This window comes from Sphingomonas olei, assembly GCF_045369765.1.
GTDB classification, from domain to species: domain Bacteria; phylum Pseudomonadota; class Alphaproteobacteria; order Sphingomonadales; family Sphingomonadaceae; genus Sphingomonas; species Sphingomonas panaciterrae.
In genome coordinates, this window is sequence record NZ_JBIQEU010000014.1 from 1 (window position 1) to 54928 (window position 54928).

General features: G+C 64.1%; 58 protein-coding genes, 2 tRNA genes and 2 pseudogenes (1 of these 62 cut by a window edge). 23 read left to right on the forward strand and 39 right to left on the reverse strand.

Features of this window, described 5'->3' with window-relative positions:
• On the reverse strand, positions 1-1274 hold a 1274-nt coding region (locus ACH0BU_RS13595; protein WP_500264172.1), incomplete at its 3' end, for an RNA-dependent RNA polymerase family protein.
• A 240-nt stretch (positions 1275-1514) separates the two neighbouring features.
• Here ACH0BU_RS13595 and ACH0BU_RS13600 point away from each other — a divergent pair.
• Both ACH0BU_RS13600 and ACH0BU_RS13605 read left to right on the forward strand, forming a co-directional pair.
• Positions 1515-1889, forward strand: a complete 375-nt coding sequence (locus ACH0BU_RS13600) for a helix-turn-helix domain-containing protein (RefSeq protein WP_500264173.1) — start codon at positions 1515-1517, stop codon at positions 1887-1889.
• 11 nt (positions 1890-1900) lie between these two features.
• The gene (locus tag ACH0BU_RS13605) at positions 1901-2731 is read left to right on the forward strand and encodes a tyrosine-type recombinase/integrase (RefSeq protein WP_500264174.1); all 831 of its coding nucleotides are present in this window, start codon (positions 1901-1903) and stop codon (positions 2729-2731) included.
• 630 nt (positions 2732-3361) lie between these two features.
• Here ACH0BU_RS13605 and ACH0BU_RS13610 read toward each other — a convergent pair.
• The 3 genes and pseudogenes from ACH0BU_RS13610 to ACH0BU_RS13620 all read right to left on the reverse strand — a co-directional run.
• Positions 3362-3451, reverse strand: a pseudogene (locus ACH0BU_RS13610) (IS5/IS1182 family transposase); the annotation flags it as partial.
• Positions 3412-3753: pseudogene (locus ACH0BU_RS13615) on the reverse strand (DUF4172 domain-containing protein); the annotation flags it as partial. The pseudogenes ACH0BU_RS13610 and ACH0BU_RS13615, both read right to left, overlap by 40 nt.
• A 225-nt stretch (positions 3754-3978) precedes the next feature.
• Positions 3979-4275, reverse strand: a complete 297-nt coding sequence (locus ACH0BU_RS13620) for a hypothetical protein (RefSeq protein WP_500264175.1) — start codon at positions 4273-4275, stop codon at positions 3979-3981.
• Positions 4276-4574: 299 nt separating this feature from the next.
• Here ACH0BU_RS13620 and ACH0BU_RS13625 point away from each other — a divergent pair, with 299 nt between their 5' ends.
• Positions 4575-5207, forward strand: coding sequence for a tyrosine-type recombinase/integrase (locus ACH0BU_RS13625; RefSeq protein ID WP_145119501.1), 633 nt, complete (start codon positions 4575-4577; stop codon positions 5205-5207).
• A 65-nt stretch (positions 5208-5272) separates the two neighbouring features.
• On the opposite strand, the gene ACH0BU_RS13630 is transcribed toward ACH0BU_RS13625, so the two are convergent.
• The 3 genes from ACH0BU_RS13630 to ACH0BU_RS13640 form a co-directional block, all read right to left on the reverse strand.
• Entirely contained in the window at positions 5273-6202 is a 930-nt protein-coding gene (locus ACH0BU_RS13630; RefSeq protein ID WP_500264176.1) for an STN domain-containing protein, read from the reverse strand.
• Positions 6203-6313: 111 nt separating this feature from the next.
• A complete protein-coding gene (locus ACH0BU_RS13635) occupies positions 6314-7246 on the reverse strand; it encodes a FecR family protein (RefSeq protein WP_500264177.1) in 933 nt (310 codons plus the stop codon).
• Complete coding sequence (locus ACH0BU_RS13640; RefSeq protein WP_500264178.1) at positions 7243-7779, reverse strand: RNA polymerase sigma factor; 537 nt, start codon at positions 7777-7779, stop codon at positions 7243-7245. The genes ACH0BU_RS13635 and ACH0BU_RS13640 overlap by 4 nt, the downstream gene beginning before the upstream one ends.
• A 342-nt stretch (positions 7780-8121) precedes the next feature.
• On the opposite strand from ACH0BU_RS13640, the gene ACH0BU_RS13645 reads away from it, so the two are divergent.
• The 5 genes from ACH0BU_RS13645 (at position 8122) to ACH0BU_RS13665 (ending at position 15256) form a co-directional block, all read left to right on the forward strand.
• A complete protein-coding gene (locus tag ACH0BU_RS13645; RefSeq protein ID WP_500264179.1) occupies positions 8122-8586 on the forward strand; it encodes an RNA polymerase sigma factor in 465 nt (154 codons plus the stop codon).
• Positions 8587-8602: 16 nt separating this feature from the next.
• Complete coding sequence (locus tag ACH0BU_RS13650; protein WP_500264180.1) at positions 8603-9514, forward strand: FecR family protein; 912 nt, start codon at positions 8603-8605, stop codon at positions 9512-9514.
• Between the two features lie 190 nt (positions 9515-9704).
• On the forward strand, positions 9705-12395 hold the full coding sequence (locus ACH0BU_RS13655; RefSeq protein ID WP_500264181.1) for a TonB-dependent receptor: 2691 nt from the start codon (positions 9705-9707) through the stop codon (positions 12393-12395).
• Positions 12395-13957, forward strand: coding sequence for an alkaline phosphatase D family protein (locus ACH0BU_RS13660; protein WP_500264182.1), 1563 nt, complete (start codon positions 12395-12397; stop codon positions 13955-13957). The genes ACH0BU_RS13655 and ACH0BU_RS13660 overlap by 1 nt, the downstream gene beginning before the upstream one ends.
• 597 nt (positions 13958-14554) lie before the next feature.
• On the forward strand, positions 14555-15256 hold the full coding sequence (locus ACH0BU_RS13665; RefSeq protein ID WP_500264183.1) for a hypothetical protein: 702 nt from the start codon (positions 14555-14557) through the stop codon (positions 15254-15256).
• Positions 15257-15521: 265 nt separating this feature from the next.
• Here the strand turns inward: ACH0BU_RS13665 and ACH0BU_RS13670 are convergent, their stop codons facing one another.
• The 16 genes from ACH0BU_RS13670 to wecB all read right to left on the reverse strand — a co-directional run bounded on the left by ACH0BU_RS13670 (position 15522) and on the right by wecB (position 29443).
• Complete coding sequence (locus tag ACH0BU_RS13670; RefSeq protein ID WP_500264184.1) at positions 15522-15737, reverse strand: hypothetical protein; 216 nt, start codon at positions 15735-15737, stop codon at positions 15522-15524.
• Complete coding sequence (locus ACH0BU_RS13675) at positions 15734-15943, reverse strand: hypothetical protein (RefSeq protein ID WP_500264185.1); 210 nt, start codon at positions 15941-15943, stop codon at positions 15734-15736. The genes ACH0BU_RS13670 and ACH0BU_RS13675 overlap by 4 nt, the downstream gene beginning before the upstream one ends.
• A complete protein-coding gene (locus tag ACH0BU_RS13680; protein WP_500264186.1) occupies positions 15933-16379 on the reverse strand; it encodes a hypothetical protein in 447 nt (148 codons plus the stop codon). The genes ACH0BU_RS13675 and ACH0BU_RS13680 overlap by 11 nt, the downstream gene beginning before the upstream one ends.
• Positions 16369-16983, reverse strand: a complete 615-nt coding sequence (locus ACH0BU_RS13685; RefSeq protein ID WP_500264187.1) for a hypothetical protein — start codon at positions 16981-16983, stop codon at positions 16369-16371. Before ACH0BU_RS13685 ends, ACH0BU_RS13680 begins: the two co-directional genes overlap by 11 nt.
• Before the next feature lie 33 nt (positions 16984-17016).
• Positions 17017-17451 (reverse strand): hypothetical protein, encoded by a 435-nt coding sequence (locus ACH0BU_RS13690; RefSeq protein ID WP_500264188.1) that lies wholly within the window; start codon positions 17449-17451, stop codon positions 17017-17019.
• Between the two features lie 395 nt (positions 17452-17846).
• A complete protein-coding gene (locus ACH0BU_RS13695) occupies positions 17847-19793 on the reverse strand; it encodes a bifunctional DNA primase/polymerase (protein ID WP_500264189.1) in 1947 nt (648 codons plus the stop codon).
• 85 nt (positions 19794-19878) lie between these two features.
• Complete coding sequence (locus ACH0BU_RS13700) at positions 19879-20088, reverse strand: helix-turn-helix domain-containing protein (RefSeq protein ID WP_500264190.1); 210 nt, start codon at positions 20086-20088, stop codon at positions 19879-19881.
• 131 nt (positions 20089-20219) lie between these two features.
• Positions 20220-20456, reverse strand: coding sequence for a hypothetical protein (locus ACH0BU_RS13705; RefSeq protein ID WP_500264191.1), 237 nt, complete (start codon positions 20454-20456; stop codon positions 20220-20222).
• A 74-nt stretch (positions 20457-20530) separates the two neighbouring features.
• The gene (locus tag ACH0BU_RS13710) at positions 20531-21025 is read right to left on the reverse strand and encodes a hypothetical protein (RefSeq protein ID WP_500264192.1); all 495 of its coding nucleotides are present in this window, start codon (positions 21023-21025) and stop codon (positions 20531-20533) included.
• A complete protein-coding gene (locus ACH0BU_RS13715; protein ID WP_500264193.1) occupies positions 21009-22349 on the reverse strand; it encodes a tyrosine-type recombinase/integrase in 1341 nt (446 codons plus the stop codon). The genes ACH0BU_RS13710 and ACH0BU_RS13715 overlap by 17 nt, the downstream gene beginning before the upstream one ends.
• Positions 22350-22615: 266 nt before the next feature.
• On the reverse strand, positions 22616-23353 hold the full coding sequence (locus ACH0BU_RS13720) for an SDR family oxidoreductase (protein ID WP_296222817.1): 738 nt from the start codon (positions 23351-23353) through the stop codon (positions 22616-22618).
• Positions 23354-23561: 208 nt separating this feature from the next.
• The gene (locus ACH0BU_RS13725) at positions 23562-25634 is read right to left on the reverse strand and encodes a catalase (RefSeq protein ID WP_296222816.1); all 2073 of its coding nucleotides are present in this window, start codon (positions 25632-25634) and stop codon (positions 23562-23564) included.
• A gap of 181 nt (positions 25635-25815) precedes the next feature.
• The gene (locus ACH0BU_RS13730) at positions 25816-26058 is read right to left on the reverse strand and encodes a hypothetical protein (protein WP_301089724.1); all 243 of its coding nucleotides are present in this window, start codon (positions 26056-26058) and stop codon (positions 25816-25818) included.
• 139 nt (positions 26059-26197) lie between these two features.
• Positions 26198-26977: a metallophosphoesterase gene (locus tag ACH0BU_RS13735; RefSeq protein WP_296220907.1), complete on the reverse strand. Its 780-nt coding sequence runs from the start codon at positions 26975-26977 to the stop codon at positions 26198-26200.
• Between the two features lie 68 nt (positions 26978-27045).
• The gene (wecC, locus tag ACH0BU_RS13740; RefSeq protein ID WP_296220906.1) at positions 27046-28341 is read right to left on the reverse strand and encodes a UDP-N-acetyl-D-mannosamine dehydrogenase; all 1296 of its coding nucleotides are present in this window, start codon (positions 28339-28341) and stop codon (positions 27046-27048) included.
• Positions 28328-29443, reverse strand: a complete 1116-nt coding sequence (wecB, locus tag ACH0BU_RS13745; RefSeq protein WP_500264194.1) for a non-hydrolyzing UDP-N-acetylglucosamine 2-epimerase — start codon at positions 29441-29443, stop codon at positions 28328-28330. The genes wecC and wecB overlap by 14 nt, the downstream gene beginning before the upstream one ends.
• Before the next feature lie 117 nt (positions 29444-29560).
• Here wecB and galU point away from each other — a divergent pair, with 117 nt between their 5' ends.
• A complete protein-coding gene (galU, locus tag ACH0BU_RS13750) occupies positions 29561-30433 on the forward strand; it encodes a UTP--glucose-1-phosphate uridylyltransferase GalU (protein ID WP_136451354.1) in 873 nt (290 codons plus the stop codon).
• Here the strand turns inward: galU and ACH0BU_RS13755 are convergent.
• Genes ACH0BU_RS13755 through ACH0BU_RS13785 form a run of 7 tightly spaced genes read right to left on the reverse strand, consistent with a single transcriptional unit; the run spans position 30422 to position 36708 of the window.
• The gene (locus ACH0BU_RS13755) at positions 30422-31192 is read right to left on the reverse strand and encodes a HesA/MoeB/ThiF family protein (protein WP_296220904.1); all 771 of its coding nucleotides are present in this window, start codon (positions 31190-31192) and stop codon (positions 30422-30424) included. The two genes, galU and ACH0BU_RS13755, sit on opposite strands and share 12 nt — an antisense overlap.
• A complete protein-coding gene (locus ACH0BU_RS13760; protein ID WP_296220903.1) occupies positions 31183-31620 on the reverse strand; it encodes a hypothetical protein in 438 nt (145 codons plus the stop codon). The genes ACH0BU_RS13755 and ACH0BU_RS13760 overlap by 10 nt, the downstream gene beginning before the upstream one ends.
• Entirely contained in the window at positions 31617-32054 is a 438-nt protein-coding gene (gene dut, locus ACH0BU_RS13765; RefSeq protein ID WP_046411233.1) for a dUTP diphosphatase, read from the reverse strand. The genes ACH0BU_RS13760 and dut overlap by 4 nt, the downstream gene beginning before the upstream one ends.
• Entirely contained in the window at positions 32051-33283 is a 1233-nt protein-coding gene (gene coaBC / locus ACH0BU_RS13770; protein WP_136451350.1) for a bifunctional phosphopantothenoylcysteine decarboxylase/phosphopantothenate--cysteine ligase CoaBC, read from the reverse strand. The genes dut and coaBC overlap by 4 nt, the downstream gene beginning before the upstream one ends.
• Positions 33280-34389: a hypothetical protein gene (locus ACH0BU_RS13775; RefSeq protein WP_136451349.1), complete on the reverse strand. Its 1110-nt coding sequence runs from the start codon at positions 34387-34389 to the stop codon at positions 33280-33282. Before ACH0BU_RS13775 ends, coaBC begins: the two co-directional genes overlap by 4 nt.
• Position 34390: 1 nt before the next feature.
• Positions 34391-35938, reverse strand: coding sequence for a 2-polyprenylphenol 6-hydroxylase (gene ubiB, locus ACH0BU_RS13780; protein WP_296220902.1), 1548 nt, complete (start codon positions 35936-35938; stop codon positions 34391-34393).
• A 38-nt stretch (positions 35939-35976) separates the two neighbouring features.
• On the reverse strand, positions 35977-36708 hold the full coding sequence (locus tag ACH0BU_RS13785; RefSeq protein WP_136451347.1) for a class I SAM-dependent methyltransferase: 732 nt from the start codon (positions 36706-36708) through the stop codon (positions 35977-35979).
• A gap of 46 nt (positions 36709-36754) precedes the next feature.
• Between ACH0BU_RS13785 and mutM the strand changes: the two genes are divergently transcribed.
• On the forward strand, positions 36755-37570 hold the full coding sequence (gene mutM, locus ACH0BU_RS13790; RefSeq protein WP_125944670.1) for a bifunctional DNA-formamidopyrimidine glycosylase/DNA-(apurinic or apyrimidinic site) lyase: 816 nt from the start codon (positions 36755-36757) through the stop codon (positions 37568-37570).
• A 94-nt stretch (positions 37571-37664) separates the two neighbouring features.
• Positions 37665-37928, forward strand: coding sequence for a 30S ribosomal protein S20 (gene rpsT / locus ACH0BU_RS13795; protein ID WP_046411219.1), 264 nt, complete (start codon positions 37665-37667; stop codon positions 37926-37928).
• Between the two features lie 111 nt (positions 37929-38039).
• Here the strand turns inward: rpsT and ACH0BU_RS13800 are convergent, their stop codons facing one another.
• The 3 genes from ACH0BU_RS13800 to ACH0BU_RS13810 all read right to left on the reverse strand — a co-directional run bounded on the left by ACH0BU_RS13800 (position 38040) and on the right by ACH0BU_RS13810 (position 41077).
• Entirely contained in the window at positions 38040-38897 is an 858-nt protein-coding gene (locus ACH0BU_RS13800; RefSeq protein ID WP_046411218.1) for an SDR family oxidoreductase, read from the reverse strand.
• Positions 38898-39110: 213 nt separating this feature from the next.
• Positions 39111-40337, reverse strand: a complete 1227-nt coding sequence (locus tag ACH0BU_RS13805) for a hypothetical protein (protein WP_500264195.1) — start codon at positions 40335-40337, stop codon at positions 39111-39113.
• Positions 40334-41077 carry a MauE/DoxX family redox-associated membrane protein gene (locus ACH0BU_RS13810; protein ID WP_136451344.1) on the reverse strand — a complete coding sequence of 248 codons (744 nt, stop codon included), beginning with the start codon at positions 41075-41077 and terminating at the stop codon, positions 40334-40336. Before ACH0BU_RS13810 ends, ACH0BU_RS13805 begins: the two co-directional genes overlap by 4 nt.
• A 90-nt stretch (positions 41078-41167) precedes the next feature.
• On the opposite strand from ACH0BU_RS13810, the gene ACH0BU_RS13815 reads away from it, so the two are divergent.
• Complete coding sequence (locus tag ACH0BU_RS13815) at positions 41168-41557, forward strand: MerR family transcriptional regulator (RefSeq protein ID WP_136451343.1); 390 nt, start codon at positions 41168-41170, stop codon at positions 41555-41557.
• Between the two features lie 65 nt (positions 41558-41622).
• Here ACH0BU_RS13815 and ACH0BU_RS13820 read toward each other — a convergent pair whose 3' ends face one another.
• The 4 genes from ACH0BU_RS13820 to ACH0BU_RS13835 form a co-directional block, all read right to left on the reverse strand.
• Positions 41623-42321: a class I SAM-dependent methyltransferase gene (locus ACH0BU_RS13820; protein ID WP_197075579.1), complete on the reverse strand. Its 699-nt coding sequence runs from the start codon at positions 42319-42321 to the stop codon at positions 41623-41625.
• A gap of 306 nt (positions 42322-42627) precedes the next feature.
• A tRNA-Glu gene (locus ACH0BU_RS13825) sits at positions 42628-42703 on the reverse strand.
• A gap of 71 nt (positions 42704-42774) precedes the next feature.
• Positions 42775-44148 carry a class II 3-deoxy-7-phosphoheptulonate synthase gene (locus ACH0BU_RS13830; RefSeq protein WP_046411155.1) on the reverse strand — a complete coding sequence of 458 codons (1374 nt, stop codon included), beginning with the start codon at positions 44146-44148 and terminating at the stop codon, positions 42775-42777.
• A 64-nt stretch (positions 44149-44212) separates the two neighbouring features.
• Positions 44213-44992 (reverse strand): SDR family oxidoreductase, encoded by a 780-nt coding sequence (locus ACH0BU_RS13835; RefSeq protein ID WP_046411884.1) that lies wholly within the window; start codon positions 44990-44992, stop codon positions 44213-44215.
• Between the two features lie 119 nt (positions 44993-45111).
• Here ACH0BU_RS13835 and ACH0BU_RS13840 point away from each other — a divergent pair, with 119 nt between their 5' ends.
• From ACH0BU_RS13840 to ACH0BU_RS13850, 3 genes are all read left to right on the forward strand, one after another.
• Entirely contained in the window at positions 45112-45588 is a 477-nt protein-coding gene (locus tag ACH0BU_RS13840) for a Fur family transcriptional regulator (protein ID WP_046411152.1), read from the forward strand.
• 61 nt (positions 45589-45649) lie between these two features.
• Positions 45650-47569 carry a 1-deoxy-D-xylulose-5-phosphate synthase gene (dxs, locus tag ACH0BU_RS13845; RefSeq protein WP_046411148.1) on the forward strand — a complete coding sequence of 640 codons (1920 nt, stop codon included), beginning with the start codon at positions 45650-45652 and terminating at the stop codon, positions 47567-47569.
• A complete protein-coding gene (locus ACH0BU_RS13850; RefSeq protein ID WP_156167287.1) occupies positions 47566-47721 on the forward strand; it encodes a hypothetical protein in 156 nt (51 codons plus the stop codon). Before dxs ends, ACH0BU_RS13850 begins: the two co-directional genes overlap by 4 nt.
• Positions 47722-47764: 43 nt before the next feature.
• On the opposite strand, the gene ACH0BU_RS13855 is transcribed toward ACH0BU_RS13850, so the two are convergent.
• Complete coding sequence (locus tag ACH0BU_RS13855; protein ID WP_125944610.1) at positions 47765-48430, reverse strand: RBBP9/YdeN family alpha/beta hydrolase; 666 nt, start codon at positions 48428-48430, stop codon at positions 47765-47767.
• A 179-nt stretch (positions 48431-48609) separates the two neighbouring features.
• Between ACH0BU_RS13855 and ACH0BU_RS13860 the strand changes: the two genes are divergently transcribed.
• The 5 genes from ACH0BU_RS13860 to proC all read left to right on the forward strand — a co-directional run bounded on the left by ACH0BU_RS13860 (position 48610) and on the right by proC (position 51636).
• A complete protein-coding gene (locus ACH0BU_RS13860; protein WP_136451338.1) occupies positions 48610-49344 on the forward strand; it encodes a TlyA family RNA methyltransferase in 735 nt (244 codons plus the stop codon).
• A 119-nt stretch (positions 49345-49463) separates the two neighbouring features.
• Complete coding sequence (locus tag ACH0BU_RS13865; protein ID WP_500264196.1) at positions 49464-49985, forward strand: TspO/MBR family protein; 522 nt, start codon at positions 49464-49466, stop codon at positions 49983-49985.
• A gap of 25 nt (positions 49986-50010) precedes the next feature.
• Complete coding sequence (locus tag ACH0BU_RS13870; RefSeq protein ID WP_046411144.1) at positions 50011-50259, forward strand: accessory factor UbiK family protein; 249 nt, start codon at positions 50011-50013, stop codon at positions 50257-50259.
• A 59-nt stretch (positions 50260-50318) separates the two neighbouring features.
• Positions 50319-50831: a type III secretion system chaperone family protein gene (locus ACH0BU_RS13875; RefSeq protein ID WP_046411142.1), complete on the forward strand. Its 513-nt coding sequence runs from the start codon at positions 50319-50321 to the stop codon at positions 50829-50831.
• Between the two features lie 7 nt (positions 50832-50838).
• Entirely contained in the window at positions 50839-51636 is a 798-nt protein-coding gene (proC, locus tag ACH0BU_RS13880; protein ID WP_296219784.1) for a pyrroline-5-carboxylate reductase, read from the forward strand.
• A gap of 50 nt (positions 51637-51686) precedes the next feature.
• Here proC and ACH0BU_RS13885 read toward each other — a convergent pair whose 3' ends face one another.
• Positions 51687-52175: a MarR family transcriptional regulator gene (locus ACH0BU_RS13885; protein WP_082103161.1), complete on the reverse strand. Its 489-nt coding sequence runs from the start codon at positions 52173-52175 to the stop codon at positions 51687-51689.
• An 82-nt stretch (positions 52176-52257) separates the two neighbouring features.
• Between ACH0BU_RS13885 and ACH0BU_RS13890 the strand changes: the two genes are divergently transcribed.
• From ACH0BU_RS13890 to ACH0BU_RS13900, 3 genes are all read left to right on the forward strand, one after another.
• Positions 52258-53349, forward strand: coding sequence for a branched-chain amino acid aminotransferase (locus ACH0BU_RS13890; protein ID WP_296219779.1), 1092 nt, complete (start codon positions 52258-52260; stop codon positions 53347-53349).
• A gap of 46 nt (positions 53350-53395) precedes the next feature.
• Positions 53396-53470, forward strand: a tRNA-Gln gene (locus ACH0BU_RS13895).
• A 236-nt stretch (positions 53471-53706) separates the two neighbouring features.
• Positions 53707-54928: the 5' portion of a site-specific integrase gene (locus ACH0BU_RS13900; RefSeq protein WP_500264197.1), read on the forward strand. Its footprint extends 581 nt past the window's final position; 1222 of the gene's 1803 nt are visible here — the first part of the coding sequence; its start codon is at positions 53707-53709; the stop codon falls past the right edge of the window.

The following is a 54928-nucleotide window of genomic DNA, read 5'->3' on the forward strand; positions in this document are numbered from 1 at the left end:
ATACCCGTAACGCTGCTCGACGAAGGGGGTCCCTTTTGGACGCCGATAGGGGGTCCTTTTTGGACGCCGATTGACAGTTCTATCTTCACGAGGTCTTCCGGGCCGGCGCAAAGCAGATCTTGGGCGAGTGCATCCAGACGCCGGTACGCGAACGCTTCCGGCACGAAGGCTTCGGCACCCTCCGGCGTCTTCCGGAACCAATAGCCCAGGAAGCGAAATGGCTGGTCTATGGGTACTGCTGGCGCGGCCCTGAGCGAAAAGGGGCCGGCGGGTGAGGCGGCGAACGCCTCCCTAAGAAGGTCCACAATGGCGTCTGCCCGTCCCCGCTCCACGAACACGCCGATGTTGTCAGAGTAGGTGTGGAAATTGTGCGCGCACGCATGCAGCAGCGGTGCATCGAGGCGGTCAGCCAAACCCCTCAGCACCTCTGCTACTACGTACTCGCCAACGAGAACGGACAGCGCCGACCCCGATGGAATGCCCCGCCGGCCTAGTTCATCATACGCCCCGCCGAGGCGGGCTCTGACGTTCTTCCTGAGAGGAACAATCGTCATGCCTCCTGTATGCACCTGGGATCGGATGATCGCCTTTGGCAGTGGAAGCGTATCCTCCAGCCATGCGTGCGAGATGCTCGCGTGGAACGCGCTGACGTCGAGCTGCACGAAGACGTGGACTTCGTTAAGCCGCGGCAGAACCCGGAGGATGTTCTCGCAGACTGCTGATCGCCCACGCCCCGCGACAGAATGCCTGAGCATATACTGTGAAGGGTGGAAGTCTACGAAAGGGGTGAGACAGGTACGAAGCAGGCGCTGGCGTGCCTGATCCAACCAATCGAAACTGAATATCGGACGGTACTGCGCCCCCGCGCCAATCGCGTAGCCCTTCTGCTTTGCACGGACGTTTGCGCGAGCCCCTTTGTCCATGCGACCGATGGCTTCCAAGCCAAGAGCGTAGATCGATGCACGTTCCTCGCGCCGCATAAGCCGTTCGGCCTGTGGCAAGTCGGGCCGATCAGCATGAAAAGCGGGCATTGAGGTGTAAAGCGCGAGAAACCGCGCAGCGAGGCTGAGACGCAGCTGATCCGCCTCGCGTCGAGCAGCTCGCCCCGCCCCTCGCTGAACATGATGCTCAACCCTGAGAAGGCGGCTCGAGACACTGTCATGCGCCCAAGCCCGCGCCTCACGCTCATCTGAGTTGGTAAGGGCAGCCGGGGCAAGCTGGCGCCGGGCCATCGCCAGCACCACGGCCTGCCCGCAATCAAAACGGCGCTTCATAAGATCCCTGTAAACTACTTTGTTCCATGTGGACTGAGTCTGCGCATGCCGTCAAGTAAATACTCTAACGAACTAATGCTTAGGCCCGATGTATGCTTGATGATGCATACCGCGTTATTGGTATGACCCGCATCTGTGGCGCCGTCCTGCCAAAAACCATTGCAACCCGGTTGCAACCGATAGTGTTTGCAAGGAAACTATATTTTGATTAGCTGAACACCCTGACTTTCAGGAAACACAATGAAGCTACTCACTGCTAAACAGGTTGCGGAGCGCTACGGCCTCCCGTCCGCCAGGACTGTCATCACGATGCGACGGCAGGGCCTGTCATTCATCCGCATCAGCAAGGAACATCTGTTCGATCCGGCAGATGTGGAAAACTTCCTCAAGAGCAAGAAGGAGACTCAATGCCGCGACGTAGCCGGGGACCGTACCTTAAATATCTTCCGGAGCGGCGCGGCTACTACATCTTCTGGAGCGAGGATGGCATCACAAGGCGGCGAAGCACGGGCTCGGCAGATCGCGGAGAGGCTGAAGCGGCACTCGCCCGCATCATCGCGGATCGCCGGCGTAAAGGGCGGGACGGAAGCGGCCCGCTCGATCCAGCTCAACTGAGTGTGCCGGACGTGCTGGCACTTTATGGAGAACTGCACGCGCCGAGCACCGCAGCTCCGGATCGCATTGGCTACGCGATTACCGCGCTACTTACGTTTTGGGCAGATTGCACGGTAGACCAGGTCACGAAGCAGACCTGCAAGGCGTATGCACGAGAGCGCGGGAGAGCAGTCGCAACCGTCCGTCGGGAGCTTACGACCCTGCGAGCCGCGATCAACTTTGCTCACGAAGAGGGCCGGCTCACGCGCCCGGTGCCGGTGTGGTTGCCAGAGGCCCCCGCCGGCAAGGATCGCTGGCTCACACGTGCAGAGGCTGCAGCACTCCTGAACGCAGCACGCAACGTCGGACGCGAAGCGCGCCTCTACCTGCCGCTGTTTATAGTGATCGCGCTTTACACCGGCGCGCGGAAGGAAGCGATCTTGTCACTACGGTGGAGTCAGATCGACCTAGATCGCGGACTAATCGACTTTGGCGGACAGGCACGCAAAACAAACAAGCGTCGGGCGCGCATCCCTATTCCGGATCGCCTGCTTACCTTCCTGCATTTGGCTCGGAAGCGCGTATCTGACGACGGTCACGTCGTGCATAGAGACGGAAAGCGGCTTGGCGACATCAAGCGCGCCTTCGCGAGCGCATGCAGCGAGGCCGGCCTCGCGGATGTTACGCCCCACACGCTGCGGCACACCTGCGGCACCTGGCTGGCGCACCGCGGTGTACCGCTGTTTGAGATCGGCGGCTGGCTGGGTCACTCGCACGAACGAACCGTGGAACTCTACGCCCACCACTCACCCGACCACCTACTCCGCGCCAAGAGGGCCGCGGATCGGAGGGTTGCGGAATAGCGCTGACGGGGCAGGCGTAGGAGCACCGCTTTAAGGGGATTTTGCAACCGGTTGCAGCACCCGGAGCCAGTTGCGTCCTTAGGCTCCCGGCTCGCCGCCTTGGGCGTGCTCGTTCTCCACGTCGATCCGGATCTGCTCCTCATCACAGGGATCGAGACTCGAGCACTCCCAATCTCCATCGAGATTTTGCCGCATGCTCGCTCCGCATCCGCAGCGCCGCTCCTTAACGTGTTGATTCACCGTGTTTCATCCCGATCGCTATAAAAACACCCCTATTCAGGACGCAGCACAAGTGTCCATCCGCTGCGTTTCGTAGGTCGTTCAGATTACCCAGCGCAGCTGGGCAATGCACCCTTGTTCATACGCGATTCTGCCATTTCGTCAGGTTGTGGTGGATAACGGCCTGTCCGCTTTCAAGCGCCAGACCTGCGTAAGCTGCCCTTCGTTCATCGCTACTCCAACGGCAGCTTCGCGCCCATGATTGGACGTTTCAGACGGCGTCCGTACGAGCCGAAAACTGCCGTTTGCTCGTGCGGTCGAGATCGCCTCGAGAACGACGGCCATTGAGACAAAGCGGTCGATCCGGCGGGTCAGCTCGATCGTTCACCCCTACCATAATCGGCGGCCGTGTACCCCCAGGCTTGAAGCCGTGCGGTGCGCCTTGAGATAGGTTGCGTCGATCATGACCGTCTTCGGTTCGGCACCGACCGCAGCCAGACCAGACGATGCCAGGCGCACAGTATTTCGGTGGTGAGGTCGGTGCTGAACGAGCTAGCAACAGCGGTCATCAGCTCGGCGACGCCGTTCTCACGTTCGCGTTGCCGGAAAGGAGCTGATAGGCCGAGACTGCGACGTAGCGACGATTGGACGCTTTCGCGATCGAGAATTTCGCCCTCGATCAGTGAGGTGTCGATCGCCTCTTCCTCGAAGAGGTCGATTTTAATCGCTGTCTTGCGATCTTCGGGAAGATGATGGATCGTTCCGACGGCGACGCCGCTGAGATGAAGATAACGGTCCTCAAGCCCGCGGAGCGCGGGAACGTTTTAGTTTAGGCTGGGCCATTCCGGCTGTTCCCAGATCCACTGCGTCATCGGATAACCTCTCTATTCCTCATGCATCGCGGCACTATACGAGGAATGGAAGCCATTCTATTCCTCACGAGTGGCGGGCATTCTTTACCGAACGGCATAAGAAAACCCGCCTCGGCGCATCGCCGGGCGGGCCTATTCTGGTTAGCGTGGATGGTCTCAGGCGGCCAGACGGTTACGCCGCACGAGTGAGGCACATGCGAGATCCTCAATGCGTGTGAGGCCGGCGACCCGAACACGGCCACCGCGCAGCTGGCGCTCAGGCAGTCCGGTGCGCGGGTTGCGATCCACCCAGACGTTCGTCGGGATGCCGTCGGCCCAGTCGGCCCAGTCGGCCCAGTCGGCCCAGTCGGCGCAAGTGGCATTGACGTTGTCGGCGAAACGGATGCGGCTCCGGCCCTGGGTGATGGTGAAATTGTCGCGCAGATCCCGGGCGTATCGGCCGATGCCGGGCATGATGTCGCTCCGTTGCAGAGGGATACCCCTCAGCGGACCGTTCAACGCTAGCCAATCGGTAACACAGCAAATGCAAAGCTGATCGGACCAATCCCATCCACCGTCAACCGTTTACATCGTGGAGGCTTCCCCGGCCGCAGTCACGCTTTTACGGAAGTGGTGTAGTTGCCTTTCACGCGTTGATCGCGGTGGTACCCGCGAACAGATGACCGCTCCTGGAAAAGGCAGCGCCGCCGCTTCGAAAACACGCGGGGCCACCAACCTCGATCCGCGGCCAATGACGGCCTTGGAGAGGAATGATGGGAAACTCACATTATGATCCTGCTGTGCAGAACCGGCCGGCATGGAATTCGGGCAAGAAGATCGGGGCAAAGCGACCGCTAACGCAGAAGCAGATCTGGGCCGTTCGCTTCTTCCTGGATCGAGAACGCCGGGTTCGCGACCGGGCGCTCTTCGATCTTGCAATCGACAGCAAGCTGCGAGGCTGCGACCTAGTGAAGATCAAGATCAGTGATCTTGTGTCCGGAGCCGATATCCGGACCAGATCGATCGTCATCCAGCAGAAGACAGGAAGGCCTGTGCAGTTCGAGCTCACTGCCGATGTAAGAACGAGCCTGCTGGCGTGGCTCGAATGTCGGGGTGGCAACGCTCAAGACTACGCCTTCCCAAGCCGTATCGACCGTGCGGGCCACCTCAGCACGCGACAATATGCCCGGCTCGTGGACGAATGGGTTGATGCCATCGGCCTGCGTCGCGCCGAATACGGCACGCATTCGCTTAGGCGCACAAAGGCGTCGATGATCTACAAGGCAACCGGCAACCTTCGCGCAATTCAAATCTTGCTGGGGCACACAAAAATCGAGAACACCGTGCGATATCTCGGTGTCGACATCGAAGATGCCCTCATCCTCGCAGAACGCACCGAAATTTAACGCCGGGGTGGCCCATCTAAGCTGAAGATGGGCCGCTCTAATGCTGGGCTGGAAGGTTTCTCCCGTTATCGTTCGGTGAAGCCCTTTGCGGTGACATCATAGGCCCGCATGTCGTTGCTCGTGATCGTCTTCATGTCTCGCCACACGGCATCAGATAGTTCCTTGGTGAGCCTCGCGGACGAAGTACGCGCGCGCGCCTCTTCAAGCCAGAGCGCCGCGATGATCAACCGCATCTCTGATTCCTGCTGACGCCGGGCATGACTCTGACGAAGGAGCGGGGATGACTGCAGACCGCTCGTCGTCTGACGGAAGATGGCCGCATTCTGGGCGGGCGATAGTCGTTGCCCGTTTGCCAGCTCCCAGCCGATCGCAAGGAAAAGCGCGGTCGCGCCGCTGACGGAATTCTCCGGCAGTCTTCGCGCTTCCAGCTCTCGCCGATAAGTACTGCGGGTCAGGTCGGGAAAGGCGGCGATGTCGGTGGCGACGATATCGTCCTCGGCACCCACCGCGTTGCGCTTGAGCTGCTGCGCCTCGGCGATGCTCTGCCGAAAGCCTGTGACGATGACCTCCTCGGTCGACAGTTCATCCGACGCTCCGGATACATAGGAGGCACTGTCCTGCACGACCGGCGCCGGACGCACGGCTGCGGCCGGGATGGGCCGCGGGACCGACGGGTTCGCCTGCGGCTTCAGAATGGCCACGCCGCCGCGCACCGAGGCGACCAGGCTGGTGCCGCGCAGCAGCTGGTCGAGCGCCGCGCGCGTAGTAAAGGCGCCGCGAACGCCGCTCGTCCGACGGCCCGACACCATCGCGGGTGCCACCACCACTTGCATTCCGGTCACGCGCGAGAAGTGCGACAGCGCCGACCGCAGATCCGACGCCCCGATGTCGAAGTGCACGGCGGCTGCCGGCGTCGCTACCGGTTGCGCCTGAGCCGTCACCGGCGCCGCACATGCGATCGCCAGCGCGCCCTTGGAAATCCCCCAGATCTTCATTCCATTCCCTCCACTCGGCGCAACGGCGCCTCCGAGGCAAAGACGAGGGCGGCATGGGATCAGGACAAAAGAATTTTGTTGCAGCGCAGCGTCAGTTCCGTGACGCCAATGTCATGGTTGCGCCGTCACCAGCCGCAGCCCATCCTCCTCTCGAGCGACGCGGAATCCATAGATCTCCCCGATTGCGCCCAGCAGTCCTTCCGCATCGTTCAGCTTGAACCGGCCGGAAAGCGGCAGTTCGGCAAGATGCGGGGGCGGGGCCGCGACCGCTGGCCCGGCGCGTCGGTTGAGCTCCTCGACCAAGTCGCCAAGCACCATGTTGTCGGCGTCGATCCAGGATCGTCGCCAGTCCTGCGGAACGCCATCGAACCGGGTCGGATGGGTGGCGGCACCATGCGCAAAGCTGGAGCGCCAGCCGGCGGGCACCACCACGTCGCGGGCGCTGGCGGCCTCACCGCCGAAGCGGACGCGGCCGCGATAGACCGCCAGCTTCACCGCCTGGCTGGCCATATCGACCGAGAACGCCGTTCCCAGCACCCGAGTAGTGGAGTCGCCCGCGCGGACGACGAAGGCGCGGTTCGGCTCGTGCGCGACGTCGAAACGGGCCTCGCCCCGTTTCATCGCCACGGTGCGCAAGCCACCGTCGAACGTGACGTCCAGGCTAGTCGCGCCGTTGAGTTCGACCTTCGTCCCATCGGCGAGCGCGACGACCCGGTATTCGCCGCGCCCGGTTTCAAAATGCTGGTTCACCGCGGCAGGCGTCTGGGGCAGGCTCGTCTGCCAGGTGCCTAAGCCGACTGCCAGCCCCAGCATCGTCATTATCCCGGCGCCGGCGGCCCGCTTGCCACGCGCGCGCATCCGGCGGACCTCCTCATCGGACAGACGGCTGCTGGCAGCGATCTCTGACAAGGCCGCAGTCAGCGCCGGATCGTCGAGGACGCGCTGGATGTCGGCCGCGGCGCTTGGCGGCGGCTCGGCAAGCACCGCCTCGTCTTCGCGCATCGCCCAGTGCGCCGCCTCGCGAAGCGCCTCCCGCCGACTCATGCCCCGCCTCCAATCGACAGGCCGCGCCGCTCCAAGGCGTGCCGGAGGTCGGCAAGCGCGCGCGTGCAGTGCTTCTCGACCGAAGCCTGGCGCATGCCGAGATCGGCCGCCACCACGGCACTCGGCACCCCGTCCAGGCGGCGCCTCAGAAAGATCTCTCGCCGCAGCGGGGGCATGACCTTGAGCGCGCGGACCAGAATGTCCACGCGCTGCCGGTAGTCCAGCACCTCCTCGGCCCGCGGCAACGGACAGGCGATCTCTTCCGCCAGCTCTGCGACCGGCGGGTGCGCCCGCTGACGGCGGAAATGGTCGTGCACCAGGTTGCGCGCCACGGCGAAGCAGAACGCGGCCGCGTCCGCGATCGGGCGCGTGCGGCGATAGTCGTAGAGGCGGAGATACGTTTCTTGGACGATGTCCTCGCCCTCGACCTGGTCACGAAGCCGCTGCGAGACGAAGCGGTGCAAGGCACGCCGCATTTCCGCATCGTGCACGGCAGCGGCCGGCCGTTCGCCGATAGCCGTCACTTCGATCATGACGTCGACCCTCCACCACAAAGGCCGCGTCCGCCGATCAGGCGCGCAGCATCATTGCCCCCGGCCAAAGATGGCTGCACAGCGATTATGCCGGCCGCATGAAGTTCCCGTGACAGCTGCTCCTCCGCTGGCGGCTCAGTTCCACTTGCGTGAAAGGAGTTTTACCAACCACTCGGCGTCAGGACCGCCCAAGGCCGGCTTCCGAGGCAACCTTTCCGTGGCGATGGCCGCCTTCTCAAGAGGCCCGTGAGACCAAGCTTTGGGAGTGTCATGCAACCGTCGTTTGCTGCTCCTATCGGGCGCTGACGTCGGCCGTGGAGACATCTGTCATTGCTTTCCTCGATGGGAACGTTTGAGCGGCTGCGCCAGCAGATCGCGCGGATCACCGGTCGCGCCGATGCGGAGGACCTGCTGCAGGAGGCGCTGGTGCGTACGCTGGACCGCGGAACGGACACGGTATGCAACCTGGAGGCGTTTCTGGTCCGGTCGGCCAGAAACCAGGCGTGCGACGATGCGCGCCGAGCGCGGCATCCTGCGACTCCGGCCGCACTGGACGCCAACGCCTTCCAGGTCGGCGATCCCCGTCCGCTGCCGGACGAACATGCCGAGATGCGGCAACGGCTTGCGCGCGTTCGAAGCGGTATAGAGCGCTTGCCCGCGCGGACACGCGAGATATTCCTGATGCACCGCCTGGATGGTATGAAGTACCGCGAGATTGCGGCTGCGCTCGGCATCAGCCAAAGCGCGGTCGAGAAGCACATCGCGCGGGCAGCCGCGGACATCGCCGACTGGACGGCCGATTATTGAGGAGCAGCGAGGGCGCATGAGCGGCGGGCATGCCGATGCGGCAGCATGGCTGGCACGCCTTCATGCGGAGGATCGCACGGCGGAGGACGTGGCGGCGTTCCGCGCCTGGCTCGACCGGGATCCGGAAAATGCGTCCCGGTTCGAACACCTGACTGGCGTCTGGGAGCAGGTGGGCGGATTGGGCGAGATCGAGCGCGTGCCGATCCATGCGCGTGCCGTGTCCCGACGCGCCGTCTTGGCGGGTGGACTCGGGCTGGCGGCAGCCGGTGGGGCGGGGCTCTGGGCGCTGGCGCTGCCCGATGCGGCCTATGCGACGGCGCTTGGGGAGCGACGTGGGCTCAAGCTTGCCGACGGCAGCCGGTTGCTGATGAACACCAGCACCGTGGTGGAAGTGCGCTTCAATCGTGGGCGTCGCCGCATCGACTTGAAACAGGGACAGGTGCTGCTCGACGTAGCATCCGACCCGCGGCCTTTTCTGGTCGAAGTTCCAGGCGGCGTGCTGCGCACCGACCGCGGTCGCTTCGACATCCGTTCGGATGCCGAACTCACGGCCTATTTCGCGGTGGCCGGCGGTGCGCTTGTGGAGCATGGTACAGGGGCGTCCCTGTCACTTCGTCCGGGAGAGCGGCTTCGCGCGAACCTTGGGAGCGCTTCGGCAATCGACCATCCCGAGCCGCGCGAGGTGCTCGCCTGGCAGGATGGCCGGGCGGTATTCCGCGACACGCTGCTCGCCGATGCGGTGCGGGAGATGAACCGGTACAGCAAGCTGCCCCTGGTGCTTGCGGGCGAGGGGGTTGGCGAGGAACGTCTGAGCGGCGTCTATCGCGTCGGTGACAACGCCGCCTTTGCAAAGGCGCTCGCCATGCTGCTGCCGGTTCGCGCGACCAGTTCAGGTCGCGAGATCACCGTCCGACCTGCGAACGGCTAAGCGACACCCGCAACTTTTTGGGGTGGGGTAAACAGCGGCTCACTCGTCGAGGGAATGAGATCGGCTGAGCCCGATCCTGCCGTCAAACGGGGGGAGTATCATCGTGTTGCATTCCATCAACCGGCGCGTTCGCCGGGCCCTTTGCCTTGCCTTGCTCGCCGGAACGAGCGCGCCAGCCTTGGCGGCCCCAGTGGCCGTTGCCGGTCAGGACCAGCAGGTCGCGCTGAACATTCCGGCCCAACCTCTGAGTGTGACCCTGGAGACGATCGCCCGGCAGACCGGCACCGACATCCTGTTCCGCCCTGAACTGGTCGGCGGGCGAACCGCTCCCGCCATTCGCGGCCGCCTGTCTGCTCGTGCCGCGGCGGAGCGCGCGGTTGCCGGCACGCCCCTGACGGTGAGTTCTGCAGCCGATGGCGCCCTGGTGGTTCGCGGGCCGGACCGCAGTGCACAGTCGTCGGAAGGTGCTGGCGGCGAGGGGCTCTACGGGGGCGACATCGTCGTCACGGGCGTTGCCGAAGGGACGTCGAAGTTCGACGCGTCCTATGCGGTTTCGACCGTCGACGAGCAGCAGATCCAACTGCTGGCGCCGCAGAGCACGGCGGACCTCATCGGCAAGCTGCCGGGCTTCTACGTCGAGGCCTCGGGCGGCGAGTCCAACAACAACATCAGCCCGCGCGGCCTGCCCGGCTCCTTCGGCACGCGCTTCATCGCGCTGCAGGAGGACGGGATGCTGTTCTTCCAGGATCCCAACGAAATCTACCTGAACGGCGACAGCTTCCAGCGCGCCGACATCATGGTCGATCGCGTCGAAGCGGTGCGCTTCGGCTCGGCACCCATCTTCACCAGCAACGCGCCGGCGGGCGTCATCAACACCATCACGCGTAAGGGTGGCGATGAGGCGAAGGGCGCGATCCGGCTGACGTGGCAGGACAGCGGCATGAAGCGGCTCGATGCCTATGCCTCGGGGCCGCTGGGCGGCGACTGGTATTATGCGGCTGGCGGCTTTGTGCGCCAGCATGACGGATACCGCGACACCGGCTTCACCGCCGACAAGGGCGGCCAGTTCCGCGTCAACATCACCAAGCGGTTCGAGGGCGGCCAAGTGACCGCCTATGCCAAGTACATCGACGAGACCAACGTCTTCTACTTGCCGATCCCGCTGAAGGATCCGCGCGACGGCAGCTCGCTCGAGGATCTGATCGATCCGCTGCGCGGCAGCATGCTGACCAACGCCAACCGGCATTACGTGGTGAAGACGTTCACCGGGGATCAGACAGAATCCATCCAGCGTGATCTTGCGGACGGCCGCCATGCGCAGGTGTTCCTGACCGGCTTCGACTTCGACAAGCAGTTCGGCGACGGCTGGTCGGTCAGCAACAAGCTGCGCTACCTGACCGCGACCGTCGATCTCGACGGCCTCTACTCCACCACCGAGGCTTTCGACCATCAAGCCTATGTTGGCCGCCGCCTTGCCGCGGCCCGCACCGCCTTTGGCCCACAGGTCGCTGGCTTGCAGTACCTGCTCGCCAACGACCGCGGCACCGGAGGCGCGCGCATCCCTTGGGATCCTTCCGTCTCGCGCGGGCTCGTGATCGAGCAATCCTACCGCTATGTGCCGATCAAGGGATCGACGATCATCAACGAGTTCCGGCTCGACAAGGACCTGTCGGGCGTGGGGCCAGGCTTGCACCGGCTTTCGGCAGGGCTCAGCTACTCGCGCGCGACGTTCCAGCACCAGCGGCTGCTGCAGGATTCACTGAACGAAGTCGGCGGACAGGCACGCCGGCTCGACCTGGTCGCCGTGGATGCGGCGGGCAATGTGCTGGGCTCCGTCACCGACGACGGGTTCCTGCGTTACGGGTCGTACTACATCGGCGGCCGGGCGGAAGCGGAACGCTACGCGCTTTATCTCGCGGACAGCTGGGAGGTGAACGACGCGCTGACGATCGACGCCGGCATTCGCAACGAATGGTACGACCAAACCGGCGTTCGCTGGCTGACCGAAACCCGCGACCTGGGCGATCCGACGACGCTGGCGGACAACAGCTTCCAGGGCAACAGCGGCCGGACGCAGGTCATCCGGCAGAAGGACGACAACCTCGCCTGGACGGTGGGTGCCAACTACGCCTTCAGCCGCCGCGTCGCCGCCTTTGCGCGCTACACCAGCGCCTTCCGCAGCCGGAACGTTTGGGCGACCGTGACCAACAACACCGCGCCCGATGATGGCATCACCGGCGCGGAGGTTGGGCTGAAGTACAACAGCCGCCCCTTCTCGCTGTTCGCCACCGCCTTCTACAGCGACTTTGACCAGCTCTCCGTGCCCGGGCCGACCGTCAACCCGATCACGGGAACCAACGAGAGCGCAACCTTCTGGGGCAAGCTCAAGGTCTATGGTCTCGAGACGGAGGCGGTGATCCGGCCCATCCCGCAGTTCGAGATTGCGGGCAATCTTACCTGGCAGAGGCCGCGGCAGCGCGACCTGCAGGAGCGGACCTATGGTAACCTGGGCGATCAGTTCAACGACAAGCTGCCGGTCCGCGTCCCCGAGATCGTCGCGCGCGTGACGCCGACGCTCTTCTTCGATCTGGGTACGGCCGAAGCCACGCTCTATGGCTCGGTCTCGCATACCGGCCGCCGCTACGTCGACGCACTGAACTCGACGCGGCTGCCTGCCTATACCACGCTGGATCTCGGCGCGACGGCGCAGCTGGGGCAGCTTCAGTTCCAGTTTGTGGTCACCAATGTCACCAACACGGTCGGCATCACCGAGGGTAATCCCCGCGTCGATGCGTTGACGGGGCAGGGCGTGGACGAGGTGAACTTCGGTCGCCCGATCTTCGGGCGCACCGCGCGCGCCGTCGCAACCTGGAACTTCTGATGCCGGGTCAACTGCAATGGAACCGCCGCACGCTGCTCGGCGGGCTGGGAGGCGCAGCGCTGCTCGCACCCCTCGGCCTCCGGGCTCAGGGCTTCGACGTCACCCCGTTCCAGCTCGGCGTGGCGGCAGGCGATCCTGCGCCCGACGGCTTCGTCATCTGGACCAAGCTGGCGCCGGCGCCGCTGGAGGCGGATGGCGGCATGCCCCGCCGTCCGGTCGAAGTCGGGTGGGAGGTGGCGCGCGATGCCGGCTTCCGCACCGTCGTGCAGCGCGGCGTGGCGATCGCCCGCCCCGAATTGGCGCATGCGGTGCACGTCGAGGTGACGGGCCTGGAGGCGGGCCGGCCCTATTGGTACCGCTTCGTCGCGTTCGGAGAGCGCAGCTTCGTCGGACGCGCCGCCACCGCGCCCGCGCCGACCGCGGACGTGCAGCAGCTGCGCTTCGGCGTCGCGGGGTGCCAGCATTATGAGGAAGGCTGGTTCCACGCCTTTGCCGCGCTTGCCGATCAGGAGCTCGACTTCCTGTTCCACTACGGCGACTATATCTACGAATATGCGCCTGCGCCGCCGCTGCGGATGCTGCGCGGTCGGCCGTTCAGCCCCGTTCGCCGCCATCTCGGCGGGGAGACCTACAGCCTCGCCGACTATCGTCTCCGCTATGCGCAGGTGAAGACCGACCCCGACCTTCAGCGCGCGCACGCAGCCTGCGCCTGGTTCGTGACGTTCGACGATCACGAGATCGAGAACAATTGGGCTGCCGATCGTGACGAAAGCGGCACGCCGCCGGAGATCTTCCTGCTGCGTCGCGCGGCTGCGCTGCAGGCCTGGTACGAGCACATGCCGGTCCGCCGCTCGGCCTTTCCGAGGGCTGGAGGGTTGCGCATGCACCGTCATGCCAGCTGGGGCAGGCTGCTGGACGCGCACTTCCTCGACACGCGCCAGTATCGCTCCGACCAGGCTTGTGGCGACGGGGACAAGGCGCTCTGCGACATGGCGCGCGATCCTGCGCGCACCCTGCTCGGATGGGAGCAGGAGCGCTGGCTGGCGCAAGGCCTGGCGCGATCCGAAAGTCGCTGGAACCTGCTCGCCCAGCAGGTGCTGATGATGGATCTCGACCTGGGGAACGCGCCGGGAGCGCGCGAGCCGATCTTCAGCATGGACACCTGGGGTGGCTATCCGGCGGCACGGGAGCGTCTGCTCGGTCACATTGCGGATCAGCGGGTGCGCAACCTGGTCGTGCTGACCGGGGACGCGCACCAGCATTTCGCGGGCAACCTCCGCCAGAAGGACGGCCCGGTGTTGGGCACCGAGTTCCTGACGACGTCCGCTAGCTCGGGCGGAGACGGGGCGGGCGCACTGCCGGGCAACGACGTCATCCTGTCGCGCAATCCCGACCTGAAGCTGCTGGAGGATCGCCGCGGCTACTCCATCTGCACGCTCACGCCTCAGAGCTGGACGACCGACATGGTCGCTCTCGATCAGGTCACCGAGCGACGCTCCCCGCGGACCACGAACCACCGGTTCGTGGTTGAGCATGGTGTTCCGGGGATCGTCGCAAGCTGAAGAGGTGATGGTGAGACAGACAATAACGCTCCGGTCTGTCGAGAAATGAGGCTTGGGATCTGCCATACGCCCCTGCAGAGTCCCGTTCGGACGCACAGCAGCCGTCGCGGCTGTCATGAATGAACGTCCGAACTTGGGAGGGGCGCTGAGCGACGGGGACGTCCGGTTCTGGGTCTACCAAGCAAGCGACTAGCTTACAAAATTCGCCTGTCGAGCGAGGCATACGTTGGCACCGACAACAGTGATGTCGACGGATCGCTCTGAAGACCGAAGGGCAAGTGACAAGGCTTTGGCTGTGTTCGTTATGTGGTCGTTTGACATGAACTGCGGGACGAAAACAGGTGCCTTGCCGCCGCAGATTCGCGCGGGCGTACAAGCAAACACGTGTTCGCCCGAGCCCTCCGAAGGCAGAGGCCACAGGTTCGAATCCTGTCGGGTGCGCCAGCTTTTACAATGGCTTAGTTCTGCGATCCTTCTACGGGCAAGCAGTCGGGTAGCACCGGGGTAGTAATGCTCCGATTTTTCAGCCGTCTTGATACCTCGCTCTTTTGATGCAGTATGCGTCGAACGATAAGGTTCGGGGCAAAAATGCGTATTTTGACGATGGTTGGTCTAGCCGCAGCCGCAGCCGCAGCCTCGCATGTCGATATCGCGGCCTTGGCTACCAAGGCGCGAACAGACTTTTGGGCTTTACGAGAAGACGCATTCGCCTCTCGGACACTGAACGATGATTTGGCTGGAAGATCCTTCTCGATCACGGTTTCCCCCACAAACGGTGATCGCACGACGCCAGATGTCTCAAACGGCTCCTACTACTCATACAAGAACGGTATATTGACCGTCCGGCTTTCCGGCTCTCAAGTTAAAAGTTCGGATGACAATAAGCAGTCAACGTACAGCCAGATAATCCCCTTTTCAGTCATCAATAAAGTCGTCGAGGTTAGCGACGGTGTGAACGGATACGGAGCAAGGGTAAAATTTGTAACAAGATCTATCAGAGAGTCGGGAATTTACCCCGTGAGTGGGCTGGATCGAACAAACTTTGAGTTCAGCGAGAAGATCGAGGGGGCAGCCGCAAAGGCGCTCGCACTGTCGGCTAAGTTCGAAATAAGAGGAACAGTCGAGAGATTGCCAAGCGGTCACATCGGCGCATGTTCTACCGATTACGTTGGAGCGACGGTCGACTCTCCTGTTGAGTTGGCCACAGTATCTTGTTGGATAGGCGCAAAGATAGATAGTGTGGCGCTTGTTAGCCCGTCAGGGACGCTGCGCTCGTGGAAAGCCCCAAGCTCTTCCTAATTACTTGGTTGTGGTATGCCGGGGCGGGTGAAGGAGGGCACCCGCCCCGGTTGGCTACTAGGCAAGGAGCGACCTAGCAGCCAAACTCTGACAGCAACACGGACGCGCCAGCCGGTTTTCAGCGCGGTAGTCCGATTGCAGCATCTTATTCCAAGCCCGGTCGGCAAGCGCAGCCTGTGCTGGCGTCAGGGCATCATTGGTGCACGCCTCAAGGGCTATCGCCACAATCTCGGCATCTGTGAGGATCGCCCGCAGGCCGGTGCGCTTAGCTGGCATGATCGCGGCTCGCTTTGGACAGAATGCGCTCAACCTCACTCCGCAGCGGCTCCGGCAGCGTTTCTGGTTCTACCATGCCATTGGTGGCGGGTGCCGTCGCCAGCACGATCAGTTCGTCGTCTGTCAGGCGGTGCAGATCGTAAGGGCTGGGCGGCTCGGGCGCTTGGGCTTCGAGCTGGGCAATGCGCCGCTCGTTCGGCCTCATGGCTCGCCCACCTTGCCGTTCGTTTCCTCGATCAGCGGGCCGAATGATCCATCGGGCTGGCGATAGCTTGTAAGAACCGTTCCCGTCTGCACCGGCCCGTTCGGACCAGGGTCAACAATCTCCCAGCGGATGGCCGTAATCTCATTGTCGATCGCCGGGCGCGTTTTCTCGATCCGCTCCAAGCGGCGCTTCGCTTCACTCGCCATTGGGTGTGATCCTTGCTTCGAGCGCGTCCAGCCGGGCGGCAAACTCCGCAGTTTCGATGGCAGCCCGATGTTCCTTGAGAATGCCCGCGAATGCGTGGGCTTCGCCGGGGGTTAGATCGCCAACGGCAACGCCCGTCAGGATGGCTTCGAGCGCGGCGGGGTGGTCGGTGGCGTTGGCGATCGGCGGCAGCGCGAACGTAACGGGGCGTTCCTTGCGAGCCGGCAAGATGCGGTCGAGGCAGATCCGTAACGCCGTCACATCGCCCCCAAGCGCCGCGTCGATAGCCTTGCGGGTAAGAGCCTCGGCCTCACCATCTAGCAGTGCCTCGGCAGCCAGCGTGGCCTTGTGGCGGGCACCCTTGGGCCTGCCGGGATTGCCAGCCGCAAAGGGCCTCCCGCGCGTTTTCACCGCGTTGTTTCGCGCATCAGTAGGCATAATTGCCCATGAAGTTGCGAGGGGGCCACGCGAGGGAATTATCATCCTTCGCGGCGGGCAGCTTCAATGCCGTCTCGATGCGGGGATGCGAGTGGTTACCCGGTGCGATTTCGCGGGCGATCCACTCGGCATAGGCGAGCGGTTCCTTGCCGTCCGGCCGATTGACGTTCGCGGCATCAACCGCAGCGTTCGACGCATTGATACCCTGCGCCATGGCGACAAGCTCGGTTACGAGGTCCGGGTAGCGGGTGCGGATCGCATCGGCCAAAGCATCACGCTCAGCCATGGCGGCGTTGTACTGAGCCGCGCGCCGTGTTTGTTCTTCTGCCGTGCCCAAGGAAAGCCGTCGTTCCACCAATCGCGCGTGCGCGGCGTCCAGACGCTCGGCGGCGATCCGGTTGCTATCTGCCTCGGTACGCGCAGCCTTTGCTGCCGCTTCGTCCGTAAATGGATCGCGGGCAATCGCCTCCGCTTCATCGGTGCGCGTCCGTGCGGCTGATAGGGCAGTCTCAACTTCGCCAATCAACTGGGCAACCGCTTGCGCCGTCCAGGTGTCCTGTAGCGCTTGGCGGATACGATCAATCAGGTTCGGGGTGGTGGGCAACGTTCTAGCTCCTTTGGTTTGTCCGGTGGGCGCTCAGCGCCACGCCTCGCTCATCAACTTCTTGCGGGCCAAGCGCTCGCCCTCCGCCCAGCCGGTCACTGGCGCGGCAGCCGGGGCGATTCCTGCCTTGAGGCCATCGCGGCGGCGTTTATCCAACATGGCCGCGTGAACCGCGCCCATCGCCTCGGCAGGATCGAACGGGCGCGCATCCGCCCCCATGTGGGCGCGGCTGGCCTCATGCTTGCGGCGTTCACGCTGGATCACAGCTTGCCCATCAGCACTGTCGGCAAATGCGTGAATATCGCTGTCGCCAGTCGATGCGCTGTCGAAGAACATCATTCGAGTAGGTGCGGCATCCGTTGCGAGCAGCGAGACACGAACAGAGTAACCGGGCCGTACCATACCGCCCTCGTCAACGGCTTCATCTCGGCTAACAAAGCGGCCAGACTTGTCGATGTACTGGTTCAACTTGGATTTCCTTTCCGATAAGATCAGAATAGCCAAATACGTCCATCGGCGGTAGGGCGCGACTTTTGGATAAAATATCTGTTTTCTTTTAAGTGTAGCATCTCTGTCACACTTCGACTGCGCTTTAACCTAGCGTGATGCCCATGGGATGCCTGCCTGGTAACGGCACGCGGCAGGTGTCGCGACAAGCCTTAGAAAATAGCAGGTTAGGTGTTTGAAATGGTAGCTGGCCTTTGCCTCACGGCGGCAACGGCTGACGGTTTTAGCTGTCTAAGCCCAAACCACTTAATTCGATGAATCCACTAAAACTGAACAAAACAGAACGCTAGATTTAGTGGATTCAGTGGATTTAGTGGCGGGTTGATAGGCTATCCTCTGTGCCTACAGCCGCGTACCTATTGGGCGATCGCATATCTGCCGTAAGCGGGCTTTATCACGCGTCCGGCAATTTCGAGCTTGCTCAGCATCTGGGTAACATTGGACGCGCTTTTGCCAACGGCTTCGGCAATCTCCGAAAGAGCCATAGGCTCGCTTGCGGCTCTCATGGCTTCGAGAATCTGGCGTTGCTCGGGGGAGGCAACGGGCGCGATGATGTTGCCGCAGATGAGCCACCTGCACTTGCAAGCATCGAATATGAGCTGCTTTTCAAACTCCTCAACATCGCGCCCACGCCCATAAAGGCCGGGCTGATGCCCACCGAACCCCTTGCTCAGTACAAGCGTGCTATCAGCAGACCCGGTAATGCCTCGCGTGCCGCTCACGGCGTCAAACGGATCATCCGAGTCCATCTTTCGAGTGTGATGCACCAAAATGACGCCCAAACTACGTTCGATCGCGAAGCGCTGGAGCGTAGATACCTCTTTATAGTCGATCTCATATTGTGGCTTGTTGCCGCCCGTGGAAGACTTTACCTTTGCGAACACGTCGATCGTGACTAGGCGGGCATCAGGGTTAGCGTCAGCCCAACGCTCAAGTTCATCCACGCAGCCTTCATCGATGGAAGGCCACTCGGTCATGAGGACAAGGTTGTCAGAGCCGTGCTGGTACCCCATCATTCGCAAACGATCGGCAAGTCGGCGTTGATTATCTTCTAATGCGAGATAGAGTGAACGTCCCTGCTCGCATTGAATTCCCCCAAGCGCCGGCGCTCCCTCCGCAACTGCCGTAGCAATGTCGAGCGCCAACCAGGATTTGCCAACCTTGGGTGCGCCTGCGAGGACGGTCAGCCCTTCAGGGATGATGTTGGGCACGATCCATTTGACGGGAGGGAAGTCTAACAGCAACAATTCGCGAGCTGTAATGCCCTTTGTTGCCACTATGCCAATTCTATTGTCGTTCGCGTGCAGGGGTGCTTTACCTTGCTGCTTCGCCAGACAGTTCGCAAGGAACTTGTCCCAATCTATGCGCGGATAATTGCGGATATGCGGAAGCTCGCCGTCAGCAACACGCTCGTCCGTGCGATAGTGTGCGATCGCCCGATCAATCTCGCGCTTAGGGTCAGAAAGCTCGCGAACACGCTCGGAAATCGCGTTGTCGGGGTGAATGAGGACGCCCCCGATTTCCGCGTCTGTCCAACCTTCGCGGATGGCTTGGGCAACGAATCCGTTTACCGCTTCCGACCGCGCGCCTTTCGGTGTCACGACCATAGCGAGGCGGGCGGCTTCGCTATTCACCCATTCGGGCAAGCCAAGCTCCTCGACAGCAATCGCGTTGTAGGCGGCGGTACAAACAGCATAGCGGGTATCATTCGCCTCAGACGTCCGCTTGCCAGACTTTGTCGGTAGGATCGCCATTAGGGCGGCTGGCGGCTCGCTGGCATCCTCATCGCGTATCCAGGTGTAGGCAGCACCTGACGGGTGCAGTGAAGGCGGAAGAATGACGTACCCGCCCTCGCCACGAACATCAGCTCCGGGCAGGTCTGCACATTTTTGCGAGTTTCGCACCGGGTCCGTGTCATCCCACGCGAAGAATAAGTGTCGTCCCTTGCTGGTGCGGCTGGCACGGGTTGCGGGCAAGCCTAGTTCTCGCTCGACAGCAGCAAAGGCGGGTTCGTCATCAATATCCAGCACCCAAGCCCCGATCGCGGCCCCCGTAGGCGCTGCGATCATCGCGTCAGGCCATTGCGCCCACCACGCCCGGATAACGGCTGGATCGCATGAAGCCGATTTGAAGCCGCCCGAAACATAGGGGCTTTTGGCTTTCCCGGCCTCGCTATCGCGGGCGCGGCACGGGAACACTGGCCAGCCCTTCGCGGCATAGTCCAATGCTGCTTCAAGTAATGCAATCGATGATGCGTCGACGACTGCCCCTTGCATGCCAAGGGAATTTTCGCTATTGTTCATTCTCTAATTACCTTAGTTTCGGTGGCTGCAATCCACCGGGTCAACAATTTTGGGCCGGGGCAACGCTCCGGCCTTTTTCTTTGCATCAGGCGTAAGAGGGTTCACCGATCAGGCGACGTAGCGAGGACATGCGAACCATGTTGCGCCGTCCGATATGTACGGTGTCCAACTTACCGCACCGGATCATCTCATAAGCGACGGTACGGCCGATGCCGAGTAGCTTGGCGGCGTTCGTCACTGATACCGCAAGTGGCTCGATAACATCGCCGGAAATCTTGTTTCTTTGAATGCTCATTGTACGCGTCCTGTATTGCGAGTTCGCCAGTTTCCCAGCGATGCAATCAGGCTAGCGTTTTTCGGATTTGTTCAACAGAGCAGCAAAGTGCACGATTTTAATCTAGTGTCGCATTAAAGCTGCAGTTGACACTATCGCGCCGCTTGTAGCTGGGCAGTGTTTTCGATTGGCCCTGACATGCGCGATGCCATCCAAGTGTCTAAATCGTGGGCTTGATAAAGGGCGATACGCCCGACCTTGCGATAGATGGGGCCGCCGCCAACACAGGCGAGTTTCGCAAGGGTTTGCGCGGTATAAGCGCCGTAGCGTCGCTGTAGGTAACGCGCCGCCTCATCGCGCCGGAGGTAGTCTTTTGCGGTCTGCATCATGCCGTATCCTCATCGAGTGACGGCAATCCAGCTATGGTCATTTCTCGAGATTAGCAAAAGGATGCGTGGTCAGTTCAATCGCGGTTTGAACTGGAGCTACTTCCGGCGTCCTGCGTCGCCTCCCAGTACAATCGGTCGGCCTCTCGATAGTTGGCCAGGGCATTCTTTGCGGCCGTCTCGCCATATCCAAATTCGACGCAGACTGCCGCGATAGCGGAGGCGTATCCATCCCGTTCCGCTAACTCATCGGCGCGCTGTCCGACCTCGTACCAGGTATAGCGCGCGGCTTTGCCACCACGCGGGCGCACAATCTTTGCGGTTGCCTCGCGATACGCGGCAGGGGGGTCGAACATGTCGGCTAGCGCGCTCAGTAATTCGGGTGGGCACGACCCTCGGCTGGCGAATAGGCGCAATCCGTCCGCTAACAACGCGGGGTCCGGCCCTTCGGAAAGGTCGGGATCGCCGGCAACATAGAATGCGCCTTCGCTTATCATGCCGTCCGATAAACGCGCCCGGTTTGCCGTCGCCCTATCGAACCATGCCCGCCATGGCTCAGGAAGCTTTGGCATGTGCCCCGCTCCCGATTGGCACGACGACGCCAGCCTTGCCCTCCAGCCCAGCGGCCAGCGATCCAGCGATAAGATTCGCGCCTTGCCGCAACGGATTGTCAGCCAAGTGGGCATAACGGGCGGTTGTTGCTTGCGAAGCATGGCCTAGGAGCTTCCCGACAATCGGCAATCCCATACCGGCCCCAGCCCCCGCGCTAGCGAAGGTATGGCGAAGGTCATGCAAGCGAACGTCTGCTAATCCTGCGCGCGCCGTCACGCGCGCCCACGGGCGCTTCAGGTCCGAGCGCGGCTGGCCCGCCTTGTCGCCGACGACAACAAAAGGATTATCTTTCAAGCGCGGTAGGTCAGCCAGCACCGCCAACGCGGGTGCGGCCAGGACGACAACCTTAGCTCCCGTCTTACTGTCGGGAAGGTTGAGAAAACCGCGCTCAAAATCCACATCCTGCCAACGGAGCTTCAATATCTCGCCCGCTCGGCACCCAGTCAGGATCAGGAGCCGGATGGCCGCAATGGCATGGGGCGAGATTAGCTCGCGCTGCGTCTCAGCATCCTTCGGGCGATGTTTGGCCTTCGCGTCCTCGCGTATGATCCACGGCAGCCCGACCGTTTCGGCCTCGCGTAACGCATCCCCCAGTCGGGCAAGCTCATCGGCGCTAAGGTATCGCTCGCCCTTTTTGTCGGCATATACCTTCACACCGGCGCGGGGGTTCACCTTGAGGTACTTCTGTTTGACGGCATAGGCGAATATCCCGCCTAACAGGCGCACCGTGCGCGTTGCGGTGCCTTTGCCACCCGTCACGATGGCGCGGCCAAACTTGCCCGTTTTCACGTCGGTGGCGGTTTTGCCGTTCGCCACGTCCTTCATGAAGCGGGCGATATCGGTGTCTTCGATCGATCCGATTCGGCGGTTGCCCAACAGCGGCTTTATGTGACGCTCGATCCGTCCTCTGTCGGTCGCGATGGTTGACGCCTTCTTGTGGTCAATGCCCTCGCGTAGATACTCGTCGCATAGCTCTGCAACGGTCATCTCCTTGCGCTGCTTCGCGCGCTCTGCGGCCTCATCGTTCCCAAGTTCGGCATTCCGAAGGATACGCTTGGCCTCGGCGCGCGCTTCCTCGACGGTCAGTTTGCCATAGCTGCCGATCGTCACCTTTCGCGTGACGCCCCGCCGCCCGCCGATCCGGTATTGAGCCACGAACGATTTAGCGCCGCTGGGACGCACTCGGCACCCGAAGCCGGGCAACTCCCCGCACCATTGCACATAGTCGCTAAGGCGGCTTCCCAGCCCCTTCACGGCCGATTGTGTAAGCTTGCCCGCCTTCATTTCAACGCCCTCCGGGGTAGCACGTGGGTAGCACATGTCGGGGCATCTCGTACCAACGTCGGTAAGCTCAATCAATCATCAGAGGCAGGAAAGGCCAGAAAACGCGGCGTTTTTAGTAAGATCGGGAAATATGCGGGAATGCCGGGGAAGCCTAAACCGTCGCCCTCCGAAGGCAGAGGCCACAGGTTCGAATCCTGTCGGGTGCGCCAGCTTCCCTTGCCGAGATTTCGGCGGTGAATGCCACAGGCTCGGGCAAAACTTTCCTTTCAAAAGTGTGCTAGATAGCCGCCGTCGACGGCCAGAACTTGTCCGGTCACATAGGATGCGGCTGGCGAGGCGAAGAAGAGGACGGCGCCCACAATCTCTTCCGGGCGGCCCCAACGGCCGAGCGATGTGCGGCGCTGTAGATGTTCGGCAATGGCTGGATCGGCAATCATGGCCGCATTGGCTTCGGTGGCGAAGTAGCCGGGCGCGACCGCGTTGACGGTGATCTGGGCGGGGCCGAGTTCGGCGGCGAGCGCACGTGTCAGTGCCTCCAGACCACCTTTCGACATGGTGTAGGCAGCGTCGCCGGACCGGGCTATTTGGCCGGCGATTGAACTGATGTTGATGATGCGTCCGCCGGGTTGCATCCCGGCGCTGAAGCGACGGGCGAGGTCGAAGGGTGCGACGAGATTTGTCTCTAGCATATCTCTGACCGACGCTCGATCGATCATCTGCAGCGCGCGGCGGTCGCGCTGGCCGGCATTGTTGACCAAAATATCGACCGCGCCGTGGTGAGCGAGCAGCGTCGAGGCCGCATTATCCGCGCGAAGGTCTACCGCCGCAACGGCTGCCGATCCACCCAGCGTCGTCAATGTCTCGCCCAGAGCGGTAAGCCGATCCAGATTGCGTCCTTGGAGGATGACATGGGCGCCCGCCCAGCAGAGGCCGCGCGCGATCTCTGCGCCCAGTCCGCCGCTTGCGCCCGTCACCAATGCGACCTTGCCGTCCAGCTGGAACACGCCTCTTCCCGTAATTGCGCCGACCGTCGGCGCCCGGCTGGAGTGGCCGCAATCCACACCCCTTGCAACGCGTCTGCCTGATATCGGGCGCAGCGTTTGTGAGAAGCTCTGCTCGTCGTGATCACCGATGTGCAGGGGAATGGGAGAGGCTGCCCTTCCCAATCCCGTACGCTCGGCGATGCGAGCGTGCGGGATTGAGGGAGCCAGATCAGGCAAGCATCCGGATCGCAGGCTCCCGGTCGTAGAAGCGGCGTTTGGCCGCCGACACGAAGCTGCCGTCCGGCGTGGTCACACCTTCGTCCTTCTGCACGCCAGCCTTGTCCAGCAGTGGCTGCGCCTCCGCGCTGGCGCCGATCGCCTTGAGGTGCCCGAACGCATCCATGACAAACTGAACAGCGGCGGCTTCCTTCAACAGCGCTGCACAGCCGTCTTCCGAGACCACTACCGCAACCGCGTCGAACAATTGGGAGGGCGTTCCGGCCAATTGTCCATCGGCCTTTCTTTTGCTGCCGTCTGACAGGGGGGCGCCATTTACCTTTGGAGAGACCAGTACCGCTTTGCCGCCTTCCGCTTCAACAGCGGCGACCAGGCTATCGAGTGTCGATGCGTCGCTTCCTTCTGCGAAGAGGATGCCGACGGCGCGCCCGTCGAGGGTTTCCTTCATGTTCTTGTGGATCGACAGAGCGCCGGAGGATGGCAGGTCCACTGGCTCACGTGCGGCTGGTGCCTTTTCCGGAAGGTCGATTCCGAGCCCGTCCGCGACACGCCTCGCCAGATCTTCGTCAACGTTGCGAAGGTTGGCGACCATGCGGGGCGGTACCTGATCAAGCAGGCCGACCTTCGACAGTTCGAACACGAATGATGAGGCTATATGCGCCTGCTCGGCTGGCGTCTGCGAGCGGTAGAATAGCCGGGCCTGGCTGTAATGGTCGGCGAACAGCTCGGCCCGGACGCGCAGCTTCTCTCCCTGTTCGTCGCTGCCGGATGGCGCAGTGACGGTGCGAAAGCCACGATCCCGGGATTCGCGAGGACCACCTTCCTCTCCATGCGCTGCCAGGCTGTTTGGCTCGTAATTGGCGCGGCCCTTGGGGACCTGTGTCTGCATCTTTCCGTCCCGCTGGAAATTGCCGAAGGGGCAGCGGGGCGCGTTGATCGGAATTTGATGGAAGTTTGTGGTGCCGAGGCGCGAGTTTTGCGTGTCGAGGTAGCTGAACAGACGTCCCTGGAGCAGCGGATCATTCGTGAAATCGATGCCGGGGACGATGTTCGTTGGCAGGAAAGCCACCTGCTCGGTTTCCGCGAAAAAGTTGTCGGGGTTTCGGTTCAGCGTCAGCGTACCGACGATCCGGACGGGAACATCCTCTTCCGGGATCAGCTTCGTTGCATCAAGAACGTCGTAGGGCTGCGCTTCGGCGAAGGCTTGGTCGAACACCTGGATTCCAAGATCCCATTGCGGGAATGCCCCCGTGTCGATCGCTTCCCACAGATCGCGGCGCTGATAATCATTGTCTGCCGCCTGCAACTTCAAAGCCTCGTCCCAGATCGTCGATTGCAGGCCCAGTCGAGGTTTCCAGTGGAATTTGACGAAGCTGGCGTGTCCGTCGGCGTTGACGAGCTTGAACGTGTGGACGCCGAAGCCCTCCATCATCCGGAAGGAGCGGGGAAGGGTGCGGTCCGACATAGCCCACATCAGCATGTGGGTGGATTCGGGCATCAACGACGCCCAGTCCCAGAATGTATCGTGCGCGCTTCCGGCCTGTGGATAGGCGCGATCGGCCTCCATCTTTACCGCATGCACCAGGTCCGGGAACTTGATGGCATCCTGTATGAAGAAAACGGGTATGTTGTTGCCGACCAGATCCCAATTGCCTTCGGTGGTGTAGAACTTCACCGCAAAGCCACGCACGTCGCGCGGGGTGTCGACCGACCCTGCGCCGCCGGCGACAGTCGAAAAGCGAACGAACACCTCGGTTTTTTCGCCCTTCTTGAACACTGCTGCCTTGCTCAGTTCGCTGATATCGGCAGTGGCCTCGAAGAACCCATGCGCGCCGGAGCCACGAGCGTGTACGATGCGCTCAGGGATGCGTTCGTGATCGAAGTGGAATATCTTCTCCCGAAGGACGAAATCCTCGAGAAGGGTAGGTCCGCGCCGCCCGGATTTCAGGCTGTTCTGGTTGTCGCTGACAGGCACGCCATGGTTGGTGGTGAGCACCTGCTCGTCACCGCTAGCCTGCTGGTGCGGCTCGCCACCGGCACCGTGGTTCGTTGCGCCGTTGCTCATTACCGTTTCCTTGCCTCAATTACCTGGATCAAGGCTGCAAACGAATGGGGCCGCGAAACGGTGCTGGCTGACGCGGTTATTCTTTGAAGGAAACGACGTCCAAAGGGCCGTGTGGGCTCCCGCCGCTCAGACAAAAAAATAGCGGCCCGAAAGCCGCTATTTCATTATCCTGAGCTGAGACTCAGTTGCTGTCGGCGTCGTCGTCCGAGTCAGCGATGACCACGATACCGGCGATCACCGCAGCAGCGGCGAGAACGGCAATGATCACGCCGCCGCCAGCAGCCTTGTCGGCCTTGGCGGTGGAGGTGCTGGCGCGAGCAGCCTTGGCAACCGACAGGCTGGATGCCGAGGTCGGAGCCGCAACAGCAGGAGCTGCAGCCAGCGAAGCAGCGGCAACAGCCGCGAGGTAACCACGAACCTTCATCACGAACTCCCTTTTTTGTCCGTCACGGCCATCTGACAGAGTTTGCAGTGCAGCGCAATCTCATATGTTGGTCAACAGCGCTCAGAACGCTTTCCAATCAAGGCATTTCCGCAACACTTTAGCGGAAATGTGATGAACCTCACGTGCCACTTCCATGATGATCAACAGTATCGATGATCCAACGGTGCTCGCCCTCGATTCCAACCGCGGTTAGCCGGCCTGTTCGGTAGGCGCCCGTATCTATGCCGATTCGGTTGGCCCGCTCATCTACCCCGTCCGTGATGGTGTGGCCGTGGACGACGTACTTTCCATGATGACCGCCATGTTCGAGGAAGGGCTGCCTTATCCAGCGCAGGTCGCGGGAGGTCTGCTGTTCCAGTGGTAGCCCCGGGCGTATGCCAGCGTGAACGAACAGATAGTCTCCTTCCAGGAGATAGTCGTCGAGAGACCGGAGGAAGGCAATCTGCTCTGCCGGTATGTCTCGGGCCATCATGTCGACGAGTTCGGGTATGGTGGCCTGATCGATGGCAGCTGCTTTCATGCCGTAGCTGAGCAGCGTTTCGTGCCCGCCTGCCCGGAGCAGGAGGCGAACGAGGTCCGGATCCCCGTCATAGGCGCCGAGGAAGATTTCCTCATGATTGCCGCAAAGGCATCGCACGTCCTGTCGACTGGCGCACATCTGCCGAACGCGCTCCACCACACCAGCGGAATCAGGCCCGCGATCCACGAGATCGCCGAGCAGGATGATTCCTGTTTGCGCTCCGCCGCGCGACGCGTCGTCAGCGTCGATGCGCCGTAGTAGTTCGTCAAGAAGATCAAGTCGGCCGTGCACGTCGCCAATCGCATAGAGGCGCCGGCCCGCCGGAAGCTGGGCAGGTGGTGCACTCGGACGACGGCGTGAAAGCAAACGCGAGAACATGGCAGGCAGATCTTTGTGCAAAGAGCCGACCAACTAGCCGAGCGGGTCAGCCCCCGCAACAACGCCGATCAGCTTGTCCGTCGTCCTAGTCGAGCGTCCGAACGTAGCGGGGGTTGGTCGGGCCAGATGCCGCGGGTATCCAGAACGCGCTTGTCGGCGCGTTCCTCGAGCGGAATCGATCGGAATACGTCATGGTCGACGAGGACGATCATGATTGGACACGTTTCGATTGCCGCATCCACGTCAATTAGCCGCGCACCGGTTGCCTCGAAGGCGTTCGGCAGATTCCGGGCATAGGGTTCGACAATTTTGATCTGGTCGGGGAATTGCCGCGCCAGCGCCAATGCCACTTTCAGCGCAGGGCTCTCGCGGAAATCGTCGATGTTTGCCTTGAAGGCGAGCCCCATGCACGCGACGGGTACACCGGGGTTGGTGGCTATCATCGCCGCCGCTGCTGCGATCACGTGGTCTGTCTTGCCGTCATTCACCTCGCGCGCCGTCCGGATCAACGGCGTATTCTTCGGGTCCGCTGCGACCAGAAACCACGGATCGACGGCGATGCAATGACCCCCTACGCCCGGTCCGGGCTGAAGGATGTTGACACGCGGGTGACGATTGGCGAGCCGGATGACCTCCCAGACGTCGACGCCCATCGTGTCGGCAACCAGGCTCAGTTCGTTGGCAAAGGCGATATTCACGTCGCGGAACGCGTTTTCGGTGAGCTTCGTCATCTCCGCTGCCCGAGCGCTGGTCGTGATACATGCGCCTCGAACAAAACGGCGGTAGAAGGTGAGCGCCTTGCGCGCACAACGGGGTGTGATCCCGCCGATGACCCGATCATTGTCGATCAATTCGACGAGAATGCGACCAGGCAACACCCGTTCGGGGCAGTAGGCGACCGCATAGTCCGAGCTTTCGCTGATGCCCGGCGCACGTAGCTCGGGGCGCAGCTCAGCGAGCAAATCGCGCACGTGCTCGGTGGTGCCGACGGGGGAGGTTGATTCAAGGATCACCGTGTCTCCAGCCTTCAAGACGGAGGAGACCGCGCGCGCCGCCTCGAGGACAAAGCCCGTGTCGGGTCTGCGATCCTCGGCGAAGGGCGTGGGAACGGCGATGACGAACACGTCCGCCGGCTCCAGCACGGTCGATGCGCGAAGGTAACCGCGTCCGACCACGCCCGAGACAAGCCCGTCCAAGTCCACTTCCTCGATGTGGACCTTGCCCGAGTTGACCGTGTCGACCACGTTCTGATGAACATCAATGCCAAGCACGCTCGCGCCAGTGCGAGCAATCACTGCCGCGGTCGGAAGGCCGATGTACCCGAGCCCGAGAACCGCGACCTTTAGCTCGTTATCTGACAGCATTGGCAATGATCTCCGCGATCCGTTCACTCGCACGGCCGTCGCCAAAGGGATTGTGGGCGCGGGCCATTGCTGCGTAGGCGCGCTCGTCGTCGAGAAGCGTGAAAACTTCGGAAACGATCCGCTCCTCGGCAGTGCCCACCAGTTTAGCGGTCCCAGCCACTACACCCTCAGGTCGTTCCGTCGTGTCTCGCATCACCAGCACGGGTTTGCCGAGCGCGGGCGCCTCCTCCTGAACCCCGCCGGAATCGGTGAGCACCAAGGTGCAGGCGTTCAGCGCTCGGATAAAATGGGGGTAATCAAGCGGTTCGATGCGCGCCACTTTATCGCGAGCGCCAAGCGTCTTTTCCATGACGGAGACGACGTTCGGGTTCGGGTGCATCGGGAACAGCACTGCAGCGTCCCGATCCTCGGCGATGCGGGCGATCGCGCGTGCAATCGCCGCCATACCGTCGCCGAAGTTTTCTCGCCGGTGAGTGGTGACCAGCACAATCCGGCGATCAGCAAAGCGGCTCAGGACGGGGTCCAATCCCGCGGCGAGCGAAGGATCATGTGAGATCCGGTCGTTCGTCCAATGAAGGGCGTCGATCACGGTGTTCCCCGTGACATGGACGCCCGACAGGATGTTCTCACGCGCGAGCGCCTCTGCTGCGGTCGCGGTGGGTGCGAAATGAAGATCTGCGATTGGCGCAACGATGCGGCGATTCACTTCTTCTGGCCACGGATGGTAGATGTTGCTCGAGCGAAGGCCCGCCTCCACATGAGCAACGGGAATCTTGCGGTAATAGGCGGCCAGAGCGGCTGTCATCGCGGTCGTGGTGTCGCCCTGCACGATGACGCGGTCGGGCTGCTCGCGATCGAGCACCTCGCCAATACCTGCCAGCAATCGGCCGGTCAGCCGGTCGAGGGTCTGGCCAGGCTCCATGAGGTCGAGATCGATGTCCGGTGAAAGCCCGGCGATCGCCAACACCTGATCGAGTAAGCCGCGATGCTGGGCGGTGACGCAGGTGCGAACCTGAATGCCTGGCTTCGCCTCTAACGCCCGCACCACGGGAAACAATTTGATAGCTTCTGGCCGGGTGCCGAAAATCACCAAGGTCTTCATGGCGACCACCTAGCACATGGCGCGTTAAGAGCAGACTAAATCCAAAATTGCGTCAGCGGCTTTGCCCTTCACCGCAGCCTCGCTAAAGCGCACCGCAACTATCGGGAGAAAACAGCGATGTCCTCTTTCAAGCCGGTGCGTAAGGCCATTTTTCCTGTGGCCGGGCTTGGGACGCGCTTCCTTCCGGCCACCAAGGCGATGCCGAAGGAGATGCTGACCGTCGTCGACAAGCCGCTGATCCAATATGCGGTCGAGGAGGCTCGAGAAGCTGGGATCGAGCAGATCATCTTCGTCACCGGTCGTGGCAAGGGGACGCTCGAGGATCATTTCGATGTGTCCTTCGAGCTAGAGGCAACGATGAAGAGTCGCGGCAAGGGCCTGGAGTTAATTGACAATATTCGGCAGGCGCCAGGTTCTCCCGTCTATGTCCGCCAGCAGGAACCCCTGGGTCTGGGCCATGCGGTCTGGTGTGCGCGTGAGATCGTGGGCGATGAGCCTTTTGCCGTTCTCCTGCCGGACGAGCTGATGGTCGGAACGCCGGGCTTTCTGGCGCAGATGGTGGAAGCGTATGAGCGCGTCGGCGGCAATCTGATCGGCGCGCTCGAGGTTTCCCCCAGCGAGACTCACAATTACGGGATTATCACTCCTGGTGCCGTCGACGGGCCTCTGACGGAGGTTCTGGAAGTTATCGAGAAGCCCGCACCGGGAACTGCCAAGTCAAACCTGATGACACCGGGCCGATATATCTTGCAACCGGAAGTGATGAAGATCCTCGATACGCCGGTGAAGGGGGCCGGCGGCGAGATACAGCTGACCGATGCCATGGCGCAATTGATCGGCAAACAGCCATTTCACGGCTACACATTTTCGGGGCGTCGGTTCGATTGCGGGGGAAAGTCCGGCTTCATCAAGGCGAATCTTGCCTTGGCACTTGAGCGGGACGACATCGGGCCCGAGGTGCGCGCCTTTGCGGAAGCGCTACTCGCCTGAGCGTGGAGAACAGGCGGGGCAGGCCGGATCCTTCGGCACACGGATGGTACGAAAGCGACAGTCCAGCAGGTCGATCAGCGTCAGCCTGCCCGCGGGATCGGCGCCGAAAGGGGTAATGGCGCGGATCGTTTCCAGTGCCGCCATGCTGCCGAGAACACCGGTGACCGGGCCAAGAATGCCCTGTTCTGAGCAGGTTGCCTCGTCGCGATCGGGTGCGCTGCCGACGAGGCAGCGGTAGCAGGGGAGGTCAGCTTCCCAACCGCGGTATACGGCCAATTGCCCCTCGAACTGGCCGACTGCAGCGGAGACAAGGGGGATCTGGAGTTGTAGCGCCGCATCGGCAACGATGAGGCGGGTCGCGAAATTGTCGCAGCCGTCCAGAATGACGTCGGCCCCGCGCAGCAGTTCTTCCGCATTGCCGGCGTTGATCCGGCGAACAATGGCCGCGGCTGTCACGAAGGGGTTGCGGCATTCGGCCGCTTTTGCAGCCTGTTCGGCCTTGAACGCGCCGGTGTCGGCCACGTCGAACAGAATCTGGCGTTGAAGGTTGGAAATGTCGATGCGATCGTCGTCGACGATGCGAATTTCGCCAAGCCCGGCTCCCGCGAGATAGGCGATCGCCGGCGCGCCAATCCCGCCAGCGCCGATCACCGCGACCGTAGCCCCCTTCAACCGTCGCTGACCCGAGCCGCCGATTTCGCGCAGGATGATCTGGCGCGCGTAGCGTTCGCGCTCTTCCGGCCCGATCGTTACTGCCACTGGAACAGCAGGGATGTGCGGAACCAGCGAGTCTCGCCGACCGGCAGAAGGTTGGCGCGCGCCATGCTGAGCATCACGCCGGACGCATATTGTTCGACGGTGGGGCAGCCGATCGCTTGCGGATGGATCCGGCGCAACTGGCCGTCCTCCGCGACAAGCACTGCAAGATTGACCCGCAACCTTTTGTCGGCCGCCTCGCAGCGCCGCGCCGCGACCTCATCCCGGACGAAGGAGGAGAGGGCGGGCGGCATCGTGCGCCGGCGACGGAACTTCAGTTCGGGAAGACCGGACAGGTCGCCCGGGACGCTGGCGGCGCTTTCCTGCGTCGCAGCCACAGTCAGCACCGGCGGGGCCTCCTCGCCCTCTGACCGGGACACGAACGCCGTCACCTGCGCCGCTTGCGCGAGTGCCAGGAGGATGACGCTCACCGCCCCGTCGACCCGAAGCCGCCACTGCCGCGATCCGTCTCGTCCAGGTCTGCGCTTTCGATCAGCGCGGCCCGCGTGACCTGCGCCGGGACAAGCTGCGCGATGCGATCGCCACGTTTGACCTCAAAAGGTGCATCGCCAAGATTGGCGAGGATCACCTTCACCTCGCCCCGATAATCGGAATCGATCGTGCCGGGGGTGTTGAGGCAGGTTATTCCATGCTTGAGCGCGATGCCGGAGCGGGGGCGCACCTGAACCTCGAAACCTTCCGGAATCGCGATCGCAAATCCCGTCGCCACCGCATGCCGTGCGCCGGGCGCAAGGGTGACATCCTCCGCAGCGACCACGTCCATGCCAGCCGCGCCCGAGGTTGCATAAGCAGGAAGGGGGAGGTCGGCACCATGCGGCAAACGACGAAGGCTGATGGTGATCACGACACATTCTCCAGCGCGTCAGCAATGCGCGCGGCGAGACGATCCGCCACGGCCTGCTTCGGCATATGTTCCCACGTTTCTACTGCGGCCGCGGACACGAGGTGGACCGCATTGGCCTCGCCGCCCATGACGTCTCCCGAGACGTCATTGGCGACGATCCAGTCGGCGCCCTTTCGCGCGAGCTTGGCCTGGGCGTGAGGAACGACATTCTCGGTTTCAGCGGCAAATCCGATCAGGAGACGTGGACGCTGTGAGCCACGACCGAGCCCGGCGAGGATATCGGGATTCTCCACGAGACGCAGATCCGGAAGCGTTCCCGTGCCGTCTTTCTTTATCTTCTGCTCGGCCGCGCCGTCCGAACGCCAGTCCGCAACCGCCGCCACCAGCACCGCGGCATCGGCGGGAAGGGCGGCGTCGACTGCGGCGTGCATCTCGCGCGCGGTCTCGACATCAATACGGCTCACACCAGGTGGGGTCGGCAGTGACACCGGGCCGGCAACGAGCGTCACGCGAGCGCCAAGCGCGGCCAGTGCGCCGGCGATCGCGAAGCCCTGTTTGCCGGAGGAGCGATTGGCGATGTACCGCACCGGATCGATCGGCTCATGTGTCGGGCCGGCGGTGACCAGCACATGCTTGCCGGCAAGGCGAGCGCCCGGTGCCGCAATCTGACCGACGGCATCTGCGGGCGCCGGCGCCAGGCCAAGCTGCCGTTCCACCTCGGCGACGATCGCCGTCGGCTCCGGCAATCTGCCGGGTCCGAATTCGCCGCACGCCATCGCCCCTTCATCGGGGGCCATGATCCGCACGCCGTCGGCGCGCAGCTGCGCGACGTTGCGCTGGGTTGCGGGGTGCTGCCACATGCGCACGTTCATCGCAGGCGCGGCAAGCACGGGCTTGTCCGTGGCGAGCAGGAGCGTGGTGGCGAGATCGTTCGCCAGTCCGCCGGCCATGCGGGCGAGCAGGTCTGCGGTGGCCGGCGCGACGAGCACCAGATCGGCCTGCCGGCTGAGCTGGATATGGCCCATCTCTGCCTCGTCCTTCAGGTCCCACAGCGTGGTGTGAACTTCCTGTTCCGACAAGGCGGCCAGCGTCATGGGCGTGACGAAGTGGCTGCCGCCCTCGGTAAGGACGCAGCGGACACTATGCCCGCCCTTGCGGAGCAAGCGGATAATCTCACACGCCTTATATGCGGCAATTCCGCCACCGACGATCAGGAGGATGCGGCTCATGAAGCCGTTCTTGTCACGGTGATGCGGCGTCTGTCGAGCGCTGCGCGCAGCAGATCGCGCAGCGCATCGGGGATGAAGATGAGCCCGATCAGCGAAACAGGCGCAACAAGATAGGCAAGGCCCGACAGGTCCGTCGGCGCCACGAGCGACAGGAAGAGGAGATATCCGACGAGCGTCGCCAGCACGCGCGCGGCGAGCGGATCGCGCCAGGCGGACCATCCGGCAATCGCCAGACCCATCGCCATAGCCGCGAGGGACAAGGGCGCGATCGACAGGAGCGTCGCCGTGATAAGCGAGCGAACCGCAAAGCCGAAGCCCAGGATGCCGGGCCACCCGATCCACGGCTGATCCAGCGGTCCGGTGACGGCGCCGACGGCGCGGGCATGGAACCAGAGCGCGGCGGCAAAGACGATGGCCGCAATGCCCCAGCCCAGCATCTCGCGCCCATTGCGTTCCGCCAGCGCGAATGCAGCCATGATGATGGCAAACAGCGCCGCGCCCTCATGAATCAGCATCGCGCATAGGCCGATCGCGACCGACGCCATGGTGCGTCCCGGTAAGCGAATGGCCAGTGACAGGGCGATCATCAGCCCTGCCCATAGTTCGTGTTCGGTGACCTGCTGCCCGAGCAGTGCCGTCCCCATGCCACCCGCCGCCAGCAGGGTCGCGGCGAGGCGGGGGATCGGGCGCGGCAGAATGTCACGAAGGCGGCGCCACCATGACGCGAGTGTCAGCAGGGCAAGCGCGTAGAGCAGAAGCGCCGCGGCCACTGGGCTGACGCTGGCCTGGATCACCGACAGCGTGGGGAGCCGCACCGCGACCCAGGGCCGGACCGGTCGGTCGCCCGCACGCAGCGCGTCGATGACCGCGGAATAATAATCCGCGCCGTGGCGCAGCGCGTCGACTGTCGAGCCATAAACGATCGCACTCGCCTGATCGTCGACCGGGGCTGCGGCCTGCTGCAGCGACGGAGTGCCGAGCGCCGTCAGCGAGGCGAGCAGAAGCAGCGCCAGCAGCGCCAGGAACAGGCGCGCGCGCGGTCGCGGCAATCCCACAAAGCGGGACGGCGCGGCGAGCAGGAGAGGGCGGCCGACGGCCGTACGCATGTCAGCCGATCATCGTCCAGGTTGCCGCAATCCCGGCGAGCGCGCTGGCGAGGCCAACCGCGGCATAGCGCCAGCCACCGCCGATCCGCACGACCTCAATCTCGCGAAGCGGGGGCGCGGGCGGCGCGCCGCCGGGCGGCGGGAAGCGTGCCTCGATGCGGCGGACCAGTTCGGGCAGGCGGTACAGCGTCTTTACGTCCGAGACGATGCGGTCGGCGATGGCGGCTTCCGGCCCCAATTCGGTGCGGATCCATTCCTCGACCAGCGGCCCGGCGGTCTCCCAAAGGTTGATGTCGGGATCGAGCGCGGTCGCGACACCTTCGACCATCACCATCGTCTTTTGCAGCAGCAGAAGGTGCGGCTGGGTGACCATGTCGAAGTCGCGGGTGATCGAGAAGAGCCCATCGAGCATCATCCCGATCGACATTTCCTTCACCGGGAGGCCGCGCATCGGCTCACCCACGGCGCGCAACGCGGTGGCGAACTCGGCGACATCATGGTGCGGCGGGACGTAACCCGCCTCAAAGTGAATCTCGGCGACGCGCCGGTAATTGCCGGTGATCAGCCCGTAGAGGATCTCGGCGAGCCAGATTCGCGCCCGCCGATCGATCCGGCCCATGATGCCGAAGTCGACCGCCGCGATGCGGTTGCCGGGCAAGGCGAAGAGATTGCCCTGATGGAGATCGGCGTGGAAGAACCCCTCGGCGATCGCCTGGCGCAAAAAGGCGTGGATCAGCGTCTGGGCGAGCAGCGGAAGGTCGTAGCCGGCAGCCGCGAGCGCCTCGCGGTTCGACAGCTTGATGCCATCGATCCATTCGAGCGTGAGCACCTTTCCTGATGTGCGTGCCCAGTCGATCGCCGGCACGTGGAAATTGGGCTCCGAGGCCATGCCCTCGGCCAGTTCGCTGGCGGAGGCGGCTTCGCGGCGGAAATCGAGTTCGCGCGCCGTCCAGCGCTTGAAGGTGGCGATGACGAGCCGCGGCTGGAGCCGGGTGATCTCGCCGCCGCCGTTGCGATCCGCGGCCTCAAGCTGAGCCGCGGCCCATTCATAGGTGTCGATCGCTTCGGCGAAATCGGCCTCGACGCCGGGGCGCTGCACTTTGACCGCGACGGGACGACCGTCGATAGTGACGGCGCGGTGGACCTGCGCGATCGACGCGGCGCCGACTGGGGTTTCGTCGAAGCTGGCGAAGAGGGTTTCCAGCGGGCGGCCGAGGCTCTTCTCAATCTGCGGCTTGATGACGCTGAACGGTAGGGGCGGGAGCGCGTCCTGCAGGCGCAGGAGGTCGAGCGCCGCCTCGTCGCCGACGATGTCGGGACGGGTGGCGAGCGTCTGGCCGAGCTTGATCGCGGCGGGGCCGATCGCCTCGAACGCATCGGCATAGCCCGGCTGCGCCGGCACGCGCGCACCGAAGCGGGCGAGGCGCAGCATCCGCCGCACGCGAGGCGGGGTGTTCGGATCCTGCTCCAGGCCACGCAGCGCGCCGTGGCGGGCGAGCGTGCGGCCCCATTTGAGCAGGCGCCAGCTATGGACGATCGAACTGGTCACTTACCTCTCCCACGCCGGGGAGAGGGGACGGGCAGCGATCATATCTTCCAGCCGCTGTGGATCGCGACCAGCCCGCCGAGCAGCGGCTCCACCTTCGTCTGGGTGAAGCCGGCGTCGCGGATCATGCCCTCGAACGTCGGCATGTCGGGGAAACGGCGGATCGATTCGATGAGGTAGCGGTAACTGTCTGCGTCCTGCGCGAGCAGCTGGCCCAGCTTCGGCACCATCTTGTGCGAATAGGTGTCGTACACCTCCTTGAACCCCGGCCAGGTGGTGGTCGAGAATTCAAGGCAGAAGAAGCGGCCGCCGCGGCGGAGCACGCGATGTGCCTCGCGCAGGGCGGCGGGAATGTCCGTCACGTTCCGGATGCCGAAGGCGATGGTGTAGGCATCGAAGAAACGGTCCGGGAAGGTCAGCGATTCGGCGTTCGCCTCCGTCCAGACCAGGCCGTCGATGCCGCGGTCCTGTGCCCGCTTCATGCCGACCTCAAGCATCGCGGGGTTGATGTCAGCGACGGTGATCGATGCGCCGGATGTCGCGAGCCGGAAGGCGATGTCGCCGGTGCCGCCGGCCATGTCGAGGATCTGCTCCCCGGCGCGCGGCTTCACGCGGCGCACGAAGCGGTCCTTCCACAAACGGTGCATGCCGCCTGACATGGCATCGTTCATCAGATCGTAGCGGCTGGCGACGTTGGTGAAGACGCCGCCGACGCGGGCGGTCTTCTCCGTGGCGGGGATGTCCTCGTAGCCGAAGGAGACGGTTTCGCTCATGGTCGCGGCTCTAGCCCGGTGCAGCGCAGCGGGCTAGGGGGCGCAGGTGCCGGAATTACCTGAAGTCGAAACCACGGTGAGAGGGCTGCGCCCCGTGCTGGAAGGCGCGCGGGTCGTCTCGCTGGAGCTGCGCCGGCCCGATCTGCGCCGGCCCTTCCCGGATGACCTGAGGCAGGTAATGACCGGCGCGACGATCACGAGCCTCGGGCGACGGGCGAAATATGGCCTGATCAATACCGATCGCGACCAGGCGATGATCTTTCACCTGGGCATGTCGGGGCGGTGGCGGGTCGATCCGCAGGAGCTGCTGCCGCACGACCACCTGGTGATCGAGACCGACGCAGGGCGCCGTGTCGCGCTGAACGATCCGCGCCGATTTGGCTCGGTGGACCTGTGGCCGAGCTCGGACATCGGGTCGTTTCCGGCGTTCATCGGCCTGGGTCCGGAACCACTTGGCCCCGAACTGACCGCCGCCGGCCTTAAACAGGCGCTGCATGGCCGGCGGGCATCGATCAAGCTGATGCTGCTCGACCAGCGCATCGTCGCGGGCCTCGGCAATATCTATGTCTGCGAGGCGCTGTACCTGGCGCGCATTTCCCCCAAGCGCGCGGCGGGGCGAATATCGCTGGCGCGACTCGAGCGACTCGTCGAGGCGATTCGGGCGGTTCTGCTGTCGGCGATCGAAGCGGGCGGATCGTCGCTGCGCGATTATGCCCGGCCGGACGGCGAACTGGGGTATTTTTCCAAGCAATTCGCGGTTTATGGCCGCGAAGGGCAGCCGTGCGCTTGCGGCGGAACGGTGCAGCGTTATGCAGAGGGCGGACGTTCCACCTTCTGGTGTCCGACGTGCCAGCGCGGTTGACCAAGACGAGCGATATCGTTAAGGGCAGCGGCTTCCAGGGCGATGGGTGTTCCCGCCGCCCTTTTTTCATCGACCGATATTTCGAGGACTGTAAATGGCGAACACGCCGCAAGCGAAGAAGCGCATCCGCCGCAACCAGCGCCGGGCCGAAATCAATGGTGCGCGCGTGAGCCGCATCCGCACCTTCGTGAAGAAGGTCGAGGCAGCGCTCGCAGCGGGTGACAAGACGGCCGCATCGGCAGCCCTTGCAGCGGTTCAGCCGGAACTGCAGCGTGGCGTCGCGCGTGGCGTGCTCCACCGCAACACTGCCAGCCGCAAGTTCTCGCGTCTGACCAAGCGCCTGTCGGCGCTCGCCTGATCCAGCGGGCCTTCCCGGAAAAGGGGAGGCCGAGGATAGCGAAAAGGCCGGGTGGCTTTGGTGCCACCCGGCCTTTTGCCGTGCGCGCTCGTCGCGTCGCAACTCGCCCGATCAGAGGAAGGCGCGGCCGCCGGTGACCGGGATGGTCGCGCCGGTGATGTAGCTGGCCTCGTCGCTGGCGAGCCAGACATAGGGCGGCGCCACCTCTGCCGGCTGGCCGGCGCGGCCGATCGGCGTGTCGCTGCCGAAGTTCTTCACCTTTTCGACCGGCATCGTGGACGGGATCAGCGGCGTCCAGATCGGGCCCGGCGCGACCGCGTTCACGCGGATCTTGCGATCGGCCAGCATTTTCCCGAGCCCGGCAGTGAAATTGTAGATCGCGCCCTTCGTCGTCGCATAGGCGAGCAGTTGCTCGCTGGGATCCTCGGCATTGATCGAGCTGGTGTTGATGATCGAACTGCCCGGCTTCATGTGCGCGACGGCTGCCTTCGCCAGATAGAACATAGAATGGATGTTGGTGGCGAAGGTCACCTGCCATTCTTCGTCGGAGATATCCTCCAGCCGGGCAAAGGTGGCCTGATGGGCGGCATTGTTGACGAGGATGTCGATCCGCCCGAACGCCTCTGCCGTCTGGGCGACGATGGCGCGGGCATGGGCGGGATCGCTGATGTCGCCGGGCAGCAGGATTGCGCGACGGCCAGCGTCCTCCACCAGCCGCTTGGTCTCCTCGGCATCCTCATGTTCGTCGAGATAGCTGATCGCCACATCGGCGCCCTCCCGGGCATAAGCGATCGCGACGGCGCGGCCGATGCCGCTGTCGGCGCCAGTGACGAGGGCGCGTCGGTCGAGCAGGCGGCCGTGGCCGACATAGCTGTCCTCGCCATGATCGGGGCGCGGATCCATCGGCGCGGTGCGGCCGGGCATCGGCTGCTGCTGTTCGGGGTAGGGCGGTTCAGGACGGCGGGGCATGGCATTCCTCATGATGGGGATGCCATCAACAAGTCGCGGGAACGGTGGCCGTTCCGCGCGATCCACGCTCCCTAAACACAGATCAGCCTATCCGGCGGCTGCGGGCACGCAAGATGCCGGCAGCCGCCGCGTGCCTAGCGCAATGAGCGATTGCCGAAGTTGAGCCGGGTATAGACCATGAAGCTCTTCAACCCATCGTCGCCGTAGAAGGGCTTAAGCGCGCTGCCGGTCACTCGCGATGTGCGCCTCGCCTTCGGTGGTCTCGCCAGCCACGGTCGTCGCCCAGTTCGCGCCCGGGCCGAGTGGCTTGTTCCACGTCGCCGAGGCGGTCGTGCGCTGCTCATTTTCGTCGGGGTGCAATTGCTCGGGCGATTTCAGGAAGCCGGTGGACGCCTGGAGCGACAGATTGGCGGTCGGATTCCAGAAGGCGCGGACCGACCAGCTGTCGAGCCGCGGCGTTTCGATGTCCCAGCGCTTCTCGTCCGGCTCGCGGCCCTTGAAGGCGCTCGCCTCGATCTTCCAGGTGCGGGTGGAGAGACCTGCCGTGATGACGCCCCAGGTGATGTGGGTCGAATCGAACCAATGGTGGCCGAGCGGCGCCTCCGGGTTATCGAGCCCGGAGAGGCGATGCATGAAGGTGGGGGGGCCAAGCGCGGGCTCGCCAGGAAGGCCGGCGTAAAGGAAGGCGGCGCGGCCATTGCCCAGATCGTGCGAATAGCTGACCGCAAGCTCCATGAAGAGATCGTGCGGATGCTGGCGATCGACCAGCTTGTTCACGCCGTCCGCCGTTTCGCCGACCGCGAACAGCAAGGGATAGCCGCGGCGACCCATCAAGGGATCGAGCGACAACATGCCGCGAAGGCCCAGCCGGCCATGTTCGCCGATCGGGCGATTGGCCATGACCATCGCCATCGATTCGACGAAATTGTGCCGGTCGCCGCGCGGACCGCCCTGGTCGGAATGAACCAGCGTCGCATTGCCCTGCGCCATGCCCATCCAGTCGCCGGCGTGGAACATGGTGGCGAGCACCGGCGAGCTATCCGGTTGCCACGCCGTGCCCGATGCCTCGCGGCTCATCCCATAGGGGCCAAGCATCGCCGGCATCTGATGATCCGCGCCATGGTTCATGGCGGCCGCGCCATGTGCGGCATGATCCATCATCGGCGCGTCGTGTTGCGGTTCCTGGCCGTGGCCGCTGTGAGCGGCATGCGCGCCCGCCTGAGGCGTCACGGCCTCACGCATGTCGTGCCCGGCGTGTGGGTCGCCCTGCGTCGTCGGCGCGGCTGGTGAGGGCGGTGCTGCCGGCGTGGCCGGGCCGGTGTGATGATGGCCATGGCCTTGCGCCCTGTGTGCGTCGGCGGCCTGCGACGGCTCCTGCGCACGGGCCGCCGCCGGGAGGGCGATCGCAGCGCCGGCGACCAACGTCATCATCGTCTTCATCGTACAAGCATCCAGATCGCCATCCCAAGCATGAAGAGGTTTTCGGTAAGAGAGACAAAGCCCAGCGGCACGTTGCTCGACCCGCCGACACAGGCGCATTTCAGCGTGCGCCGATCGATATAGACCGCCTTGAACACCGACACCGCGCCGACGCCGCCGAGCAGCAGCGCGAGCGGGATCGAGATCCAGTCGAGCACGCCCGCCGTCATCAGCACCCCGGCCAGCGCCTCTCCGAAGGGATACAGATAGGCATAGGGCACCCAGCGCCGGGCGAGCAGATCGTAGGAGAGGAACATGGTCGAGAACCGTTCCACGTCCTGAAGCTTCAGCAGCGCGAGCACGCACATCGACAGGCTGACGAACCACATCGCCGCCTGTTCGGTGAAGGGGGTGGCGAAGGCGGCGAGGCTGGCGGCGAGCGCCATCAGCGCGGTCATCGCGAAGACCGCGATCACCGGGCGATAGCTGGTCTCGCCCGGCGCGGGCATCCGCTTGCCCAGGAAGCGTGTCAGATCGTCGTTGCCGCCGATGCGCTGCCCGTCGATGAAGGTCTGCGGCGTGGTCTGTACGCCGTGCGCCGCCTTGAACGCGTCCACCTCCGCGCGGGTGCGCAGCGGGCGATCCTCGACGACATAGCCATGACGTTCCAGCCGCCATTTCGACTTCAGGCCGGAGGGGCACAGATGGTCGGGCAGCACCATCCGGTATAGAACGGCTGTCTTGTCGCGCCGCATGGTCATTGAAGCTCCTTACGCGCCGGTCCTTGTTCGGTGCGTTCGGAGGCCGATATAGGTTCTGTACTATGGTACGGAGTCAATGGGGTGGCAGGCATGGGATCGATGACGATTGCCGGACTGGCGCGCGAGGGCGGCGTCGGGGTCGAGACGATCCGTTATTATCAGCGCCGCGGACTGCTGAGCGAGCCCGAGCGGCCCGCCAACGGCGTGCGACGCTATGACGGCGAAGATGTGCGGCGATTGCGCTTCATTCGCGCGGCGCAGGGTGCCGGTTTCTCACTGGAGCAGATCGGGGAATTGCTGGCGTTGGACGCTGCACAGGACCGGGCGCGTGCCCGGGCGCTGGCGGAGAAGCGGATTGCCGAGTTGGATCGCCGGATCGCGGACCTGCAGGCGGCGCGCAACTGGCTGAGCGAGTTGGAGCGCGACTGCGCCTCGGGCAATGCCGGGCCGTGCCCGATCCTGAAGGCGTTTGCGGGGTAGCGGGCGCACGTTCTGGTGCGCTCGCCGACAAGGAAATGAAGGGCGCTGACGCGCGCCGCCGGGCGTCAGCGAATGGCGATCAGTGACTTGGTCAGCCCCATAACGCGTTCGCGCTCGATGACGGCATCGGGAAAGAGATGCTGCATTTGTCGTGCGGTCAGGAGGTTGACGGACTGCACGTTCGCGATCGCTGCACCCACGTTGTCCTGGCGGGCGCGAAAGCCAAAGCCGCGGCGCATCAGCAGTTCCATTCGCAACGCCTCCGGCAACCAGTGAAACCCGAGGGTGCGGAAATGCGGCTCCAGCGGGAACCACATGTTCGGGGTTTGAACAAAATAGTGTGGGGCGAGGCGGCGGACTTCCGCAGCCATTGCCGTCATCTCGCGCCAGTGACCGACATGCTCGATCACGCTGTTCGAATGGACGATGTCGAACGTGTTCGCGGGATGATCTGCCATGTGGCAGGCGTCGCCGGGGCGCAGGTGATAACATCCGTCATCCAGTGTCGGGGCGCCCAGGTTGACGATGGTGATATCGAGATCGAGCCGTTCCCAGACTGGTCTGGTCGTCTGCCAATAGGCCTTTGACCCGCCCAGATCGAGCACCCGGATCTGTCGCCCATCCGTCAGACAGTGCCGTTCCATATGATCGACAAAGCGCTGGAGCCGCCTTCGCCGGTAGGATGAGCCATCGATCTCTGCCTCGATCTCCTTGTCGGCGCGAGTCGTGGGCGCAGCGAGACTCACCATCGCCGACTCGCGCATAGACCACGGGCGCCGAGGGCAGCGAACAGCTTGTCGGGGTAGGCGGGATTATTCCTCCCAGTCGTTTCGTCGCGCGCGTCAAGCCACCGCATGAAGTCCCCCCTTGGTCAATCGCCGCCGGGTTGCAGCACGGTCACCTGCGGTCGGCAAGGTTGCAGGTCGGTCTTCTCGCCCGATACGGATGAGAAAATCCGGCGAGCTCTGTTGGATACCGCTTGCGGCGGGAGACGCCGTGATGCGGTTGATCTTGATCGGCGGCGGGAGACGCCTTGCACCGGCAGCGTGGCACGCCCGGAGGCTGTGCGCTGGTGACCCCTACGGGACTCGAACCCGTGTTTTCGCCGTGAGAGGGCGACGTCCTAGACCGCTAGACGAAGGGGCCGTGCAAGCGGGAGCGGCGCCTCTACGGGGGTCGCGGCGGGTCGTCAACCCACCGCGACATCCTTTTTCATTTCAGGCGGCTGCCTTGCGGCGCTCCGCCATCTCCGCGTTGAGCATTTCGGCGAGCAGGAAGGCCATCTCCAGGCTCTGCCCCGCGTTGAGGCGCGGGTCGCAATGCGTGTGGTAGCGGTCAGCCAGCGTCTGTTCGGTGACGTCGACGGCGCCGCCAGTGCATTCGGTGACGTTCTGCCCGGTCATTTCGGCGTGGATGCCGCCGGCGTGCGTCCCCTCTGCGCGGTGAACCGCGAAGAAGCCGCGGACCTCGGCCAGGATCCGCTCGAACGGGCGGGTCTTGTAGCCGTTCGCTGCCTTCACGACGTTGCCGTGCATCGGATCGCAGCTCCAGACCACCGGATGCCCTTCGCGCGTGACGGCGCGCAGCAGCTTGGGGAAGGCCGCCTCGATCTTGTCATGGCCGTAGCGGGTGATCAGCGTCATGCGGCCGGGGATGCGGCCGGGATTGAGCGTGTCGAGCAGGCGCAGCAGCACGTCGGGCTCCAACGTCGGTCCGCACTTCACGCCGATCGGATTGCCGATCCCGCGGAGGAACTCGACGTGCGCCGAGCCCTCGAACCGGGTGCGATCGCCGATCCACAGGAAGTGCGCGGACGTATCGTACCAGTCGCCGGTTAGCGAATCCTGCCGGGTCATCGCCTCCTCATAAGGAAGCAGCAGCGCCTCATGGCTGGTGTAGAAGCTTGTCTGCGCGAGCTGGGGCACGGTTTCGGGATCGATGCCGCACGCCGCCATGAAATCGAGCGCCTCGCCGATGCGATCGGCGGTTTCGGCATATTTCGCCGCCCACGGGCTGCGACCCATGTAATCCAGCGTCCAGCGATGCACCTGCGCGAGATTGGCGTAACCGCCCTGCGCGAAGGCGCGCAGCAGGTTCAGCGTCGCGGCGGACTGGGCATAGCCCTGCACCATGCGCTTCGGATCAGGGGTGCGAGATTCCGGGGTGAAGCCGATGTCGTTGACGTTGTCGCCGCGATAGCTGGGCAATTCGACGCCATCGATCGTTTCCGTCGGGGCGGAGCGCGGCTTCGCAAACTGGCCGGCCATGCGGCCGAGCTTCACCACCGGCAGCTTCGAGGCATAGGTGAGGACCACCGCCATCTGTAGGATGACGCGGAACGTGTCGCGGATGTTGTTGGGATGAAACTCGGCGAAGCTTTCCGCGCAATCGCCGCCCTGCAGCAGGAAGGCGTCGCCGGCCGCGACACGCGCGAGCTCAGCGGTCAGATTGCGCGCTTCGCCGGCAAAGACGAGCGGGGGGAAGCTGCGCAGCGTATCGGTCGCGGCGGTCAGCGCGGACTGATCGGGGTAGTCGGGGAGTTGGCGAGCCTCGTGAGAGGTCCAGCTATGAGGGGCCCAATTGGAGGCCATGGCAAGTTTCCTTTCGGCGCGCGGCCATGCAAGAAAATGTCGCAGCGCGCAAACAAGCTGTACTTTATAGCACGCCCGGGTAGGCGCCGCCATCGATCAGGAGGCTCTGCCCGGTGATAAAGCCGGCGCGATCCGAGCATAAAAAGGCGCAGGCTGCGCCAAATTCGGCCGGATCGCCGAACCTCTTGGCCGGGATGCGATCGCGGCTGCGCGCCTCTGCCGTCTCGACATCGATCGACTGCGATCTGGCGGCGAAGTTCATGACGGCGGGCAAGCGGCGGGTGGCGAACAGGCCGGGGAGGAGGAAGTTGATCGTGACATTGGCGCTCGCCACTTCGCGCGCGACGCCGGCGAGGAAGCCGGTCAGCCCGATGCGCGCGCCGCTGGAAAGATCAAGGCCGCCGGCGGGCGCCTTCACTGACCCGGAGGTGATGCACACGATGCGGCCGAAGCGCCGTTCGATCATCCCGTCGACGACCTGTTGAACGAGACGGATGGGCGTGACCATATTGGCATCGAGCCCGGCGTGGATCGCAGCCTCGTCAAGATCGCGGAAACCGCGCGGGGGCGGGCCGCCGTTGTTGTTGACGAGAATGTCTGGCCGACCGGCGGCGGCGACCAGATCGGCCTGCACCGCCGGATCACCGATGTCGCCGGCGATGGCGATCACCTCCACGCCGGCATCCTGCCGCAGCTTCGCGGCTGCTTGCTCGACCGCATCGGCATCGCGGCCGTTGATGACGAGACGGCAGCCGGCGCGGGCAAGTTCCTGCGCGCAGGCGAAGCCCAGCCCTTGGCTGGACGCGCAGACGATGGCGGTTTTGCCGGACAGGCCAAGATCCATGAACATTCTCCCGATCGAGGCCGGATCATAGGGGAGAGAGGCAGGCGGCGTCACCATCGCAAGGGCGCGGGCGGTATCGCGTGCTTGCTGCGCGGTGCACGCCTGCCTAAATCCAGATCATGGCGCATGCTCATCACGATCATCACGAACCGCAGGGTGCAGACCTGGCCGAGGCAGCCCAGGCAACGTTGGAACGTGCCGGGGAGCAATGGACCGCGATGCGCGCCAGCGTGTTTGGCGCGCTGGCCGGGTTCGATAAGCCGGCGAGCGCCTATGATATCGCCGACGCCGTTTCCAAGGCGGAGGGGCGGCGCGTTGCCGCCAACAGCGTGTACCGCATCCTGGATCTGTTCGTCGGAACGAACCTGGCCCGCAAGGTGGAGAGCGCCAACGCCTATGTCGCCAATGCGCACCCCGATTGCCTGCATGACTGCATTTTCCTGGTGTGCGATTCGTGCGGGCAGACGACTCATCTTGACGATGACCGCCTGACCGGCGGGGTCCGCGACGCGGCCTCTGCCGCTGGCTTTTCACCGGTGCGCCCGGTGATCGAGGTGCGCGGCCGCTGCGCCGCCTGCGCCGGTACCGCCCGATGATCGACGTGGCAGGAACCCGTACCATTCGACACGATCCAACCGCTGGGGTAAGCGCCGCACGATGACCGATCTGCCTCAGACGCCGTTGCTCGATACCGTTTCGACGCCGGCCGACCTTCGAAAGTTGGCCCCTGAACAGCTTCGCCAACTTGCCGACGAACTGCGGGCCGAGACGATCTCCGCGGTTGGCTCCACGGGCGGGCACCTTGGTTCGGGGCTGGGCGTGGTCGAGCTGACGACCGCGATCCACTATGTGTTCGATACGCCGCGCGACCGCCTGATCTGGGACGTCGGGCACCAATGCTATCCGCACAAGATCCTGACCGGGCGGCGTGACCGTATCCGCACGCTGCGGCAGGGCGGCGGCCTTTCCGGCTTCACCAAGCGCAGCGAGAGCGAATACGATCCGTTCGGCGCGGCGCACAGTTCCACCTCGATCTCGGCCGCGCTTGGCTTTGCCATCGCCAACAAGCTGGCCGACCAGCCGGGCAAGGCGATCGCGGTGATCGGCGACGGCGCGATGTCCGCCGGCATGGCCTATGAGGCGATGAACAACGCCGAGGCCGCAGGCAACCGGCTGGTCGTGATCCTGAACGACAATGACATGTCGATCGCGCCGCCGGTCGGCGGGCTGTCGGCCTATTTGTCGCGCATCGTTTCCAGCCGCGAATTCCTGTCGGTGCGCGAGTTGATGAAGAAGCTGGCGCGGCGTCTGCCGCGGCCGTTTCACAATGCAGCGCGCAAGACCGACGAATTCGCCCGCGGCATGACGATGGGCGGCACGCTGTTCGAGGAGCTGGGCTTTTACTACGTCGGCCCGATCGACGGGCATAATCTGGAACACCTCATCCCGGTGCTCGAGAATGTGCGCGACGCGGAGGAAGGCCCGATCCTGGTCCATGTCGTGACGAAGAAGGGCAAGGGCTATGCCCCGGCCGAGGCGGCATCCGACAAATATCACGGTGTGCAGAAGTTCGACGTGGTGACTGGCGCGCAGGCGAAGGCGCCGCCGGGGCCGCCGGCCTATCAGAACGTGTTCGGCGACGCGCTGGCCAATGAGGCGGATCGCGACCCGCGGGTCTGCGCGATCACCGCGGCCATGCCGTCGGGCACTGGGGTCGATCGCTTCGCGCAGCGCCATCCCGATCGCGCGTTCGACGTGGGCATTGCCGAACAGCATGGCGTGACCTTCGCCGCTGGCCTTGCGGCACAGGGCATGCGCCCGTTCTGCGCGATCTATTCGACGTTCCTGCAACGCGCCTATGACCAGGTGGTCCATGACGTGGCGATCCAGAACCTGCCGGTGCGCTTCGCGATCGATCGTGCGGGGCTGGTTGGCGCTGACGGCGCGACGCATGCCGGATCGTTCGACATCACCTATCTGGCGAGCCTGCCCAATTTCGTGGTGATGGCGGCGGCGGACGAGGCCGAGCTGGTCCACATGGTCCATACCTGTGTCGAGCATGATTCCGGCCCGATCGCGGTGCGATATCCGCGCGGCAACGGCACCGGCGTGCCGCTGCCCGGGACCCCCGAACTGCTGGAGATCGGCAAGGGCCGCATCGTGCGCGAGGGCAAGACGGTGGCGATCCTGTCGCTCGGCACCCGGCTGGCCGAGGCGCTGAAGGCGGCGGATCAGCTGGAGGCCAAGGGCCTGTCGACGACGGTGGCCGATCTTCGCTTTGCCAAGCCGCTGGACGAGGCGATGATCCGTCGCCTGCTGTCCAGCCACGAAGTTGCCGTGACGATCGAGGAAGGATCGGTTGGCGGCCTCGGCGCGCATGTCCTGACCATGGCATCCGACGAGGGGCTGATCGATGGCGGGCTGAAGCTGCGCACGCTGCGCCTGCCGGATGTCTTCCAGGATCAGGATACGCCGCAGGCGCAATATGCGGCGGCAGGGCTTGATGCCGATGGGATCGTCGGAACCGTGCTGAAGGCGCTGCGCTGGAACGAAACCGGCGCCGCTGTGGGCGCGTGAGCGGCTGGACCAAGGTCATCCTCGCCACTGCCATATTGGTGGTGGCGATGGCGGGCTTCAATCTCGCTCTGTGGCGCCGCCTGAAGGAAGCGCGGCGGATCGCGGCGTTGCGCGCCGAACAGGAAAGCGACGAGGCGCTGCCACCTTCCTGATCGCGCGCGGTGGCCGGTGGCCGGTGGCCGGTGGCCGTCCGCCTCAGTTGCGTGCCTCATGCGCAGTGTAATCATGCGGGCGGGCGAGGATCGCGCGGGCATCGCCTGGCGCCCTGACTTCGCCATGCGGCCCGCCGGCGGCCTCTATCACTCGGTCGAGCAGGGCCTGACCCTCGGGCCACCAGCCAAGTCCGCTGGCCGCGTTGAGATGGCCTTGTGCGCCAGCATCGACGAAGTAACTGCCCCAATCCGCCGCCAGGCTGTGCGCACGCTCGATCGAGACCCAGGGATCGTCGGTGCTCGCAACCAGGATCGAGGGGAAGGGCAGGGGGATTCGGGGTGCGGGGGCGAAGGTGTTCAGCTCCGCCGGTGCGCCCTCGCGATCCACGTCGGCAGGCGCGACGAGCAGGGCGCCCGCCACTGGCCATCCATAGGGTTGCGGGCTGAGCGACGCCCACCAGGCGATCGCCTGGCATCCCAGGCTATGCCCGACCAGGATGACGGGGGCCTGCGCGCTGGAGATTGCCTGGTCGAGCTTCGTCACCCAGGCGTTGCGATGCGGGGTATCCCACATGCCGAGATCGACACGGTGCGTGTCGAGGCGGCCTTGTTCCCAAAGAGTCTGCCAATGCGCCGGACCCGAATTGCCGAGGCCGGGAACCGTAAGGACGGTTGGCGGCCGCGCGATGCTGGACGAAAAATGGCCCATGATGGTGCTCCTGTCCGTCGGGGCGAGGCCGCGGTGCCAGTGCTCTAGGGGGACGCCCGGCATCGCGACCTCGACCTCTTTCTATATCCCATCAAATCCATGGGCAATGACTCAGTTCCGCCACAAGGTCGGATCGAGCAGCGCTTGCGACGAAGCGATCGGGGGGCGATAGGGCCGGCATGGCAAAGTCTCGCGTAGATCAGATGCTCGTCGATCGCGGCCTCGCCGAATCGCGCACCCGTGCGCAGGCGCTGATCATGGCCGGGCTGGTCTATGTCGGTGATCGCAAGGTGGAGAAGCCGGGGCAAAGCTTCGCAGAGGATGTGACGCTCGACGTGCGCGGCCGGGACCATCCCTGGGTGTCGCGCGGCGGCATCAAGCTGGCGCATGGGCTTGACCATTTCGGCTGGGACGTGGCGGGGACCGTCGCCATCGATGTGGGATCATCCACCGGCGGCTTCACCGACGTGCTGCTGAGTCGCGGTGCGGCGCGCGTGTATGCGGTCGACAGCGGCACCAACCAGCTTGCCTGGAAGCTGCGGCAGGACCCGCGCGTGATCGTTCATGAACAGACCAGCGCGCGCATCCTGACCGATGCACATATTCCCGAGCCGGTCGACCTGATCGTGTGCGACGCGAGCTTCATCGGCATTGCCAAGGTGCTGGAGGTGTCGCTGCGCTTCGCCAAGCCCGCCGCCCGCGCGCTGACGCTGGTGAAGCCGCAGTTCGAGGCGGGCCGCGAGGAAGTGGGGAAGGGCGGCGTGGTGCGCGACCCGACCGTTCACCGGCGCGTCTGCGACGAGGTGGCGGCCTGGTTCGAAACGCAGGGGTGGCGTGTCGAAGGCGTGAGCGAAAGTCCGATCACCGGGCCGGAAGGGAATGTGGAGTTCCTGCTCGCGGCTGTCCGCAATTGAGGCACTTGCGCGATTGATGATGATCGTGCGCGGTTTACGATCGCTGCGGGCCATGGTTAGGCGACGCAAAACGCCGCGGAGGAAATGTGGGGGCATTAGCGTCCAAGAGCCAGTTGCGCATGTCGTTCGTGCGATGGGCGCTCGTATGTGTCCCGCTGATCATGCTGCTGGGCTTTCTGTCGGGCCGCAGTGTCCCTTCGGGTGATCAGAACCTGTGGTATCAGGCGCTGGAGAAACCGGCGGTGACGCCGCCGGGCTGGGTGTTCCCGGTCGCCTGGACGACGCTCTATATTCTGCTCGGACTTGCGCTTGCTGCGATCCTGAACGCGCGCGGGGCACGGGGACGGGCGGCTGCGGTGGGGCTGTTCGCGGCTCAATTTGCGCTGAACCTTGCCTGGACTCCGCTGTTCTTTGGTGCGCATCGGGTTGGCGCCGCGTTGCTGGTGATCACGGTGATGCTGCTGCTGGCGATCGCCACCACCGTTGCCTTTGCCCGGATCCGCAAGGCGGCGGCGTGGATGATGGTCCCCTATCTGGTGTGGCTGAGCTTTGCCGCGGTGCTGACGTGGCGGATCGATCAGCTCAACCCCGACGCGGAAACCCTTGTGCCGAGCGCCCGAACCTCCCAAGTCATGGGTTGATTCTCTACCGAAAGGCTTTGGCGACATGCAGTCCGAAAACCGGCTGTTCGATGATCTGGCGAAATTGGTGAACGGCGCGGCCGGGACGTTGGCGGGTGTAGGGCGCGAGGCGCAGTCCGGCGCGCGGGAGCGAGCGCGCGAGTGGATCGGCGGCCTGGACTTCGTGAGCCGCGACGAGTTCGAGGCGGTGAAGGCGATGGCGGTTGCGGCACGTGACGAGGCCGATGCGCTTCGCGCGCGACTGGATGCACTGGAAGCGCGCCAGAACGGCTGATCTATCCACAACTGTCTGCGGCGCGTGCTTTGCGTTGCGGGGCTAACCCGTGCGATAAGATGGTGATGCTCGACGAAGCCGATCACGATCACGAACCCGAAGCCCCGCTGGACATGCTCGAAAACTATTTCTCGGCGCATGGCTGGTCGTACGACCGCCATGACGACGAGATCAGCGCGAGCGTGAAGGGCAGCTGGACCGAATATGAGCTTCGCGCCCTGTGGCGCGAAGAGGATGGGGTGTTGCAGTTCCTGGCGTTTCCGGACGTGAAGGTCGCGGAACATGCGCGCGCAGCGGTGTACGAGACGATCGGCCTCGCCAATGAACAGCTGTGGCTTGGCCATTTCGAGATGTGGTCGTCCAGCGGGATCCTGCTGTACCGCCATGCCGCCGTGGTCGATCAGACCGAGGAGGAGGCGACGCTGTCGCTCAACGCGGCGCAAGTGCTGGTGGAAACCGCGATCGACGAATGCGAGCGCTTCTATCCGGTGTTCCAGTTCGTCCTGTGGGGCGGGAAATCGCCGCGCGACGCCATTGCGGCGGCGCTGATCGAAACGCAGGGCGAGGCCTGAGCCGGTCATGAGCCTTCCCAGTTCCTTGTGGTTGATCGGTTGCGGCAACATGGGTGGCGCGATGCTGCGCGGCTGGATCGCGCAGGGCTTGCCGCCATCCGCGATCACCGTTGTCGATCCTGGCGCGCCTGACGTACCGGCGGGGGTACGGATTCTCGCCGCGCCGCCGCAGGAGTCTGCGCCGGAGGTGATCGTGCTCGCCGTCAAGCCGCAGTTGCTGGACACGGTCGCCCCGTCGATCGCGAGTATCCGCCCTGCGATCCTCCTGTCCATCCTGGCGGGAGTTGAGGAATCGGCACTGGCGGCGCGCATCGCGGCGGGCACGATCGTGCGTGCCATGCCCAACCTGCCGGTGGCGATTGGCAAGGGGGTGACGGCGCTTCATGCGACGTCCACCGACCAGGCGGTTCGAGACACCGCGGAGGCGCTGATCCGTCCGCTCGGTCAGGTCGAATGGATCGCCGACGAGGCGCTTTTCGACGCGGTGACTGCCCTTTCGGGTTGCGGTCCGGGGTTCGTGTTCCGGTTCATCGACGCGCTGGCTTCCGCCGGCGAGCGACTGGGCCTGCCGCGTGAGCAGGCCGCGCGCCTTGCGCTCGCCACGGTGGAAGGGTCAGCAGCGATGGCCGCCGGCGCGGACGTCAGCCCGGCGGTGCTTGCCGATCGGGTGGCGAGTCCCGGCGGGTCGACGCGCGAGGGGCTCAATGTCCTCGATCGTGACGCGGCGCTCAATCACCTGCTGGAAGCGACGCTGAGCGCGAGCTTCGAACGGAACCGGGAATTGGCCGCGGCGGCGCGCGGCTGATCTGACAAGCCGACATCCACCGGCCGCTGTTCGGCGGCCGGGGCGACGGCTCAGCCGCGCAGTGCGTCGATCCGGGGACGCTCTTCCTCGGGGATCAACCCTTGCAGGACGGCCCAGAACCCGCCCACGGCACCCTGGCCAGCCTCCAGATAGGCGGCAGCGAGCCGTTCGCGGAGCGCGTCGTACAGCCCGGCCTCGAACGCTTCACCTTCCTTGGTGAGGCGCAGGAGTCGTTGGCGGCGGTCCCGCTCGCCAGGCCGCGCCTCGACATAGCCACGCTCGGTCAATTCGCTCAGTACGCGGCCGAGCGACTGTTTGGTGATCCCCAGCAGCGCGAGCAGATCGGAGACCGCCATGTCGGGCTTCCGCGCGATGAAGTAGAGCGCGCGATGGTGCGCCCGGCCGAGACCGTGACGCGCGAGGCCGCGATCGATCGACCGCGTGATATGGGCGCTTCCGAAGTACAGCAGCTCGATACCGCGGCGAATTTCAGGCTCGCGCAGGAAGAGCGGAGAGGCGGAGGACGTCGGGGCAGCCATGTTGACCGGCATTGCCATCGGGCCTACCCGACCGCAACCCCGTCAACGGCGCGGTTGTTGCGCCTGCCAGGAGCTTTTTTCCGTGCCGACGCCTGCGCAATTCGCCTTTGAACCCAATTCCTCGCCGATCCCGGCGTCCGAACGCACCGCCCAGATCAGCGACCCGGCGTTTGGCCGCGTCTTCACCGATCATATGGCGGTGGTGCGCTGGAGCGAAGCGAAAGGGTGGCATGATGCGAAGATCACCGCACGCACCACGCTGTCGGTCGATCCGGCAACCGCGGTGCTTCATTATGCGCAGGAGATCTTCGAAGGGCTGAAGGCCTATCGTCATGATGACGGGTCCTTCGCGCTGTTCCGTCCCGCCGCCAATGCCGCGCGGTTCCGCGATTCCGCCCGCCGCATGGCGATGCCCGAGCTGCCCGACGATCTGTTCATCGGTTCGATCGAGGCGTTGGTAAAGACCGATGCCGACTGGTTCCCGGCGGTGGAGGGCGGGTCGCTGTACCTGCGGCCGTTCATGATCGCGAGCGAGGTGTTCCTGGGCGTGAAGCCGGCCGGGGAGTATCTGTACATGGTGCTGGCGTCGGCCGCCGGATCCTATTGGAAGGGCGGCGTCCGGCCGATCTCGCTGTGGGTGAGCCATGATTATTCGCGTGCCGCACCTGGCGGCACCGGCGCTGCCAAGTGCGGCGGAAATTACGCCACCAGCCTCGTCGCGCAGCAGGAGGCAATCCGCCGCGGATGCGACCAGGTGGTGTTCCTCGATGCGACGGAACGCCGCTGGATCGAGGAACTGGGCGGCATGAACATCTTCTTCGTGTTCGACGACGGCTCGATCCAGACGCCGCCGCTGACGGGAACGATCCTGCCGGGCATCACGCGCAACTCGATTCTCCAGCTTGCCCGTGGCGCGGGGCTCACCGTACGTGAGGAGCTGTATTCGATCGATCAATGGCGTGCGGATGCGGACAGCGGGCGGCTGGTCGAAAGCTTCGCCTGCGGTACCGCGGCCGTCGTGACCCCGATCGGGCAGGTCTCCGGGCCCGATTATGCGTTCACCATCGGCTCGGGCGGCACGGGGCAGATTACGCAGCGGTTCCTCGACAGCCTGACCGCCATCCAGCGCGGCCGCGCGCCTGATCCGCACAATTGGCTGCATCCGATCGCCTAAGGCCATTGCACTTCGCGCGCGCCCGTTATAGGCGCCCGCGTTCTGCTGGGGCGTCGCCAAGTGGTAAGGCACCGGTTTTTGGTACCGGCATTCGCAGGTTCGAATCCTGCCGCCCCAGCCAATTCGCCATTTAAGTTGTTGTTATAGCGGCAGGAAATCGGTTGCAGCCACTGGATTGGGCCGGTGGGTGTGACGGCTCCATGTGGAGATGCCGTGCCCGCTATCCAGAACGTCGAGCGCCGAGGCGCCGTTTATTACTGGCGCCGTACCGTCCGTTTCCAGGATGGTAAGCCTTTTACCCTACGCCTCAGCCTTCGAACGACCGCCCAGGCGGTGGCGCGCAGCATGGGGTGCGCAATGACCGCGAAGAGCGAGACGCTGAAGATGACCTTGGGCCAGGATTGCCGAGCCTCAAGCCTGACGACCGTCCAGAAGGCGGGCATCTTCCGCAAGGCGATGGAGGGGATGCGCGATCATCTCGAGCAGGTCCACGTCGGCTACCAGCGTACCGAACCCGACGCGACCTTCATGATCGAGGGTCTCGTCGGCATATACGAGGCGATGCTGAGGGATTTTGTCGTCCACGGCGTCCCGGAGAACCTGGGCAGCCGCCAACACGTCGAGACGCGCTTTCCGGGGCTGACGGACGAGCAGAAGGAGACGCTCATCGACTTCTTCGCCGATCGACCGGACTGGCGTGAACGGTCGCATGACAAGGCCGTTCAGGATCTTCGAACGGCGGGCGTTGTCGAAACCGAGGACAATCTCGACATCGCCCGGAAGGTCAATCTTGAAGGACGGCTGGCGGCCGCGCTGGAATATCGGCGTCGGCTCGTCGATCCGGCGACGATGTGGGCGGCCATGACCGATGATCGTGTTCCGGCCGCGCCGATGCCCTGCGCCGCTGTTGCCGCCGCGCCGGCGGCTGTTCCTGCTCCGGTTCCGCCGCGCGAGCCAGAGGTGGCCGAGCCGTGGGCGTCGATGACGCCGACCGAGGCTGCGGAGCGATTCATTGCCGACAATCCAAAGATCGTCGGTGACGCGAGACGCAAGGCGCGCTGGACGGAAAAGACCCGTACCCAATTCCTGTCGGCGGCGCGCCTGCTTGAAAAGAGTTATGGTGCCCGCCCTATACGCCTCGTCGCGCGCGAAGACGTGGTCCGGCTCAACGAGCATTTCTCCCGTCTGCCCGTCAGCCACCACAAGTCGCGGCGCCACGACGCGATGTCGCTCGAGGAAATTTGCCGCGAGGCAGAGGCGGAGATCAAGGCCGGTGCACGAGACCCGAAGACGATCGGTCTCCAATCGACCAGCACGAACCGCCACTTTCTCTTCCTGAAGGAACTGATGGCATGGGTCACCAAGCAGGTCGACGGCGTTGCCACCATCGACTGGTCGGACTTCCTCTATGAGGATGATCGCGACGCACGCGATCAGCGCGACGCGTATACCGAGGAAGAAGGACGGTGCCTGTTTCGTCTGCCGATCTGGACCGGGTCGCGATCACTCGGTCGTCGGCTCGAGCAGGGGGCCGAAATTTGGCACGACGCGGGCTTTTGGGTGCTGCCCATCGCGTGGT

What these genes read in the sequence shown, in the direction of transcription:
- ACH0BU_RS13600 (WP_500264173.1), top strand. Translation starts at nt 1,515, where the DNA reads ATGAAGCTACTCACTGCTAAACAGGTTGCGGAGCGCTACGGCCTCCCG.
- ACH0BU_RS13620 (WP_500264175.1), bottom strand. Translation starts at nt 4,275, where the DNA reads ATGCCCGGCATCGGCCGATACGCCCGGGATCTGCGCGACAATTTCACC.
- ACH0BU_RS13625 (WP_145119501.1), top strand. Translation starts at nt 4,575, where the DNA reads ATGGGAAACTCACATTATGATCCTGCTGTGCAGAACCGGCCGGCATGG.
- ACH0BU_RS13630 (WP_500264176.1), bottom strand. Translation starts at nt 6,202, where the DNA reads ATGAAGATCTGGGGGATTTCCAAGGGCGCGCTGGCGATCGCATGTGCG.
- ACH0BU_RS13635 (WP_500264177.1), bottom strand. Translation starts at nt 7,246, where the DNA reads ATGAGTCGGCGGGAGGCGCTTCGCGAGGCGGCGCACTGGGCGATGCGC.
- ACH0BU_RS13640 (WP_500264178.1), bottom strand. Translation starts at nt 7,779, where the DNA reads ATGATCGAAGTGACGGCTATCGGCGAACGGCCGGCCGCTGCCGTGCAC.
- ACH0BU_RS13645 (WP_500264179.1), top strand. Translation starts at nt 8,122, where the DNA reads ATGGGAACGTTTGAGCGGCTGCGCCAGCAGATCGCGCGGATCACCGGT.
- ACH0BU_RS13650 (WP_500264180.1), top strand. Translation starts at nt 8,603, where the DNA reads ATGAGCGGCGGGCATGCCGATGCGGCAGCATGGCTGGCACGCCTTCAT.
- ACH0BU_RS13660 (WP_500264182.1), top strand. Translation starts at nt 12,395, where the DNA reads ATGCCGGGTCAACTGCAATGGAACCGCCGCACGCTGCTCGGCGGGCTG.
- ACH0BU_RS13670 (WP_500264184.1), bottom strand. Translation starts at nt 15,737, where the DNA reads ATGAGGCCGAACGAGCGGCGCATTGCCCAGCTCGAAGCCCAAGCGCCC.
- ACH0BU_RS13675 (WP_500264185.1), bottom strand. Translation starts at nt 15,943, where the DNA reads ATGGCGAGTGAAGCGAAGCGCCGCTTGGAGCGGATCGAGAAAACGCGC.
- ACH0BU_RS13680 (WP_500264186.1), bottom strand. Translation starts at nt 16,379, where the DNA reads ATGCCTACTGATGCGCGAAACAACGCGGTGAAAACGCGCGGGAGGCCC.
- ACH0BU_RS13695 (WP_500264189.1), bottom strand. Translation starts at nt 19,793, where the DNA reads ATGAACAATAGCGAAAATTCCCTTGGCATGCAAGGGGCAGTCGTCGAC.
- ACH0BU_RS13700 (WP_500264190.1), bottom strand. Translation starts at nt 20,088, where the DNA reads ATGAGCATTCAAAGAAACAAGATTTCCGGCGATGTTATCGAGCCACTT.
- ACH0BU_RS13705 (WP_500264191.1), bottom strand. Translation starts at nt 20,456, where the DNA reads ATGATGCAGACCGCAAAAGACTACCTCCGGCGCGATGAGGCGGCGCGT.
- ACH0BU_RS13710 (WP_500264192.1), bottom strand. Translation starts at nt 21,025, where the DNA reads ATGCCAAAGCTTCCTGAGCCATGGCGGGCATGGTTCGATAGGGCGACG.
- ACH0BU_RS13715 (WP_500264193.1), bottom strand. Translation starts at nt 22,349, where the DNA reads ATGAAGGCGGGCAAGCTTACACAATCGGCCGTGAAGGGGCTGGGAAGC.
- ACH0BU_RS13725 (WP_296222816.1), bottom strand. Translation starts at nt 25,634, where the DNA reads ATGAGCAACGGCGCAACGAACCACGGTGCCGGTGGCGAGCCGCACCAG.
- ACH0BU_RS13730 (WP_301089724.1), bottom strand. Translation starts at nt 26,058, where the DNA reads ATGAAGGTTCGTGGTTACCTCGCGGCTGTTGCCGCTGCTTCGCTGGCT.
- ACH0BU_RS13735 (WP_296220907.1), bottom strand. Translation starts at nt 26,977, where the DNA reads ATGTTCTCGCGTTTGCTTTCACGCCGTCGTCCGAGTGCACCACCTGCC.
- wecC (WP_296220906.1), bottom strand. Translation starts at nt 28,341, where the DNA reads ATGCTGTCAGATAACGAGCTAAAGGTCGCGGTTCTCGGGCTCGGGTAC.
- wecB (WP_500264194.1), bottom strand. Translation starts at nt 29,443, where the DNA reads ATGAAGACCTTGGTGATTTTCGGCACCCGGCCAGAAGCTATCAAATTG.
- galU (WP_136451354.1), top strand. Translation starts at nt 29,561, where the DNA reads ATGTCCTCTTTCAAGCCGGTGCGTAAGGCCATTTTTCCTGTGGCCGGG.
- coaBC (WP_136451350.1), bottom strand. Translation starts at nt 33,283, where the DNA reads ATGAGCCGCATCCTCCTGATCGTCGGTGGCGGAATTGCCGCATATAAG.
- ACH0BU_RS13775 (WP_136451349.1), bottom strand. Translation starts at nt 34,389, where the DNA reads ATGCGTACGGCCGTCGGCCGCCCTCTCCTGCTCGCCGCGCCGTCCCGC.
- ACH0BU_RS13785 (WP_136451347.1), bottom strand. Translation starts at nt 36,708, where the DNA reads ATGAGCGAAACCGTCTCCTTCGGCTACGAGGACATCCCCGCCACGGAG.
- rpsT (WP_046411219.1), top strand. Translation starts at nt 37,665, where the DNA reads ATGGCGAACACGCCGCAAGCGAAGAAGCGCATCCGCCGCAACCAGCGC.
- ACH0BU_RS13800 (WP_046411218.1), bottom strand. Translation starts at nt 38,897, where the DNA reads ATGCCCCGCCGTCCTGAACCGCCCTACCCCGAACAGCAGCAGCCGATG.
- ACH0BU_RS13805 (WP_500264195.1), bottom strand. Translation starts at nt 40,337, where the DNA reads ATGAAGACGATGATGACGTTGGTCGCCGGCGCTGCGATCGCCCTCCCG.
- ACH0BU_RS13810 (WP_136451344.1), bottom strand. Translation starts at nt 41,077, where the DNA reads ATGACCATGCGGCGCGACAAGACAGCCGTTCTATACCGGATGGTGCTG.
- ACH0BU_RS13815 (WP_136451343.1), top strand. Translation starts at nt 41,168, where the DNA reads ATGGGATCGATGACGATTGCCGGACTGGCGCGCGAGGGCGGCGTCGGG.
- ACH0BU_RS13820 (WP_197075579.1), bottom strand. Translation starts at nt 42,321, where the DNA reads ATGCGCGAGTCGGCGATGGTGAGTCTCGCTGCGCCCACGACTCGCGCC.
- ACH0BU_RS13830 (WP_046411155.1), bottom strand. Translation starts at nt 44,148, where the DNA reads ATGGCCTCCAATTGGGCCCCTCATAGCTGGACCTCTCACGAGGCTCGC.
- ACH0BU_RS13835 (WP_046411884.1), bottom strand. Translation starts at nt 44,992, where the DNA reads ATGGATCTTGGCCTGTCCGGCAAAACCGCCATCGTCTGCGCGTCCAGC.
- ACH0BU_RS13840 (WP_046411152.1), top strand. Translation starts at nt 45,112, where the DNA reads ATGGCGCATGCTCATCACGATCATCACGAACCGCAGGGTGCAGACCTG.
- dxs (WP_046411148.1), top strand. Translation starts at nt 45,650, where the DNA reads ATGACCGATCTGCCTCAGACGCCGTTGCTCGATACCGTTTCGACGCCG.
- ACH0BU_RS13855 (WP_125944610.1), bottom strand. Translation starts at nt 48,430, where the DNA reads ATGGGCCATTTTTCGTCCAGCATCGCGCGGCCGCCAACCGTCCTTACG.
- ACH0BU_RS13860 (WP_136451338.1), top strand. Translation starts at nt 48,610, where the DNA reads ATGGCAAAGTCTCGCGTAGATCAGATGCTCGTCGATCGCGGCCTCGCC.
- ACH0BU_RS13865 (WP_500264196.1), top strand. Translation starts at nt 49,464, where the DNA reads ATGTCGTTCGTGCGATGGGCGCTCGTATGTGTCCCGCTGATCATGCTG.
- ACH0BU_RS13870 (WP_046411144.1), top strand. Translation starts at nt 50,011, where the DNA reads ATGCAGTCCGAAAACCGGCTGTTCGATGATCTGGCGAAATTGGTGAAC.
- ACH0BU_RS13875 (WP_046411142.1), top strand. Translation starts at nt 50,319, where the DNA reads ATGGTGATGCTCGACGAAGCCGATCACGATCACGAACCCGAAGCCCCG.
- proC (WP_296219784.1), top strand. Translation starts at nt 50,839, where the DNA reads ATGAGCCTTCCCAGTTCCTTGTGGTTGATCGGTTGCGGCAACATGGGT.
- ACH0BU_RS13885 (WP_082103161.1), bottom strand. Translation starts at nt 52,175, where the DNA reads ATGGCTGCCCCGACGTCCTCCGCCTCTCCGCTCTTCCTGCGCGAGCCT.